Genomic DNA, 57,671 nt, shown 5'->3' with positions numbered 1-57,671 from the left:
CATGAAGCTCCAAAAGAAGAAGGTTCATTTTATAGTTTAGGTATTCATACGATGGACCGCATGATTTCACTATTCGGCCGTCCAGATACGGTGACATACGATATTCGTAATAATGAAATGGAAGGTGCGGTTGATAATTATTTCGATGTTGGTTTACATTACGGAAATCAGTTGAAGATTAAGCTGAAAACGAACCATGTCGTAGCAAAAGATTATCCACGCTTTATCGTCCATGGAACAAATGGATCATTTATTAAATATGGTGAAGATCAGCAGGAAAATGATTTGAAAGCGGGGATTATGCCTGAGAGTGCAGGGTTTGGTGAAGATTCACCGATGTACTATGGAGTTGCTAAATATCGTAATGCAAATGGTGACTGGATTGAAAAACAAATTAAAACGCCGCTTGGTGATTACGGTCGTTTCTATGATTCCGCGTATGAAACAATTATAAATGGTGCACCAAAACTTGTGAAAGACGAAGAAGCGGTAACGAATATTGAAATCTTAGAAAATGGATTTGCTGCCCCATCACCTTCAGTTTACAAACTTGAGGCTTTACATTTGAATGAATAGAAGAGAGTTTGCAGTATAAAGGAGGTATGAAAATGGCAAGCGGATCAACACAAGTAAAATACCTCGGCATTTATCAAAAGATTAAACAGCAAATTTTAGACGGTGAATATAAAATCAACGAAAAAATTCCGAGTAGCCCCGTCCTTGCTGAAGAATTTGGTGTTTCAGCCCTTACTATTAAGAAAGCGCTGGATCTATTAGTTAGAGATGGCTACATCATCCGCCGGCGCGGAAGCGGAACAGTGGTGCAAGATTGGCGTCAACAGGAAAAGGCACGAATGATTCAAACTTTAACGGGTACGAAAGCTGTATACGGCAGTGAGGTAGAAAGTAAAATTATCGAGTTTGCGATTGTTGGGGCTGATGAAGTAGTTGCTGAGAAATTGGGAGTTTCAATCGGTGATTTCGTCTATAAAATCATTCGCCTCCGCATCATTCACAGCATTCCGACGATTATGGAGCATACATGGATGCCAATTTCGGTTATCCCAGGTGTTGAGGCTTCTGTTTTAGAGGAGTCGATATACTCACATATTCAAAATAAACTTGGCCTTGAAGTAGGGACATCTGTTGTCAGGGTTAAAGGAATTCGCCCAGATGATAGGGAAAAGCAGTTTATGAACTTAACAAATCAGGATTTCCTAATGCGAGTTGAACAAGTAGCTTACTTAACGGATGGACGAACTTTTGAATATTCTTATGCAGATCATCTACCAGAAACCTTTGAGTTTGAAACAGTCATTACGGCAAAAAATTATAAAGAGACATAAAAAACGGTTGAGGCAAGTATTGTCTCAACCGTTTTTTTATCTTGGATAGAATTTACACATATAGTAGGAGCAGTTATTATTCATCGGCTGTAATCAGCATGGATGTGTTCCCGGTTTTTTCAAGATGAACTTCTCCCCAGGAACAGAGGGAATCGAGTATAGCTCCTAAAGACGAACCGTAATCGGTTAAAGAGTACTCTACTTTCGGTGGTACTTGGTCATATATTTTCCTTTGGATTACACCATCTTCTTCTAGTTCCCGTAATTGTTGCGTTAACATTTTTTGCGTAATACCAGGCATTAATCGTTTTAATTCACTCGTTCTTTTTGTCCCTTTTTTTAAATGACAAAGGATAACAACTTTCCACTTTCCGCCAATAACTTCTAAAGTCGCCTCTACAGGAATATTGTATGTTTTCATAAAAAAACTCCTTTGATGAATTTAGATTATAGTTTTGAGCCTAAATACGTTGTAATACTAAAATTATTTCTTTTTAGTGCCGATAACACTTTAAAGTACGTACTATTTATTGTGCGAAATGTCGTTCATAATAACTGATGTAAGAGAGAAGTAAGCAGAACTGCACTTTAAAGTGTATATATTACTTTTTAGTACCTATAACACTTTAAAGTACGTACTTTTTATTATGTTAAATATATTCCATAATAGCACTTGTAAGCAAGAAATGAATAAAATGTGCTTTGAAGTGCATTTGAGATTGGTTAGCTGTAATACTATGAGGACATTCATACAAAAGAAAACGATTTGTTGCGTTACAATAATTAATCCAAGACTTAACAGTTGATTAATCGAACTGTAAAGTTTAAAATTACAGTAAGATTTTTAGAAGTGAGTTGTCATCGTCTGTAAAATGTAGTTTCAACAATGTTATAGAAGAAGCATTTTGAAAAGAAATGAATAGTAGAGATAAACGAAACATTACGTGAATTTGATTCTAAACTGTAATTTTTTTTAATACATTTCAATAACCGATATGTAAAATGTACGTTTGATAAAAAACATTAAAGGAGTGAGTTAAATATGGTAATTCTATATACAACAGCAAGCTGTGCTTCATGCCGAAAAGCGAAAGCATGGCTTGAAGAGCATCAAATTGATTATATTGAAAAAAACATCGTATCAAATTCTATGACAGTTGATGAGCTTAAAGCAATTCTTCGTTTAACTGAAGAGGGGGCTACTGAAATTATTTCAACTAGATCGAAAACTTTTCAGGACTTAAATATAAATATTGAGGAGCTTTCGCTTAATGAATTTTATAAATTAATAATCGAGTATCCACTAATGTTGCGTCGCCCAATTATGCTGGATGAGAAAAGATTACAGATTGGTTTTAATGATGAAGAAATTCGCAAGTTTTTACCACGTAGCGTTCGAACATTTTTAAACATTGAACTGCAAAAATTGGCCAATTAATAAGTAATATTTTTTAGAAAAAGTTTTTTGAAAGGAGGAAGCAGAAGATGATTGAAGTATGTGTTACAGTTAATTATAATGATAGAAATTATCAAACAAATGTTATTGTGAGTAAAGATACGATTTGGACAAAAATTAAACAACTGGCAGAAGAACAAGTGAAGAAACAGTGGAGTGTTTAATTTTATTTTCAACTTAAAAAGCTAAATGAAGTTATCGTATATAGGCCAGACCGGATAGAATATAAAGGAATTAATTTTTTATGGTAAGAAGTATTCTATATGTTTTAACGTTCTAACCTATCTGTAATATTTATGGCTACAGTATGTTAATATATGAGAAACAATATTTTTAATCGTAGGAGGAAAACAATGAACAGCGACTTTACCTTGGCCATTCACAGTTTAACTTATTTAGCTTTACAGCCAGACCGGATGTCAACAAGTAATGCTATTTCAGAAAGTGCAGGTGTACATCCAGTACGTATTCGTAAAGTACTAAGTTTGTTAAAAAAACATAAGTTTATACAATCAAAAGAGGGAACTGGTGGAGGCTTTATTTTCGCTCGCGATTTAGGTGAAGTTAATCTTTGGCATATTTATCAGATAACCTCTGAAGGTGCTTTGCAGCCGAAGTGTCCGGAATCAAACGATCAGTGTGTTGTAGGTTCGAACATGCGAAAAGTTCTTTTTGCTATTTTCTTAGGTGCTGAAGAACATCTAGGTGAATACTTAAAGAATTATACAATGAAAGAAGTTGTTGACCTTATTAATCAAGAGCGTTAAGCGGCTTAATTATTATATAGCCGTGAGTTCTTAACACATAAATGTAATGAAAAATATTACAGTTAAATTTATTTTTTTATGTTGTTTATCGTCACTAAAAATAATTTGTAGGAAGGTGAAAGAGTATGATGTCAAAGCATAATCCTGTTTTAAAAGTAGGCGATTGGGTTCGAGGAATATCAGTAGAGGGTGAATTAATACTTGGTTATATTGAATCATTTGATAATGTAGGGGAAGTAGTTAAGGTTAATGTTGTGAAATGTGACAACAGAGATACAATAAATAAAACAATGTCCTTTTTAAGTAAACATGTAAAAAAACTCCCTGAATCAAAGGCAATAAATAAGGAACAAATTCTTTACCTTATAGACCTTGCATTATTAACAGGAGACGAAGAATGGTTTATCGGACTTTCTTCAAAATTAAACTCGATAAACGAGCTAGTTAATGGGGGAGTTTAATTTTTTAGCTTATACCCTAATCAATAATATCCTTTCTTTTGTTGCATCTTAATAAAAGAGGGGATGGATGTTATGAAAATAAGATTAACAATGGTTAGCATCATATGTCTGTTTATTTTTTTATTACCCTGCATTTCTGCTCAAGCAATTGTAAAAAAGGAAAATGATATAAACAGAAATTTTGGCATAGATTTAACTGGTTATAAACTTTATTCGTTTGGTGAATTTAACCAATTAGATTATAAGATAACACCACTTACTCAGTTGTTTTTAGGAATAGTGCAAACAGAAGGTGAGTGGATTAATGAACCACGATTATATATTAAGGGAAATAAAGGTTATTTTCATCTTTTGAAAGCGGACGTTACGAATGTTCTTTATACCGTTGAAAAGAGCGGGGATTTTTGGAGAATTATAGATGTAAAAAGAAAGAAAATCAGCAGAATAACTGTATCAAAACAGCTTTTAAAAGAAGTAGTAATTGAGCTCTTATTGGAGCCAATAAGTAAAGAGGTTGAAAACTATTATAAGGAACCAAAACTTTGGTATCGAGGTTCTGAAAAAATACTTGAAATAAAAAAAGATACAACAAACTATACTTTTTATGTAACTGTTCAAATTCAAACTTTTGAGGGTGCACACAACCCGCCTTATGGAGAGGACACAATTACTTTTCGCATAAAAGGAAATGATCTAAAAACGATTCATTATAAACATAGAGATATTCCTGAAGAAGAGTCGAACAAACTACAATTAAGATAACATTGAAGTGATTTGTTTGTGCATCCTTGATAATGATAATTATGTAAATGAGCTGTCCATATGGGGCAGCTTTTTTGTTTTTTTACTCAGTGTATCTTTTTAAAATGTATATGAATTCAATATTAATAATATATATCCTAAAATTTGGTTTTTTTATTTTGGAATTTTTTCTTTTTACCTACATTAATTATTTATTAGAATATCTTTTATGTTTAAAATGAAATTTTTTGATAAAGGGGATATAAGTATCTTTATAATGAGTAACCTAGAAAAACAATGTATTATTGTATTTTTTTACTAACTAATTCAGCTTTAAGCGATAAAAACAATGGCTACATGCTAACTGTAAAATATTATCCATATAAAATTATTCACCTTTAATATTTCTGAAAATATAAAAATATTAATTTTATAAATATACACGTTATAATGAGGGCGTCGAGAGAAATTTTATTATCTCTGGAGAAAATATAAAAAATGCGATTACTAGTAAGAAAGGTGTGTGATTAGAGGCGAAATGTATGTAAAGTGCTTCAGTGGCTTGTGTAAGCAATATCATCAGTGCTGCCGAAGTTATTAAAGTAATGTATAGAATTGAGAAAGAAATGCCTCGCAAATTAAGAGAGGCCGGTTTAGCTAAAATTACTGTTAAAAGTAAAAAAAGAGAAACCATTAAAGTAATACACTGTTATTAGAAATGTTGCAACGTATTTATGAAGTCTATTCTATATTGTTCTCTTAAGAGGTCTTTATATAAAGAGCGGATATTACGAGTAAACTTTTTTGTGAACGCTAACAATTATATTAGGACGCTAACTAGCGAATGTTTCAATTTGGATTCATTATGATGAAGGACATACAAAGTGGGGCAACTTGTAAGGAATTCATTTTCCGAAAAGGGAATATTTGTTAGGTGCAAAGAGAGATGTAGGAATAGATACAAGGGGGAGTTATTATATGAACGGGAATACTGCAAAGAAAATAGAAGTTCAAGCTGAAAATACCGCACGAAAAAATGAGCAATATGCAGATCCGAAAAAGTGGCATAAGCAGGATACTACATGGGCACTCAGTCTATTTGGAACTGCAATTGGAGCAGGGGTGCTCTTTTTACCGATTAATGCAGGTTCAGGTGGTTTATTATCTTTACTACTAATTACATTACTTGCATATCCAGTTATGTACTACTCACATAGGGCGCTTGCTAAAATGATATACGCTTCTAATTCTGCTGATGAGGGGATCACAGGTACAATTAGAGAGTATTTCGGAAATAAAGCGAGTATCATTTTTAACATCGTATATTTCAGTTCAATTTATACAATCGTACTAATGTATTCGGTTGCGCTTACAAATACTGCAAGTAGTTTTATCGTGCATCAATTGCACATGCCAGAACCTCCAAGGGCTATTTTATCACTTGTATTAGTTCTTGGTCTTATCGCTATACTAAATTTTGGTCAAGATATTACTGTAAAGGTAATGAGTATGTTAGTGTATCCTTTCATAGTTTCTCTACTTTTTATCGCAATATCTTTAATTCCACAGTGGAATACGTCAATGCTTAGTTTTTCAGCTGTTTCAACTGCTTCAACAGGAACAGGCTATTTTGGGACGATATTGATGATTCTACCAATCATCGTATTCTCATTTAATCATTCACCTATGATTTCATCATTTGTTGTGAAACAGAGAGCTACGTATGGAATCGAAGCCACTGATGCTAAATGTGCGCAAATACAAAAGGTTTGTTATATCATGACATTCGCTGTTGTTATGTTCTTCGTTTGGAGTAGCGCATTGAGCTTGACTCCAGATGATATAAAAATGGCAAAAGAACAAAACTTATCAATTCTTTCATATCTTGCTAATGAGCTTAATTCGCCTGTAATCACGATTGCAGCTCCAATTATTGCTTTTGTGGCTATTACAAAGTCTTTCCTTGGCCATTATATAGGAGCATTTGAAGTAATGCGTGACATGATTATTAAGTTCGGTAAATCACGTGGAAAAGATATTGAAGAAAAAACAATTAAGACAGTAATCCTTACTTTTGTTGTATTATCATGCTGGTTTGTTGCTTATACAAATCCAAGTATTCTTGGACTTATTGATTCTCTAAGCGGTCCATTAGTTGCTGCTATCTTATGTCTATTACCGATGTATGCGATTCAAAAAGTGCCAGTACTAGCTAAATACAAAGGGAAAATGAGCAACGTATTTGTTATTATTGTAGGTGTACTTACTGTCTTAGCAAGTATTAAGTCATTATTCTAATTCACTATTATTGGTATTAGTGTAAAAATAGTTAACATGAAAAACTTTTTGGACAAACTTCTCACATTGGAGAGTTTGTCCTTTTTTAGTCATTCTATCAACTTGCCGACAAACAAGCCACCTTCCAGGCAGAAAGTGGCTTGTTTCGGTATTAATTTATTTTAACTATTCATGTCTGAATGGCCCTTTTGGAGCAATTAGCTCTAAATTAGTACCATCTGGATCGGGGAAGTAGGCAACTCCTGTACCAAATCCAGATTTCTAGCCGTCTTCTTGAAAGATAATTGGTTCGTCATATGGTGCTATCCTATGCCCATCAAGCTAACAAAATGGATTGCCTCTGAAACAAAAAATGATTTTTATTACTATAAAAAACGTAAAGTATCTGTTTTTAGAAAAAAATAATTTTTATAAATTGATGGAGATATAACTCAATTCTTTTATATATTTAGTTAAATATGATTGTCAGAATGAACTTAAAGTAATTATGATTTCTAGAAATACGAACTGATGTTTTGAATTGGTTTAAAGTTGCTGGAACAAAATAAAACCAATTGAGCAAAAAAACTTGCAAAAATAAAAAGAGAGATGTATATTAATTGATGTATCAATAATTGATACGTCAATTAATATTTTGACAAGAAAGAAAAGGAACATTTTATGAAGGAAATGTTCGTAAATATCAGTGGAGAAGAACGCAAAATACTTATTCATGTTCTATTACAGATACAAAAAAATGTAGAGAATATTAAAGAATAGAGAGTGTAGGGGGCAGAATAGTGTGGAAATAATCGCAGCTATTTTAGTCGGGATCGTAGCATTAGAACATTTGTTTATCATGATCCTTGAAATGTTTTTTATTGATTCAAAAGTAGCGAAACGTGCTTTCAAATTACCGAAGCATTTAGAAGGAGATCGAAACGTAGCCATTATGTTTGCAAACCAAGGTTTATATAATGGATTTTTAGCGGCTGGTCTCATTTGGGGACTTGTACTTGGGCTCAATCCAATTGGTTATATGGTCCAATTATTTTTCGTGATTTGTGTGGTGATAGCAGCTATTTTCGGAGGTTTCACATCTAATAAATCAATTATTGTGAAACAAGGACTTCCAGCTGTTTTAGCACTAGTTGCTCTTTTATGTATGATATAGAATCAAAGTTTCTCAATAAAAGAACTCATTTTTGAAAAAATACGCTATTCTTTCTTTAGAATTATAGGAAAGGATAGCGTTTTTGTATGTCTATTTCTATATGTAGTGAATTACAACTATTCCTTCAAGGGATTCAACTGCTTTTCAGCTTTTGGATATATTTTCATCCATCTTTGTTTCCTCCTATTGTTGGATAGTGTAATAATTGATAAAAATTTTGATGAAATTGGATTATAATGATTGATCAAAAAAGCTAGTGATTAAAAATATTATTCTTTAGTACATACATTTTTAAGATGTTAAATATATTTCATAATAGTCTCTGTAAGATAAGGGTAACTAGAATAGTACTTTTTATAACTTTGAATATCATTCATAATAGCACCAGTAAGAAGAAAACAAGCTTTACGGTACTAGTCACCAAAGATGTTACAGTAGTTTATTTAGAATCAGATTGATTGAAAGGTTGTACTATATGGCCTAATAATTTCGAAAAAATGTCGGTGTGGCATAAAACAATTATGGAGGTTAAAGATATGAGTACTTCAAATTTGAATGAAATAAGTAAACGAATTTTAATAGAGGAGGAAACACTTCAATTTTCCTCTTTTACAAATGAAGATGCACTGCAACTAGGTTTATTTATCGTTGAAACAGCGAAGAAAGAGGGGAAATTGATTGCTGTTGATATAACGAAAAACGGTGTGCAATTGTTTCATTTCAAAATGACAGGGACAAATGAGGAAAATACGAAATGGATTGAGCGTAAAAAACGAGTCGTTTCTCTGCATGATCATAGCTCGTATTATATGCAGATACAAAGTGAAATAACTGGAATCTCATATAATGAAAAATATCTTTTAGATACTTCGGAATATGCTGCGTTTGGTGGCTGCTTTCCTATCAGAATAAAAGACGTAGGGGTTATTGGAATGATAACAGTTTCGGGATTACCACCAGAAGAAGATCACGAATTGGTTATAAGAGCAGTTAAGAATCATCTGAAGCAATAATAAAAAGGCCAAAACGAACAAGAATATGTTCATTTTGGCCTTTTTATTATTCATTTCATGTAATGAACATAGATCTAATCTTTTTCTAATAAATACATGAGTACTAAAAGATATTAGGGAATGAAGAATCTTTAATCCGAGACACTTTTCTTGACGATGATAATTTATGTAGTTAATATGATAGATATAAAATAACTTAATTACTTTTAATAATTAAATTATTTTATATAAGTTATAGTAATTAAGTAGTATGTGGTAAAAATGCTTTGAATTGCCACTATTAATATTGGGGACAATGAGAAAGCGACAAATATAAAAAATTTGAAGTTAAGAAGCAAGAGTGAATCAACAATGATAGTAGCTTCTGTACAATGCATTTTTACTATAGTGACAATGACTATACATCACGAGGGGGACTGAACTTGGAATCAATGACCTTTGTTTTATTTGGAGCGACAGGGGACTTAGCAAAACGCAAAATTTACCCCGCGCTATATAACTTATATAGAGATCAAAAGCTTCCAAAGCAAATATCTGTTATCGGGCTTGGAAGACGTGAAGTGTCTCATATAGATTTTCAAAAAAGAATAAAAGAATCAATAGAGACGTTTTCTCGTCAGAGGGAAGAAGGTACTCCGGAACTCGAAGGTTTTTTAGATAATTTTCGCTATTGTCCATTAGATGTGAGTAAACCGGAAGACTATGAGAGGTTATTACAAGTCGTTCGTGAAAGGGAAGAGGAACTACATATAAAAGGTAATAGAATGTTCTATCTTTCAGTTGCTCCTGAATTTTTCGAGACCATTGCTTTAAATATTAAGGAAAGCGGACTTGATAAAACAGATGGATGGAAACGCCTGATGATTGAGAAACCGTTTGGGCACGACCTTACATCTGCTCGTGAGCTTAATGATAAGCTTAGTCGCACGTTTGAAGAAGACGAGATATACCGTATTGATCACTATTTAGGTAAACCGATGATTCAAAACCTTGAAGCACTAGAATTTGCAAATCCTGTTCTCCAATCGATTTGGAACAAAGAACATATAGCAAATGTACAAATTACAGCTAGTGAAACAGTTGGGGTTGAAGAAAGAGCCGGATATTATGATCATGCAGGAGCCATTCGAGATATGGTTCAAAATCATATGTTACAAATATTAATGATGACTGCTATGAATCTGCCGGAAAAGGTTAATGCGTGTGAAATTCGAGAGGAAAAACGAAAAGTAATGGAGACGCTTCGTAAAGTGAAAAAAGAAGACGTTCAAAGCCATATCATTCGCGGTCAATACTCTTCAGGAGAGATAAAAGGCGGGCAAGTTGTAGCGTATAAAGAGGAGCCAGGAGTAAATCCTTCTTCTAACATAGACACATTTGTTGCTGCTCGTTTGTGGATCGATAATCCATTTTGGACTGGCGTTCCATTTTATATACGAACAGGAAAACGAATGAAAGAAAAGTCCACTCGTATTGTAATCGAGTTTAAAAATACGTTAAAACAGCAATATCAAGATAATAATCCAAATGCAGCACCTAACTTATTAATAATTGAAATTAGCCCAGGTGAGAATGTTTCATTACAGTTAAATAGTAAAAATCCATTGAAAAATGGAGAGATTGAACCGATGCGTATTAACTTTACTTGCGAGCAAGTGGATGTGGGAGTACCTGAAGCGTATGAAAGACTCATTCACGATGCAGTGAGTGGAGACGCTACATTCTTTGCACATTGGAGAGAAGTTGAATTGTCATGGGAATGGGTACAACCAATTCTTGAAGCGTTCGAGGAAAACTTATTACCGCTTCATGAATATGAGTCTGGTTCATATGGTCCAGAAGCGTCTAATGAACTGTTGCAAGAAAGTGGATTTAAATGGTGGTTAGATCAAGAGACGGAAAAATAAGTACTTTCTTTCATGAAAGCATTTAGGGGGACGATTACTATGGCACAAAACATAAATCAATTAGCAGTGAATACACTTCGTACGTTATCGATTGATGCTATTAATGCGGCAAACTCAGGTCATCCAGGTCTTCCGATGGGAGCAGCACCAATGGCTTATGCATTATGGGCGAATCATTTAAATTACAATCCTAATCACCCAGAATGGTTTAACCGTGATCGTTTCGTTTTATCGGCAGGACATGGATCTAGTCTGTTATATAGCCTACTTCATTTAGCTGGATATGACGTTTCAATTGATGACTTGAAAAACTTCAGAAAGTTAAATAGTAAAACACCAGGACATCCTGAGTTTGGGCATACTCCTGGAGTTGAAGCGACTACAGGCCCGTTAGGACAAGGGATTGCTAATGCTGTCGGAATGGCAATGGCAGAAGCTCATTTAGCAGCGAAGTTTAATAAGGATGGTCACTCTATTATAGATCACAATACGTATGCTTTAGTCGGAGATGGTGACTTAATGGAGGGTGTCGCTTATGAAGCGATGTCAATGGCAGGACATATGAAACTTGGCAAGTTAATTGTACTGTATGATTCAAATGAAATTTCACTTGATGGTGAATTAGGCATTGCTTTCTCTGAAGATATTCAGAAAAGGGCAGAATCTGTACATTGGCAATATGTAAGAGTTGAAGATGGAACCGATGTCGATGCTATTACAAAAGCCATTACATTAGCGAAAGAAAATACGGATCAACCTACTCTAATAGAAATTAGAACCATTATAGGTTATGGAAGTCCAAAAGTTGCTGGAACGAATAAAGCACATGGTAATCCGCTTGGAGTAGAAGAAGCGACAGCGACAAAACAAGTGTATGGTTGGCACTATGAGGAAGACTTCTTTGTGCCTGAAGAAGTAACAGCTCATTTTAATGAACTGAAACAAAAAGGTATTGAAAAAGAGAACGAATGGAATGAGCAATTTAACGTATACAGAGAGTCAAACCCTGCACTAGCAGATGAATTAGAAAAAGCGATTACAGGTGAGGTTTTAATTGAAGCGAAAGACATTCTATCTTTTGATACTGAAAAAACAATTTCCACTCGTGTTGCAAGTGGGGAAGCTATTAATCATTATGTGAAATCGATTCCTTCTATTTTCGGTGGAAGTGCGGATCTTTCTCATTCTACGATGACAGATATAAAAGGTGAAGCAGTATATGCAGTAGAATCATATGCTGGACGAAATATATACTTCGGTGTACGTGAACATGCAATGGGCGCGGCAGCGAATGGACTGGCTCTCCATGGAGGAGTAAAACCTTTCGTAAGTACATTCTTTGTATTTAATGATTACCTTCGTCCATCGATTCGACTGGCTGCACTGCAAAAGTTACCTGTTACTTACGTATTTACACATGATTCGATTGCTGTAGGAGAAGATGGTCCAACGCATGAACCAATTGAACAATTGGCAGCGCTTCGAGCAATTCCTGGTCTAACAGTTATCCGTCCGTCAGATGCAAATGAAACAGCAAGTGCTTGGGCGTATGCTTTACAGCAAACGGATGGTCCAGTCGTTTTAGTACTGAGCCGTCAAAATTTACCGGTGTTTAATGAAACGAAAGCGAACATAGAGAATCTCTCTAAAGGAGCTTACGTATTAATACAAACAAATGAAAATCCGGATGTAATTTTAATTGCGACAGGTTCTGAAGTATCCTTAGCTGCTAGTGCGAAAGCAAAATTAGAAGAAGAACAAGTTTCTGTTCGCATCGTTGCAATGCCGAGCTGGGAGTTATTCGATCGCCAATCGAACGAATATAAAGAATCCGTTCTTCCGTCTTCTGTAACGAAACGAGTATCTCTTGAGATGGGTGTATCTCTAGGTTGGGAACGTTATGTAGGACAAGAAGGAAAAGTACTATCAATTGAAACATTTGGAGCTTCAGGAACTGGAGTTGAAGTCATGAATCTATTTGGATTTACGACAGAAAATGTTGTTCAAATTACAAAAAATGTGTTGAATTCTTAAGCTATGACTGTGAATACCTTTCTGTACATACTAACATTTCAGTGCTGAAAGGTATTCCAGATTGTAGTGATATGGATTTTTAATAAAAGATGATTTGAGGAGGAATTATATTATGCAAGTAGGATTAATTGGGTTAGGTAAAATGGGATTAAATTTAGGGAAAAATTTAATGGATCATAAACATGAAGTAGTAGCATTTGATTTAAATACGAGCGCAGTAGAAGAAATGAAAGAGTACGGGGCAACGGGTACATCTAGTTTAAGTGAACTTGTTCAGTCATTACAATCACCAAGAATTCTTTGGGTAATGGTACCACACGCTGTTGTTGATTCTGTTATTGATGAGGTTACACCACTTTTATCAAAAGGAGATATTTTAATTGAAGCTGGTAATTCACATTATAAAGAGTCTATCCGCCGATATGAGCAATTAAAGAAAGATGGCATTCACTTTATGGATGCAGGAACTTCTGGCGGAATGGAAGGCGCTCGTAATGGTGCTTGTTACATGATCGGAGGAGATCAAGAAGCTTGGGACATCGTTGAACCTATCTTCCGCGATACTGCTGTAGAAAATGGATTCTTATATGCTGGAAAAGCTGGTAGTGGTCACTTCTTAAAAATGGTTCATAACGGAATTGAATACGGTATGATGGCTGCTATTGGTGAAGGATTTGAGATTCTAGAGAAAAGTGAATTTGACTACGATTATGAAAAAGTATCAAGAGTATGGAACAACGGTTCAGTCATTCGTTCTTGGTTAATGGAATTAACAGAAAATGCATTTTCTAAAGATGCAAAATTGGATGAGATTAAGGGTGTTATGCATTCTTCTGGTGAAGGAAAATGGACAGTAGAAACAGCATTAGACCTTCAAACAGCAACTCCTGTTATCGCAATGTCTCTATTAATGCGCTACCGCTCATTAGACAATGATACATTTACAGGAAAAGTTGTAGCAGCTCTGCGCAATGAATTTGGCGGACATGCAGTAGAAAAGAAATAAAGTGAAACTTTAATAAGTAGGGGCTTCATTCCACACCAATCGGGCTTTTACGGGATAAGCATATTAAACATGTAACTCATCAACGTTTAAAAACTGGAGGGAATTAATCATGAAATTTTTTATTGATACTGCAAATCTTGAGGACATAAAAAAAGCATATAAACTTGGAGTTTTAGCTGGTGTTACAACGAATCCTTCTTTAGTAGCAAAAGAGGGCATTAAATTTGAAGACCGTATTGCAGAAATTTGTCAGGCAGTTCCTAAAGTTGAATCTGTTTCGGCAGAAGTAACGCCAGATGCTGTTACAGCTGAAGAGATGATCGCCCAAGCAGAAGAACTGATTAAAATTAACGGTGGCGATGAAAAAGTTACAATTAAACTTCCGATGACGTTAGCTGGATTAGAAGCTTGTCGCTACCTTACTGAAAAAGGTGTGAAAACGAATGTTACACTTATTTTCACGGTGAACCAAGCACTTTTAGCTGCTCGAGCAGGTGCAACGTACGTTTCTCCATTTTTAGGACGCTTAGATGATATTTCTGAAGATGGCGTATTATTAGTTGCTAAAATTGCTGAATTATTCGATGTTCATCAACTAGATACACAAATTATTGCGGCTTCTGTTAGACATCCAGATCATGTAACTCGTGTAGCGATGGCAGGTGCTCACATTGCAACAATTCCTTATAAAGTAATTGAACAACTTGCTATGCACCCATTAACAGACCAAGGTATTGAGAAATTTGCTGCTGATTGGGCGAAAGCGCCTAAATTATAATGAAGTGAAATGTTCACTAATTGCTTTTTTACGAGAGGGTCAATCTCTATGTGACTTCATCCTATAAACTTAATCTTGATTTTGACATCTTATTACGTGAAAACAGCAATATCATATAGAAACGATTCATTTTCAAATTAGTACAATAGATATGAAAAGGCCCCCTTATGAGAGTAAAGTTAGTTAGCACGTAATTCTCATAAGGGAGAGTCTTTTTTCGTATAAACCATGGTGCTCCCAAGTATGTATGCATAATTAGTAAAGAATTGAGAGTGTTCTTTTTTAATGGGATATTCTGAAAGGGGTTACATAGTGAGATCGAAATATATGATCGGTGTAGATATTGGGACAACTAGTACAAAATCGGTTTTGTTTTCAATTGATGGATCTGTTATTGCAAGTCATGGAATTGAATATCCTTTATATTCTCCTACGCCTGAAATAGCAGAACAAGATCCAGAAGAAATCTTTCAAGCGGTGATACATACGATTAAAGAAGTTGTGCAATCAAGTAATATACAAGCGGTTGATATTCTCTGTGTTTCTTTCAGTTCGGCAATGCATAGCGTTATCGCTGTAGACGAAGATGGAAATCCGTTAACGAAATGTATCACGTGGGCAGATAATAGAAGTGCAAGCTGGGCGGAGAAAATAAAGAATGATATGAATGGTCATGAAATTTATTTACGTACTGGGACACCTATTCATCCGATGTCACCACTTTCGAAATTAGTTTGGTTACAGAATGAGCGGGTAGAATTGTTCGCAAGAAGTTATAAATTCATTTCTATTAAAGAATATGTTTTCTACAAGTTATATAAAGAATATGTAATTGATTATTCTATAGCATCAGCGACAGGGATGTTTAATTTGAAATCTTTAAAATGGGATGAAGAGGCTTTACATGTTGCGGGAATTACAGATGACAAGCTTTCTAAACTTGTTCCAACAACGCACAGTTTAACAGGATTAGATGAAGAGCTTGCCAAAGAGATGAATGTACTTGTTTCTACGCCTTTTGTAGTAGGAGCGAGTGATGGAGTACTATCTAATTTAGGTGTAAATGCGATAGACCCTGGCGTTGTGGCTGTTACAATTGGTACAAGCGGTGCGATACGTGCTGTAACAAATCGTCCTGTAACAGATCCAAAAGGTAGAATTTTTTGTTATGCGTTAACTGAAGACCATTGGGTAATCGGTGGTCCAGTTAATAACGGTGGTATGATTTTCAGATGGGCTCGTGACCAATTGGGCACTTCAGAGATTGAACTTGCGAAGCGTTTAGGAAAAGATCCATATGAAGTACTTACTGAAATAGCAGCAAATGTGAATCCTGGATCTGACGGTTTATTGTTTCATCCGTATTTAGCAGGGGAAAGAGCTCCTTTATGGAATGCAAATGCACGGGGATCTTTCTTTGGACTCGGATTGCATCATAAGAAAGAACATCTTATCCGTGCTGTTTTAGAAGGAGTAATTTATAATTTATATACCGTTCTTCTCGCTTTAAAAGAGCTAATTGGCGAACCAAAAAAAATTCAAGCGACAGGCGGTTTTGCAAGATCGGAACTTTGGAGACAGATGATGGCAGATATTTTCCATCAAGACGTATATGTTCCTGAAAGTTTCGAAAGCTCTTGCTTAGGTGCTGCAATCCTCGGTTTATATAGTTTAGGTGAAATAGATACATTATGCGTAGTTTCTGAAATGGTAGGGGCAGATTTTCATCATGGGCCAAACATGGAAAGTGTGGAAAAATATAAAGATTTAACACCAATCTATATTCGTCTGTCTCGTCAATTGGAAGAAGAATATGAAAGTATAGCAGCGTACCAAAAAAAGTGGGTTTAAAAGCTATTTATCAAGAAAATATGGTAACGTATAAAGAGGTACTCCGATTTTTTAGGATACTCTTTCAACATAAAATATTTTAAGAAGTATGATGAACGAAAAATATAGGGAGAGAGGGTTATAAAAATGAAGGATAACAAAGAGTTTATTGGATATGTTGGAACTTACACAAAAGAAAATAGTGAAGGAATATATAAGATTACTTTAGACACAGAAGCAAAAAAAATTAGTAATGTAACACTTGCCGCTAAGCTGGATAACCCTACATATGTAACGATTAACCGAAATAATGAGTATCTCTATTCCGTTGTTAAGGAAGGAGAATCTGGTGGTGTAGCTGCCTATTCAATTGATAGTAAAACTGGAGAGTTAAAGGCAGAAAACAGACAAGTAGTAGAAGGGGCTTCTCCTTGTCATGTGAGCGTTGATAGTGGGAATCATACGGTAGTTACAGCAAATTACCATAAAGGAACGATTGAGTCTTTTGAAATAAATGAAGAAAATGGAACTGTAAATCCTGCTTCATCTATTATGGCGCATGAAGGTTCAGGTCCAAATAAAGAAAGACAAGAAAAACCACATGCACATTACGCGGGATATACTCCTGATGAAAAATATGTGATAGGTGTTGATTTAGGAATTGATAAGTTAATTACGTATGAAATAAAAGATAGTACATTAACAGAAGTGAATAGTTTATCTGTAAATCCAGGGAGTGGTCCAAGACACATTACTTTTCATCCAAATGGAAAATACGCTTATGTAATGACGGAGCTTAGTTCAGAGGTTATTGCGCTAACATATAACTCGGAAGAAGGATCCTTTACAGAAGTACAGTATATTTCTACTCTTCCAGAACACTTTGATGAAAATAGTCAAGGAAGTGCTATCCATATTTCTTCTGACGGCCGTTTTGTATATGCAGGTAATCGTGGTCATAATAGTATCGCTATTTATAGCGTAGATCAAAATTCAGGTCAGCTTACATTTGTTGAACATACATCTACAGAAGGAAATTGGCCGAGGGACTTTGTATTAGATCCCACTGAAAAGTTTCTTGTTGCTACAAATGAAAAGTCACATAATCTTGTGCTATTTTCAAGAGATGAATCTACAGGAAAGTTAACACTTTTACAATCTGATGTTGCTGTGCCAGAGCCTGTTTGTGTGAAGTTTTTAAATGTTTAAGTTGTGTTCGATATAATTTCATATACTCAGAAAACAATAAAAAGCAAAGCGATATCGCTTTGCTTTTTATTGTTTCTTTTTCGGTCTACGTACTAATTCGCCGCCGCAGTTTGGACAAACGTTGTGTCTTTCTTCTGTACATGGTGCGCAAAATGTACATTCATATACACAAATGTATGCTTCAGAATCTTGTTCGAGCGATTGATCGCAAATTTGACAGTTTGTTTTCATTTGTAGTGCCATAATAAGTCTCCTTTTAGTTAGAAAATTTATAATTTAATTATAATTCATTAAATAAAAATAGTCCTTTTCAATTGAAAGGAAATCGAATGATAAAGTTATGAATTGAAACGAAAGATGCCGGTTTATTTTAAAATTGATTATTTATTACAGTTGGAATATTATGAAATAGTCAAAAGACAACAGGGGGTATAGATTTTGACTAATCATAATGATCATTTAAAAGCAAACTGCGAAAAATGCTTCGGTCTATGTTGCGTTGCATTACCGTTCGCAGCATCGGTAGATTTTGCAGTGAATAAAGATGGTGGTAAACCATGTTCCAACTTACAATCAGATTTTAAATGTAGTATACATAAAAATCTTAGAGGAAAAGGTTATAAAGGTTGTACAGTATTTGAATGTTTCGGCGCTGGGCAGAAGATTTCTCAAGTTACATTTAACGGGGTTGATTGGCGGAAAGATGCTAAGCATGCGAGAAAAATGTATGATGCTTTTCCAGTTATGCATCAACTTCATGAAATGCTTTGGTATTTGAATGAAGCGATTCTTTTAAAGGCAACACAGCCAATTCATAAAGAGCTGAAGACCGCAATTGAGGAGACAGAGCGACTTTCGAATTTAAATCCAGATGAGTTAATGAAAATAAATGTTCCAGTGCATAGGGCAGAGGTAAACATTCTTCTTTTAGAAACGAGCGAATTAGTATGGAAGGAAATGAATACTGCGCGTAAGAAACGAATCATACACCGTGGTGCAGACCTTATGGGAGCAAATCTGAAAAAGAAAGATTTACAAGGTGCAAATTTAAGAGGAGCATATTTAATTGCGGCAAACTTAAATGGAGCAGACTTACGAGGGGCAGATCTCATCGGAGCAGATTTACGAGATGCAGATATTCGCGGGACTGATTTTACAAATAGTATTTTCCTGACGCAAGTTCAAGTTAATGCGGCTAGAGGGGACAAACATACGAAATTACCGAAATTATTGTCTCGTCCATCGCATTGGAGTGCGTAAAGAGTGAGGAGTATTTAGTGTGGATATATTTCAGTATTTAGAAGAGGTGCAAGAGGATGCCTTTTCGTTAGCAGTAGAGCAAATAGAAGCGAATTATTATGATATTTGTTGCATGTTGGCGTCTACAGAATATGCAGAACGAATTAAAGCAATTGATTTAGAGTCATATAAGGAAAGTATTAGAGTAGGTTTGGATGCAGCTGTAGAAATGGCTACTAATGAAGAAGCAAAGGCGATTTATTTTGAGTATGATCTTGATAACGAGTGGAATAGTCAGTTTTATCCCGCATTAACGGGCAGTAAGACCCCCACCTCAAAATTCAGCGAAAGCAAAGAAGTTACGTGGGAAGTCAACTGCCCGTAAAAGCCCGATTGGTTCAACTAATAATCAGTGGGGATGAAGAACGCCCCCACTGATTAAAGTTTCACTTTATATTTGTGAGGAATATGTTTCAATGGAAGAAGAGGACGATAATTGGGCTTCAGAATGGACATATAATATTGAGGGGCCGGGGTCTGTAGAATTAGCGGATATGTATAATGAAAATGGCTTTGACACAAGTGAAAAAGCAATCGGTATAACTTTATATTTAATTGCTAAAACGCTGTGTAGTTTTATAAGTGTACGTAGTGAAGTGCAAAGTAATATACCGATTTGTATTGGTTTTCACGACCAAGATCCAATTATACGAACAGGCAGAGACTAAGAATCTTTGCCTGCTTTTTATTTCTTTTCAAAAGTAGTAATTAAAACGCTACATATAATGAGAATACCACCAATGAAAAAGTTACTATTTAATGTTTCATTTAAGAGCAACCAACCAAGTAACGATCCAACGATAGGTTGGAAGAAGAAAAATAAGGAACCGATGCTTGCATCCAGTAATTCTAATCCTTTATTCCAAAGGAAAAAGGCACCTGCTGTTGAGACGATTCCTAAGTATAATACGCCTAATATTACGTACGTATTTACTGTTCCGATAGAGGCCGCTTGTAGCTCCCATATCATAAAAGGTGTAATAAAAAAGAGTGAAAAGAAAATTGCGTACGTTGTAATAACTAAGGATGAAAATTGGATTGAAGCGATTTTTACATAAATAGATAGTAAAGCCCACGTAATAGCGGCTCCAACTAAAATGATTGTTCCGATAAAATAGGAGCCGATTTCAATATCCCATCCGATTACGATAATGACACCGATTGTCGCTATTATAGTAGATAAAAGTCTACGAGCAGTTAGTTTTTCTTTCAAAATGAGCGCTGCAAATATAACCATAAATGCAGGTGTAGCTGATGTAACTAACGAGCCTGTATGAGCGTCGGATAATTTTGTTCCGATAAATTGGCATGTGATTGAAATGAAATAGCCGATAAATCCAATCCAAGCGAATAATAGCCAATCTTTTTTGCGAATGGTTGCTTTTTTCTTTTGCTTTTTCTCAGCTATTTTCAAAATGAAATACAAAACAACAAAAGCGATAATAAAGCGTAACCAAACGAGTGTCAGTGGTGGGATAAAATCGAGTATGTATTTGCTAACAACATACATACCACCCCATATACTTGCTGTTAGTGATAAATATATAGCTCCTAAAATTGTTTGTTTCATGTAAAGTACCTCCGTCTATTTTTAGGGTAATATGAGTTCCCTAAGACGAGGCGTAGTGTATGTGCTAAATGAATGCCCGTCTTAGTTTATAGACGGCCTACAGGCTGATCGTTTTCGAATGAAGTGTTGTAGTACATGAGTGCATTCCTCCTTCATATTTTATAATGATATTATAACTTAATTTTCAGTTTATTGTACTGGGTTATTTTTTTAGAAATAGAACGGTATGTTCTAAAATAAGAAAATTTGAAAAGAACAGGTGATTTCATAAATATATTTGGCTAGCACGTAATTAATGAAATTTAATAATTTAATTATATAAGTAGAATCATATTCTATAAGTTTAAGAAAATATATGAAGTTGTGTATAAATTGTGAATAATAAACCGTCACGTTTGACTGTACAGTTTATGTGTTGTATGATGTAAGTAATATAAACAAGGGGGGAAGATCGTTGGGAAGGTGTATCGAATCGGACAGTTGGCTCTCATGGCTCACGTGTCGAAACGAACGATTGATTATTATACGAATCTAGGTATCTTAAAAGCGGAGCGATCTCAATCTAATTATCGCTATTACGACGAAACAGCATTTGAGACATTACAATTTATTGAGAAGTGCAAAGAAATGCATATGCCGCTTTGTGAGATTAAAGAGAAAATCGAGGAGAAGAAGAAGCTGCTCGGTATCAATGAACACGTTTCGAAACAAGTGAATGAAGTGACAGACCATATTCACCGATTAGAAGTGGAGCTTACTGAGTTAAAACCGCTTTTAGATGAATTGACTGATTCACAACGTGAAAAAATATCGAAATCTTTATCAGGTCAAACGACAGCTTTAATACAGACACTTGCTCTATTATTATAGAATAAGTGAAATCCGACCTCTTTAATTTTTGTATCGGGCTATGTTTTCTAACAAATAAATAAGAAAACATTATAGTATACAGGAGGTGGACACCTTAGTTTTTTAACTAAGGGGATTCATTGGAAATATTTAATTTAGTCATGGTTGCGATTTTAATCGCATTTACTGGATTTTTCGTAGCAGCAGAGTTTGCGATTGTAAAGATACGTTCAAGCCGTATCGATCAGCTTGTTGCGGAAGGAAAACGCGGTGCTTTAGCAGCGAAAAAGGTAACAACAAATTTAGATGAATATTTATCTGCTTGTCAATTAGGTATTACAGTTACAGCTATGGGATTAGGTTGGTTAGGTGAACCGACAATCGAAAAGTTATTACACCCGTTATTTGAGAAATGGAACTTAAATCCTTCTATTTCATCAGTATTAACATTTGGTCTTGCTTTTATGATTATGACGTATTTACACGTTGTAGTAGGGGAATTAGCTCCGAAAACGATGGCAATTCAAAAGGCTGAAAGGGTAACGTTATTATTGGCAGGTCCATTAATGATGTTCTATAAAGTAATGTATCCATTTATTTGGGTATTGAACGGTTCAGCTCGTGTGATAACTGGTTTATTCGGTTTAAAGCCAGCTTCAGAACATGAAGTAGCTCATACAGAAGAAGAATTACGTCTTATCCTTTCAGATAGCTATGAAAGCGGCGAAATTAATCAAGCTGAATACAAGTATGTAAATAACATTTTTGAATTTGATAATCGTATTGCGAAAGAGATTATGGTACCGCGAACAGAAATCATTGGTTTCTACCTGGAAGATTCAGTAGAAGAACACATGAAAGTAATCCAAAATGAGCGATACACACGTTATCCGATTTTTGGGGAAGATAAAGATGATATTATCGGTATGGTCAACGTAAAAGATTTCTTTATTCGATATATGACCGAGGATCAAAAAGATTTATCATTTATTCGCTCGTATATGCGTCCGATTATTGAAGTGATGGAAACGACTCCAATTCACGATTTATTACTTCAAATGCAGAAAAAGCGAATTCCGATGGCTGTTTTATATGATGAGTACGGAGGAACAGCCGGAATTGTAACGCTTGAAGATATCTTGGAGGAAATCGTCGGCGAAATTCGTGACGAATATGATGAAGATGAAGCACCACCAATTCAACATGTGAACGAGCAACATATCATTGTTGATGGAAAAGTGCTTATCTCAGAAGTGAAAGATTTATTTGGATTACACATCGAAGAAGATGATGTGGATACAATCGGTGGATGGATTATGATGCAAAATCATGAAATCGAAGAAGGACAACACGTTGAGGCGGAAGGTTATGAATTTAAAGTGTTAGAAAAAGACGCTTACCAAATTAAACGTGTTGAAATTCGTAAGATGGAACAAGAACAAGAAGAAGAGAAAGCAGCAACTGTGTAAGTTGCTGCTTTTCTTCTAAAGTACAAAAAATGAGAACTTAGGAGCGGATATTTTGATTCAAGAAGCCTTACGTGTATATCGATTACAATTGTATGTGATCTTTAGTGGTTTACTACTTATGTGGACGATTACTCCGTTTGGAAAACAAGTGACAGGGTTTGGTATTGGATTAGCAGTAAGCGCCTATTGTCTTTGGTTATTAGCTCGCAGGGTGGAGAAACTCGGAAAAAGTATCGTAATGAAGGAAAAGGCTCCTGGGTTAGGAGTTCTAAACCGATTTGCAGCTGCCATTTTAGGAGCAATCATCATGTATGAAATTGAGCATGAAATGGAAATGTGGGCATTTGGTACAGGCATTTTAGGTGGTCACTTTTTAATGATTGCAAATTTAGCTTATGCGAATATGCAGTTAGTGAAAGAGGAAGAGGAAGAGAAGCAAAGGGAACATGCTTCGAAAAACATAGAGCTATGATGAAAGGGGCCTAATGGGGTTCCTTTTTTGTGTTTAAGTGAGCTAATGAAAGGAATCAATTTTACGACAAATATAATACGCTTCTTTTTTTCGTTTTTCAATAGTATGAAAAATAATGTAAAAAAATTTAAAAACCCATCGATTTCTAAAGGTTATGTATGTTATTATGACAAAAGACTTTTTGAAAGAGGTGGATACCAATGTTACAAGCGTTACTTATTTTTGTGCTTCAAATTATTTATGTTCCAATTTTAACAATCCGTACGATTTTGCTTGTAAAGAATCAAACAAGATCCGCTGCTGGTGTTGGATTGTTAGAAGGAGCTATTTACATTGTCAGTTTAGGTATTGTGTTTCAAGATTTATCAAATTGGATGAACATCGTTGCCTATGTCATTGGCTTTAGTACAGGACTTTTATTAGGCGGTTATATAGAGAATAAATTAGCAATTGGTTATATTACGTATCAAGTTAGTTTACTAGACCGTTGTAATGAATTAGTAGATGAACTACGTCACTCTGGATTTGGTGTTACGGTATTTGAAGGCGAAGGAATTAATTCTATACGTTATCGCTTAGATATCGTTGCAAAGCGCTCTAGAGAGAAAGAACTGTTAGAAATCATTAATAAAATTGCACCGAAAGCGTTTATGTCTTCTTATGAAATCCGTTCATTTAAAGGCGGATATTTAACGAAGGCGATGAAGAAGAGAGCGTTAATGAAGAAGAAAGATGAACATGCATCGTAAAGAAAAGGGGGTAGTGCAGCTTTAAAAGCATGGCATAATCCCAAAATAAAAAGAGAGGAATCAAGTTTGAAAAAGATTCCTCTCTTTTTTATGTATTATTTTTTTCTACTCTTTCTTAAATTAACAAGTAACCATACAACTTGAATAATTATTGGTAATATAAATGCAATTAATAAAACGATAAAGGCTATTAATTTCAGCTCAGGTGTTTGAGTAACACCGGTCCCATCAACCTCTCTTAGCAAAATGATAGCTGTCAATATCCCGAAAGCTATAATCCAAAATATGTTACCAATCCACCAATAAATCCATCTTCTTTTCATGCTAGCACCCCTTATATTTACCCACTGTTAAAAGTAAATTTTCGTTCGTTACATTTATAATGAAATGCCTATAAAATTAATTTTTTTTAACTGTATACCTAACTTGTTTAAAGGTTACCATTTCTCCATCTTTATCATCATCTTTTGTTTGCAAAAGTTGAACTTTTGGCTTGTAGTCCGTCCTATGAGCGTGTTCGATATCTTTAATGTTAAGCTTGTAGGATTCACCATTATTAATTTTTTTGTTCCAATACTTTTTTATTAGCAACATAAATAAAGGTCACTTTATTTTCATCAATGCCCTCGGTCTTAATTTCTAATTCATTATCTTTTGTTGTAATGGTTGGTGTTAATAATTCCATACTGCCGTTTCCAGTTTCTAAAGAATTTCCTGCAATAGCTGAACATCCGGATAATATGATTCCGGTGAATAGAAGAACAGCTAATTTCTGTTTCATAACATCCCTCAATTCCATGTGAATTTTGATTTTGGTATTGCTAGATTACTAGTGTGGAGCGTAAATGTTTAGTTAGTACCCTTTTAATTGTACCATAATATGTAAATTAAAACAGGATGTATATCCAATTTAAGGGAGATTGAAAAATTTACTGATTGTTGTAAATTCGTGTGTTTTAGCTTCTATTTCAATCGAAATGTAGACGAGAGAAAGAAATTTTTTTATAGAAATTATAATTTTTACATTTTACAATAATGATAGGGAATAGATGAATTCATTTACTTCGGAGGTAGTGATTTGAACATTAATGAGAAGGCAATTGAAATGTTTGAACAAAATAAATATGAGGAAGCAATGGAACTGTTTCAACAAGCAGTACATGAATCTAGAGACGTACAATCTCTCAATAATCTGGCTTGGATGTACTTTTATGAGGAAGAGAATGATGATAAAGCTCTTGAATTAATAAGAGAAGTTGTTAAGTTGAATCCTTCTTCATACTTTCCTTATAACATCTTAGGGGAAATTTACACGAAACAAGAAAAATGGGAAGAAGCGAAAGAAGTATTGCAAAAATCTATTTCGATGCAACCATCGGATGAAGCATTTCACAATGTAGCTGTAGCGCATTATAACCTTGGAGAGTTAGAAAAAGCTTCGGAATTTTTTTTGCGAGTTGCAGGGGATTCGGACTATATAATGTATAGCTATGTAAAATGCTTAATTGATTTAGGGCGAACGACAGAAGCGAAAGAGAAGTTAGATGCTTTTAACAGGAAATCTGATAATTTTTTAGGAGAAATTCATGTAGCAGATTTATATGTTGAGTTGAATTGCTATAACGAAGCAATTGAATGGTTCGAAAAGGGATACAAAGAAGTTTGGAAAAGTCCTAACTGGATTGGTAGGTTTGTATATGCTCTATATAAAGCTAATAATTTCTCCCGTATAAATGAAGTTATACAGGAATCTATCGAAGCGAAAACATCAGAAATAGAAGATGTTCAGAATGAAGAAGTAGAAGAAAACTGGACAGAAAAAGATAAGAAAGAGTTAATTGAGGAATATACAGAAGAGAATAATTGTTATAAAACAATGATAGAACGTATCAAATCTGGATATGTTCCAGGGTTAGAATTTGAAACTTATCATTTAGGGGGGTGCTATTTATTTGGTTGTAAAAGACATAATCATCTTGAATATGAAAAATAAAAAGATTCGACTGTCAAGTATGATGGTCGAATTTTTTTATTATAGGTTGCTTGTCTAAAGGTACCATTTCAATTGTAATGTGTTAAAGAGGTTTCGTCTCATTACATAGGTATATATCCTCTTTAGAGCTCCCTTTTTTAATATTTAAAATATGGAGTGAAATAAAACCAATAACTCCTATTCCGCCGAAAATAAGCCATGGTGTATACATTCCGTTTAAATTGGATGTAAACGATGTCCCGGTATAGTTACCGATGATAAAACCAAATGCGAGTGATAGTTGATAAAATCCGAAGAAAGTGGCTGTATATGATTCATTACTGTAATTTGCAATAGCGATATCAGCGTTAGGTAATACGAGTGTTTCACCGATTGTAAATAAAATTACACAAATAAAGAGCCAATATGGGTGTTGAAATAAAGGAATGAGTAAAAAGGAAATACTCATTAATAAAACACCGTATTTAATAATCGAAAGTGTGTTGTATTTGTGGAATAATTTTCGGAATAATACCATAAATATGACGCCTGTTATCGCATTTATCGTAATAACGAGTGTAGCAAGTTGATTGCTATTACTAATGTTTTTCATATGAAGTGGAAGTGCGACAGTAAGCTGAGTAAACATAATATAGAAGAAAATCATGATAAAGGAAAACAGAAGGAAAGACTTGTTTTGTAAGATGGCCTGTATTCCTAATGTAATAGACGTGTTTTCAGTAGTGACATGGAAGTGATTTTTAAGTAAGTAAAAGATAAAAGCAAATAACAGCATAAGAGATCCTGTTAGAGAGAAAGCGTAGAGTGGATCGAGTAAGAGTAAGAACCCTCCTGCAATTGGTCCGATTATTGCACCGCAATTAAAGCTAAGGTTTAAATATGTAAATAAATTTTTTCTCAAATGAGCTGGCTGTGAGCCAAATATAGCGCGAGCGGCAGGTTCGTAAAATGCAGTTCCGAAGCCAATAAGTGCAGAAGAAATAGAAATTGTATAGAAATCAGAGCATATTCCTAAAGCGATAAATCCGATTCCTCTCAAAAATAAACCAGCTATCATCATAATGATATAGCCTATTTTGTCAGCAATTAACCCTGAGAATAATGGGATAACTCGTGATGTAATTGTCATAACCGTCAACACTGTTCCTACTTGGACAGCAGAAAAATGAAGAAAGGTTAATAGATAAATAGCTAAAAATGCGTATACTGCAAAATACCCAAAAGACATAAAAAATGAAGAAATAAGCATGAAACGTATCGGTGTTGAGAAACTTTTCATAGAAATCCCCCTAATTATGTAACCAGTAAAATTATTTGATGGTTAACTATTTTATACTATAATTATACATAAAGTCAGAAAAAAGTAAATTTTAAGAAGAAGGTGGATCGAATTGAATCAAAACGCTCCAAATGAACTAGAATATATTCGGGAATTTTTAAATACATGGAGAATACCAAACGATACGAGAGAGCCAATTGATTTGCTGCAAACAAAAGAAGATATAAAGCTCTTTATGAAAGAATATTTTGATGAAGAGTTTCCATTTCATACGATAGAGGAATTAAGAGGTTTTCGAGAAGATATTCGGATGACAATTGAAGGCGAAGAATCATTGCAAAAATGGTTAGAGAAATACCCATTTCATGTACATATAAAGGAAGATATGAAAGGTATTACATATGAACCAGTATATGAAGAGAATGTGTATACAAAAGTGCTAAGCATTGTGTTAATGTCAATTCAAGAAAATGTGTGGGGAAGGTTAAAAGCATGTCCAGATTGTCGCTGGGTATTTTATGATCATTCGCGAAATGGAAGTAAAAGATGGTGCGGTATGTATGCTGGAGAAGAAGGAGGAAGAGCATGCGGGACGATTGCAAAAGTGAAAAACTACCGGGCGAAGAGAAAAGGGCGATCTGGTTATGATATGTAAGTAATATTAGAGAAAGAAAAATGGATGGGGGGAATGCTATGGAAGGCACACAAATGTTAGCTTTAAACAAAAAGTGTTGGGATACAGTTGCACCATATTTCTTTCAAGTGGATTGTTTACCGAAATATGGTCCGTATACGGCGTCTGAAGATGAGATTCATTTGTTCGAGTCAATTAGAAATAAAAAAGTTCTTGATATTGGGTGTGGAAGTGGAAGTGGACATTCGTTGCAATATATGGCAGAGCATAGGGCAGAGGAAGTATGGGGTCTTGATCTTTCAAGTGAACAAATTAAAACAGCGAATAAAACGTAAAAGCGTTGGAATCCAAAGTTAATATGCGGAGCAATGGAAGAAGAAGGAGATATTCAGAAAGGGTATTTTGATATTATATATTCCATTTATGCATTAGGTTGGACTTCAAATTTAGGAAAAACAGTAGAGTTTATATATTCCTATTTAAAGCCAGGAGAAAGTTTTATTTTTAGTTGGGAGCACCCAGTATATTCAAACTTACAGTATGGTACAGAAGAAGTTGCTATAAAGTCTTCTTATCATGAGGAAACGTCCATTACGTTTGAAACATTTAAAGGAGAAAATGTACAAGCGATATTATATAAGAGAAAAATAAGTACATATATAAATGAGTTAAATAGAGCAGGCTTTATAATTGAGAGAATAGAAGAGCCTGAACCATCGAGCTCGTTTGATGGAGAACTAGCTGAGCCGTCTACGAAATATTATTCTTTATATAAAGCTAGGATGGTACCAACTACTTTTATTATTAAGGCGAGGAAATAAATTGTTTTATAAAAAGAAGCCTATCGTTTCAAATAGTTGAAATGATAGGCTTCTTTATTTTTAAAAAAATAAGGTCAGAGGTGTACTTTTAAAAAAAAAATGCATTTCATATAAAAGGTGTAATGATTTTAGGGAAGGGGGATTGTTGTGCGTCATCATAAAAATTGCAAAAAATTCGGAGTGGCACTGCCTCTTCCGCTTATAGGTGCAACTGGTCCAACAGGTAATAGTGGCCCTGTAGGTCCAACTGGAGGGCATGAAGGTCCTGTTGGTCCAACAGGGATGACTGGACCGACGGGAGCAACTGGTCCCCAAGGTCCTCAAGGTATCAGGGGAATACAAGGTTCGCGAGGGACAACAGGAGCGCAGGGAATACAAGGAGCTGTTGGTGATACCGGAGAGCAAGGTATAACTGGTCCAACTGGCCTCCAAGGTGCTCAAGGATTAATCGGAAACCAAGGTCCAATTGGTGATATTGGAGTACAAGGATTAGAAGGAACACAGGGAGCTACGGGTCCTGCTGGTAGTCAAGGAATACAGGGCATACAAGGAATACAAGGGGAAGTAGGTGAGCGAGGACAAACGGGGGCACAAGGAATACAAGGAGAGAGAGGAGGAACTGGAGTTCCAGGGGTAACTGGTTCCCAAGGTCCTCAAGGTGTTCAAGGGATACAAGGAGAGCAAGGGGCTACTGGTATACAAGGAGAAGACGGCGCTCAAGGAATACAAGGAATTACTGGAGAACAAGGACACCAAGGTGATCAAGGGGCACAAGGTGTAGTAGGACCAACTGGTTCTACTGGAATACAAGGTCCTCAAGGTATAAGCGGAATAAAGGGAATAACCGGTGTAACAGGCCCTCAAGGTCCACAAGGAGTTCAAGGAATACAAGGAGTAAGTGGATCCACAGGTTTTCAAGGAGCAAAAGGAGTACGAGGGATAACAGGAGCAACTGGTCCTACTGGTACACAAGGCTCAGAAGGACCACCGGGTGGTCCGACGGGAACAACCGGTCCAATTGGTCCATCTAGTGGAGTGACTGGTCCATCAGGTCCACCCGGCCCGCCAGGAGGTCCAACAGGTCCAACGGGTGCGACTGGTTCAACAGGTGTAAGCGGAGGGATAGGACCAATTGGAGCGCAAGGAGTGCAAGGTATAACAGGTCCAACAGGTCCTCAAGGTGTAAGGGGAGCCCAAGGTTCCCAAGGTGTAGTTGGAGCAGTTGGAGTCCAAGGGGCACAAGGTCCTCAAGGTAACCCAGGTATAACGGGTCCAACGGGTGCAGAAGGTTCTCAAGGAATACAAGGTACGCGTGGAGTAACTGGTCCGACAGGTGCAGAAGGCCCTAAAGGTATTCAAGGTATTCAAGGTGTAATAGGCCCAACAGGTGCACAAGGAATGGTGGGAATACAAGGGATAGCCGGTCCAGCTGGTGTTACAGGAGCGGAAGGAGTTCAAGGTGAACAAGGAATCCGAGGAGCAACTGGTCCAGCTGGAGCGCAAGGTATACAAGGAGTACAAGGAATTCAAGGGGAAACAGGAGCAGCTGGAGCACAAGGTCCTCAAGGAGTTCAAGGGATACAAGGGACTACGGGATTGACAGGTGCACAAGGTGCACAAGGTCTTCAAGGAGTGCAAGGAATAATCGGTCCGACTGGAGCTATTGGTTTGCAAGGTCCTCAAGGATTACAAGGAATAACGGGTCCAACAGGAGTTCAAGGAGTGCAAGGAATACAAGGAGTGCAAGGAATAATCGGTCCAACAGGAGCACAGGGAATTAGAGGTCCCCAAGGAAATACAGGGGAGGTCGGTATAACTGGCCCTCAAGGAGTCCAAGGGGCACAAGGTAGTCAAGGACCCCAAGGCCCACAAGGGAATATTGGAATTACTGGTGCAACGGGTGAAACTGGAGCTACTGGAGCAACCGGGTCAACTGGACCACAAGGTGTGCAAGGTGTTCAAGGGATTACGGGAATACAAGGAATAACAGGAATGACAGGCGATATAGGTGCAACGGGTCCGCAAGGAATACAAGGTATACAAGGAATTCAAGGTTTGCAAGGCCCAATTGGAGCAAGTGGGGTGACAGGTGCTAGTGGTAGTATAGGCCCAGTTGGAGCGCAAGGTAGTCAGGGGCAAAACGGAGCGGTTGGACCAACAGGCGCAACTGGTAATGTAGGATCAATAGGTTTCTCGGGGATAGCAGGAGCGACTGGAGCGACTGGTTTACCTAGTGGGGGCGGTTATTTCTTTTCCACTGCAACGAGTACAATTACAGCGAATGCGCTAATACCAATTAATTCTGGTTCTACAATTTTTGGAGCAGGAGTTAGTTTAACAAATGCGACAACTATAACGTTAAGTACGCCAGGGATATATTTAATAAGTTATTATTTTCAAGGGGATGCAATTTTGGGGAATGAAACGATTTCGGTAAGGCTTGTTTTAAACGGAACGCAAGTCGCAGGGAGTTTTATTCTTTATGTTACAAAAGGTAATTTTATATTAGAACCAGCGATTTCAAATACGATGGTAATTGAAGTTACTTCTCCAAATTCCACTTTGTCATTACAAAATGGTCCATTAGCTATTGGGCATGTAACGACATTAGCGGGAGTAATAACAGCTAGCTTAAACATATTACAAATAGTTTGATGCGTTACAAACGGGAGGAGATGCTTGTGAAGAATCAAGATAAGTGTAGTAAGTTTCAAGCACCTATTCCTTTTCCGCCGCCAGGTATTACGGGGCCCACTGGACCAACCGGTCCAACAGGTGCTTTAGGTGGACCAACTGGACCGCAGGGAATACAAGGCGTACAAGGTCCAATCGGTCCAACAGGTCCGACAGGAATACAAGGGGTGCAAGGGGTACAGGGAGAAAATGGTCCAACAGGTCCAACAGGTTTAACTGGACCACAAGGCTCTCAAGGTAGTCAAGGACCTATGGGAGAACAAGGCCCACAGGGAATACAAGGTGTTCAAGGAATTCAAGGCGAAAGAGGTCCGACAGGTCCAACTGGTATTCAGGGAATACAAGGAATTCCTGGTCCAATCGGTCCAACAGGTTCAACAGGAATACAAGGCATACAAGGAATGCAAGGGGAAGTCGGTCCGACAGGTCCAACAGGAATACAAGGAATACAAGGAGTGCAAGGGGACAATGGTCCAACAGGTCCGACTGGAAATACTGGTATACAAGGTGTTCAAGGTAATTTAGGAAGTAGTGGTTTACAAGGTATAACAGGAATACAAGGAATACAGGGTCTAATTGGTCCAACAGGCCCAACAGGTTCTCAAGGAATCCAAGGGGAACAGGGGCCAATGGGGCCACAAGGGGAAACTGGTGTTCAAGGTTTACAAGGTCCCCAGGGAGAAATGGGGCAGGTAGGTCCAACCGGTTCTCAAGGAATCCAAGGAGTGCAAGGTGTAATCGGTCCGACTGGGGCAACTGGTTTACAAGGGGATACAGGTCCAACTGGATCAACCGGATCAACTGGGATAACCGGTCCGACTGGTTCTGCAACGGGTCCAACAGGAGCAACAGGTCCAACCGGTCCTCCGGGAGGCCCAACCGGTCCAACCGGTCCAGCAGGATCACCAGGGGGTCCAACAGGTCCGACTGGAGCAACAGGGGCAACAGGGGCGACAGGAGCAACAGGAGCAACAGGAATCCAAGGAGTGCAAGGAATACAGGGTCCAACAGGAGCAACCGGTTTAACAGGTTTGCAAGGGGTACAGGGGCCGATGGGGGCAACAGGTCCAACGGGTGACCAAGGCATTCAAGGTCCACAAGGGATACAAGGAGTAACCGGCCCGACAGGTCCGCAAGGTCTACAAGGATTACAAGGCTCAATCGGCCCAACCGGTCCGACAGGTCCCCAAGGAGTGCAAGGGGCACAGGGTCCAATCGGTCCAACCGGCCCACAAGGGGTTCAAGGTATACAAGGTGAGCAAGGAGTAAGGGGAGCGACAGGTCCAACTGGTTTACAAGGTCTACAAGGCGTACAAGGTCCGAGTGGCCCAACTGGCTCACAAGGAGTGCAAGGCGTACAAGGTCCGAGTGGCATAACAGGCCCAACCGGTCCTCAAGGAATACAAGGTATCCAGGGACCGCAAGGAAGTATAGGCCCAACCGGTCCTCAAGGAATACAAGGAGTGCAAGGTCCCCAAGGTCCAACAGGTCCGACAGGGGCAACGGGTCCTCAAGGAATTCAGGGAATCCAAGGTCCGATTGGTCCAACTGGTCCCCAAGGAATTCAGGGGATACAAGGAGTGCAAGGTCCAATCGGCCCAACTGGTCCAACCGGCCCTCAAGGTCTACAAGGAATAACCGGCCAGGCGGGCCCAACCGGTCCAACAGGAGCAACCGGTCCGACTGGAGAAACGGGTCCCCAAGGTCCTCAAGGAATTCAAGGATCACAAGGAGAAATGGGTCCAACGGGAGCAACCGGCCCGACTGGAGAAACGGGTCCCCAAGGTCTTCAAGGAATCCAAGGTCTCCAAGGGATAACAGGTTCGACGGGAGCAACCGGCCAGACGGGAGTGACTGGTGCCACTGGCCCGACTGGAATACAAGGCATACAAGGAATAACTGGAGCAACAGGGGGAACGGGAGTAACAGGCCCAACCGGCGCCACTGGTCCAACCGGCTTAACTGGAGCAACAGGATCATCTGCTATATCGACAGGTGGTGGCTATTTCTTTTCTACATCAACAAGCACAATTGCAGCAAGTGCCAATATTCCAATTAACTCGGGATCCACTGTATATGGAACTGGTGTATCTTTAACTAGTGCTACAACTGTCACAGTATCGACGCCAGGAATATATTTAGTAAGCTACTATTTCCAAGGGGACGCGACTGGTGGGAATGAAGTAGTATCTGTAAGATTACTATTAAATGGAACACAAGTAACAGGGAGTTTTATACAAAATGTAACGACATCAACTGTAGTATTGGAACCATCTATTTCAAATACGCTTCTTGTAAATGTAGCTAGTGCAAATTCAACGTTTATATTACAAAATGGCCCGCTCGGTGTTGGGCATGTGACTACAATAGCAGGTACGATTACGGCAAGTTTAAATGTAGTGAGAATATTATAAGAAATATAAAAACACAAGGAATGTCTTTTTAGACACACCTTGTGTTTTTGATGTTAAATGAACAATTTTTTATCCTGCATTAACGGGCAGTAAGACACCCGCTCCAAAATTCAGCTAGAGTAAAGAAGTTAGGTGATAGATCAACGGACCGTAAAAGCCCGATTGGTTTAACTAATAATCAGTGGGGATGCCCCCACTGATTAAAGTTTTGCTTTATCTTTTTGGCTGAAAAATATGTTGAAAGAAGTATTTGTGATGTAAGTTATCTACAATTTTATTTGCTTGATATGTGCGATGTTGTTCGAGTCGAAGTCTTTGCTCCATCATTTTTATTGCGTGATCAGATAAACGTAACATAATACATATCTCCTTTTCTATAAATATAGGTGACTATTTGATATCGATCCCATATTTATAATTAAGGAGGCAAAATGTGTAACATAGGCAAAAAGCACCTTCCTCTCCCATTACGCTTACGAGGTTAGCTGTCGGACTCGGGAAGTGAGAGTTTCCCTACTTAAAAAAAGATTCGCCCCAAGTAGCATAGCTACAAAATTGGTTCCCCCGCTCCAAAATTTGGACTCAGCAAAAGGTATTATAAGGTAAAAGGTAACATAAATAAAACGATTAGTCAAATTATTTTATTTTTTCTGTTTTTTCAGTTGTGTAAGTACTATTCCATCAGGTAGTTCGGTGTATGTTACTTCAAGGAAGCCGTGTTTTTTATATAATGCGATAGCAGGGGTATTTGCTTTACCTGTTTGTACAATGTATGTCATAGAAGAAGGGAACATGTTAAATATATAAATTAGGAGTTTCGTCGCAATTCCTTTTTGAAAAAAATCAGGCGATACAACTAACCTGTGGATATCAATTAGTTTTTCTTCTTGTACAAAAGAAATAAAGCCGACAAGTTTATTTTCAGAAAAATATCCATAGAATGTTTCAACGCAACTTTGAATATCGTTTACAGTATCATATAAACGGGGTATGGCAGTACTATTTAAGTAGTCCCCTTCAACTTTATAGGCTGGAATTTGAACTTGTAAAATGGATGTTGCTACTTCAAAAGAAGTGGAATTTAACTTAAGAATCATAGATAATGAAGCCTCCTTTGAATATGGTATATTAATATAATTGCTTTATGGGTGAGTTTGACAATATTTTTCTTTTTTGCATATAATATATGTATCTCCATATGTAAAATAGCAGTAAATATATTTCTATAGTGAAATATGATTAGCAATGATAAATACATATGTTTGTATTGAATCATACAAACTATAATAGAAATGGAGGACTAAAAATGGGATGGATTATCACATTAATAGTTGGTGCTATTATAGGTGCAATTGCTAGTTCTATAACGGGTAAAAATTTCCCAGGTGGTATGTTCGGAAATATTATCGCAGGTTTATTAGGTGCTTCGTTAGGTGGTAGATTATTTGGATCCTTTGGGCCATCATTTGGTGGGATTCATGTCGTGCCGGCATTATTAGGTGCAATCGTGTTAATTCTTATTGTATCATTTGTAGTGAAAGCTGCAAGGAAATAGAGATATAGATTATGATGAAGAGCCCTGAATAAGGGCTTTTCATCATTCGAAGAGGTGGTTTCATTGGAGAAAATAAATATAAGAAAAAGAGATAAGTTAAGAAAGTTTTTTAGAGAACAAAATTATTTGGCGGTATTGCTTGGATTTGCGTTATTGTTTATTAATATTTTATTACTAACAAAAATATCATTTGTTTTTACACCGTTTATCGTATTTTTAAAAACAATTTTCTTCCCAGTACTATTGGCAGGCGTGCTATTCTATATTTTGCATCCATTCGTTTCACTTTTAGAAAAGAAAGGTGTTTCAAGAATCGTATCGATAGCCTCAATATACTTAATAGTAATCGGATTATTTGTGTTTTTAGTTGTAACTGTTATCCCTATTATTAAAGATCAAATTGATGCATTAATTGATAACTTACCGTACTTTGGTCATGAGATTGAACAAGCAGCGCGTAGATTCGGGGAAAGTAATTTACTTGGTAAAATTCAGGAGAATTTAAATATTAATGTTGCGAATATGGTAAAAGACTATACAGTTGATTTTACAAAGTCATTATCATCAGTAACTGGGAATGTAACTGGATTCTTGAGTACTGTTACAGAGGTTGTTTTAACATTTGTAATGGTTCCATTTATATTGTTCTATCTTTTAAAAGATGGCGAACAATTGCCGAATCACTTCTTAAAATTCATTTCAGAACAAAGACAACCAGCAGCAATGAGAATACTAGATGATATGCACTATGCGATTAGCTCGTATATTAGAGGGCAAATTATCGTGAGCTTGTTTATCGGTATTATGCTATTAATCGGTTACCTTATTATCGGTATTAAATATGCGGTACTACTTGCGATTTTAGCGATGATTGTAAATATCGTTCCGTACGTAGGACCAATTATTGCTATTACACCAGCGTTAATTATCGCATTTATTGACTCGCCAGCAATGGTGTTAAAAGTAATCATTGTTATGATGGTTGTACAATTAGCAGAAGGTAAATTTATTTCTCCTCAAGTAATGGGGAAAAAGCTAGATATTCACCCAATTACAATCATATTTATCATTTTAACTGCCGGAAACTTATTCGGGATTATGGGCATTATTTTAGCCATTCCAGGATACGCGATATTAAAAGTGTTAGTTACGCACGGTTATAGATTTGTTAAGTTGAATACGTGAAAAAAGAGCTAAAACAGTGGGAACTGTTTTAGCTCTTTTTTATTAACAATTCATTTGCATATTGGCGCGCCCATTGATCCGCTTCCAATATAGCATCTAGTGAAAGGTCTTTTACGTTATGATGAGCTTCAACTGTTTTGTAAATTGTTTTTTCAATATCGAAAAAGACAATTTCATTTTTTAAGAATCGTGCATTCGCAATTTCATTTGCTGCATTTAATACAGCGGGAGTAGTACCACCGATTTTGCCACATTCATATGCGTATTGTAGACAAGGGAACTTCTCTAAATCTGGTTTTTCAAAATGTAAACTACTGATTTCTAATAAATTTAATTTTTTATAGGAAGAAGGTAGCCGAGTAGGATAGTGAAACGCATATTGAATAGGCATTCTCATATCAGGAGCACCGAGCTGTGCCATAACTGATCCATCAATAAATTCTACTAAAGAATGAATGATGCTTTCTTTATGAATCATTACATCAATTTTTTCATACGGAATATCAAATAGCCATCTCGCTTCCATTACTTCGAATCCTTTATTCATTAATGTGGCAGAATCAATCGTTAGTTTTGCGCCCATTAACCAGTTTGGATGTTTTAAAGCGTCCTTAGCTTGTAACGTTTGCATTTCTTCACGTGTTTTATCACGAAAAGCACCACCGGAAGCTGTTACAATTAACTTCTCAATCTCTTTATTATTTTCTCCGTTTAAACATTGGAAAATAGCTGAATGCTCACTATCTACTGGAATTAAGCGACATCCGTTTTGTTTCGCTAGTTCAGTTACGATATGTCCAGCTGCAACTAAAGTTTCTTTATTAGCAATAGCGATATCTTTCTTCGCTTTTAATGCTTCAATTGTTGGGAGTAATCCTGAAACACCGACAACAGAACTTAATACAAGATTTGAATCAGGGTGAGTAGCTACTGCAATTAAGCCATCAGTCCCGTGTGTGATTTTTGTATTTGCTGAAATACGCGTACGAAGCGTGTCTGCTAAGTCTTTTGTCGCAACGCTTACAATACGAGGTTGAAACGTTTTGATTTGTTGCTCAAGAAGATCAATGTTATAATTTGCGGTTAAACCGACGATTTTGAAATGTTCAGGATGAGCTGAAATAACATCTAATGCAGATGTGCCGATGGATCCTGTGGAACCTAAAATGGATATATATTTTACCATGAAAAAACCTCCAAAGTTGTTTTGAATATTTCTGCAAACCTATATAAGATTAGACAATTGAAGTGGAAATTCCTGCTATATAAAATAGAAAATTCGGGTTTGTTTGGAAGTGGAATGTGATAAACTGTAAAAAAATAACGAAAAAGCAATGAAAGAGAAGAGTACATATTCGAAACTTTTCAGAGAGCTGATATGTGGTGAGAATCAGTAAGGGATGAATATGGAATGGGCTCTGGAGCTTCTAACTGAAATGAGTAGGTAAAGACGGTTACTTCACGTTAAGAAGTTGAAGTGAGCTATAATGATAGCTAATTAAGGTGGTACCGCGGGAGTTTCTCGTCCTTTTTAAGGATGAGAGGCTCTTTTTATTTTGAGAAAGGAGGAGTTAGTGTGAGTGAAAAAATAATGTTAACAGGAATTAAGCCGACAGGTTATCCGCATTTAGGAAATTATATTGGCGCGATTAAACCTGCATTACAAATGTTAAAGAATAATGAAGGAAAAGCATTGTACTTTATAGCTGATTATCATGCATTAAATGCTGTGCATGATTCAGAAAAGTTCAGCAGTTATACGGAAGAGGTAGCAGCTACTTGGTTATCGCTTGGACTTGGGGAAGATGTTATTTTTTATAGACAAACAGAAGTGCCGGAGATTCTAGAATTAGCTTGGATATTAGCTTGCTTAACTCCGAAAGGACTTATGAACCGTGCTCATGCGTATAAAGCGAAGGTGGAGCAAAATAAAGAAGCGGGTTTAGAGATAGATGCAGGAGTGAATATGGGATTATATACGTATCCGATCTTAATGGCGGCGGATATATTACTATTTCAAGCTACTCATGTACCAGTTGGGAAAGATCAAATTCAGCATATTGAAATTGCACGTGATATTGCGACGTATTTTAAGCATACATTCGGCACGACATTTACACTTCCGGAGTATGTCATACAAGAAGAAGGAGCAATATTACTAGGACTTGATGGAAGAAAGATGAGTAAAAGTTACGGGAATGTAATCCCATTATTTGCAGAGAAAGAAAAACTACGAAAGTTAATATTTAAAATCAAAACAGATTCTTCACTTCCGAATGAACCGAAAGAACTAGAAACGTTATTTATAATTTATAAAGAATTTGCGACAGAGGCTGAAATACAGTCGATCCGTGAAAAATATGAGACTGGAATCGGATGGGGTGATGTGAAAAAAGAGTTGTTTCGCGTTGTAGATCGTGAGTTAGCTGGACCTCGTGAGAAATACGCTAGGTATATGAATGAGCCAAATTTATTATACGAAGCGTTAGAAAAAGGTGCTGAGCGGGCAAGAGAAATCGCGAAGGTAAATTTAGCTGAAATTAAAAAACGGATTGGATTTGAGAGGGGGCGCTGAGCGTTCCCTTGTTTATCTATATAATATTCTTCATATTGATATGTAGAGCAAGGAATTCGCACTTCTTTTCAAAACTTATTAGTTGCATATGTTAAAAAGTATGCTAATATAGGGTTACTTATTAAATGTGTTTAATAAGTATAATTTAAGTCACTTATTAAAGAAGTTTAATAAGTGGATCTCATTCAATAAAAAAGGAGATGAATGTATGAAAACGGAGAAAGAAAAGATGGTGGCAGGAGAAATGTATATGCCAGATGATGAAGAGTTAGTAGCTGATAGAACTGAAGCAAAACGTTTAACACGCCTTTATAATGAGGCGATGGAGATAGGAGATGAAAAACGTTTTACGTTATTAAATCAGCTTTTAGGTTCTTCAGCTGATGGGAAAGCCCAAATTAATCCTGATTTTCGTTGTGATTATGGCTACAATATCCATGTTGGAAAGAGCTTTTTCGCAAATTTTAATTGTGTGATTTTGGACGTTTGTGAAGTGCGAATCGGTGATAATTGTATGTTTGCACCAGGTGTTCACATTTATACTGCTACGCATCCGTTGCATCCGGTAGAGCGGAACTCTGGTAAAGAATATGGAAAGCCAGTAAAGGTAGGTAACAATGTTTGGGTTGGCGGGGGAGCTATTATTAACCCTGGTATTTCAATTGGAGACAACGCTGTAATTGCTTCAGGGGCAGTTGTGACAAAAGATGTACCTCATAATGTAGTAGTTGGTGGTAATCCAGCTAAAGTTATTAAAACGATAGAAGAATAAAGGGCGTTTTCAACAGTTCGTAAATTATCGTATAGACAATGTGAAAGGTGTTTCATATGGAGAAATATAGTGCGGACAATCATAAAAAGAGATTACTTGCCTCTCGAAATGCTCTTTTTCTCTTATTTGCTTTGCCAGGTGTGGCATTTGCTACATGGATTTCAAGAACAGCAACTACTCGAGATATGTTAGCAGTGTCAAATGCAGAAATGGGCTGGATTTTGTTCGGACTATCTGTTGGTTCAATAATTGGTTTACTGAGTGCAAGCCGCTTCATTGACTGTAAGGGAGCTAGAGACGTTATTATAGGCAGTATGTTTTTTATGATTGTTGGATTGATTTGTTTAGGTATAAATATTTATTTTGTTTCTAGTATGGGGGCTTTTAGTAGCTTACTAGTATTTGGAGTAGGCTACGGATTGGCGGAAGTCGCATTGAATGTAGAAGGTTCTTCCATTGAGCAGAAATTAGGAACAACTCTTCTTCCGAAATTCCATGGCTTTTTTAGTGTAGGAACTTTAGTAGGCGCGCTCAGTGGTTCTGTCGCAGCGTCGCTTCACATCCCGATTCTGTATCAGTTTCTTGTGATTTCGGTCATATTTCTATTACTTGTATGTATGGTGTATCGTTTTCTTCCGCATGGAACAGGAAAGAAGGAGAAATCGCGGAACAAAAGGAGAGAGAAGCGTACTTCCTTACGTATGGAAAAAAAGGTGCTTTTAATTGGTCTTTTTGTGCTTGGAATGGCATTTGCAGAAGGTAGTGCAAATGATTGGCTACCTATCGTGATGGTAGATGGACATGAGCAAAGTATAGTGGCAGGTTCTATTATGTACGCAATTTTTGTATTAGCAATGACGTTAACTCGTATGTGTAGCAGCTATTTCCTTGATCGATTCGGTCGTGTCGCTGTCGTACGTGCCACTATTATGATGGCGATTCTAGGAATTTCAATCGTAATATTTGGGAGTAATTCGTATTTTCTAGCATTTGGTGTAGTACTGTGGGGGATTGGTGCAGCGCTAGGTTTCCCAATTGGTCTGTCAGCTGCTGGAGATGACCGTGAAAATGCGACTTCTAATGTTGCTGCAGTTTCTATCATTGGTTATACAGCCTTTTTAGTCGGACCACCATTTTTAGGGATACTTGGGGAAGCATTCGGAATACGTAATGCCTTGCTAGCGGTTTTATTATTTGTTCTTTTGTCTGGAATTGTATCGTCTATTACAAGAGAGAATACACCGAGCTAAATAAGGATTGCATGCAGCGGAAATATATCATCTCTATTGCTTTAGAAAATGATGTATGATATATTGTCAACGCAACTTATTAAAAGTGTTTAATAAGTATGTTGATTAAGGTGGTGAGCGATTTGAGTGAACAATTTGTTACTCAAAAATCAATTAAAGAGACGATCCTTCGCGGCATTCGTACGGCTCTTCTAGAGCAAGGAAGTGCGACGAAAGTTGAACTTAGTAATACATTAGAAATTAGTTTTCCAACGATAAGTAAATTTATAGAAAATATGAAACAAGATGGTGAAGTCACTTTAGTCGGTTTAGATGATTCAAGTGGCGGAAGAAGAGCGAAACGATATGCGTATAATCCAGAATATATGTTAGGATTAGCGATATTTTTAGAAAAAAATGAGACGAATTATACAATTTTTAACTGTTTAGGGGAAGTAAAAGAACAAGGGAGTACTTCAAGTGCATTAATTGATGCGGGACTAAGCGTATTAACAGAACATATAGAAAGTCTTATAGCTATGTTTCCAAAAATAAGTTCTATATCAATTGGTGTCCCTGGTGCGGTCGATAATGGGCGTATTTTCTATATTCCTGGATATGAAAAGTTTCAAAATTTTAATTTGAAAAGTCACTTTGAGGAACTGTTTTCTATACCAGTAGTAATAGAAAACGATATGAATGCTGCAGTGCTCGGGTATCATAAAAACACGAGGAATAATGACAATTCCTCTCTTGTATATTTGTATTCAGGTCAAAATGGCCCAGGTGCGGGGATTATGGTAAATGGAGATGTCGTACGCGGAAGTACATTTTTCTCAGGAGAGATATCTTTCGTTCCGCAGTATGATAATAAAAATTTCTTACAAGCTTTGAGAAGTGGGGATTCGCATAATTCAGAGGAATATAATATAGATGCTATTACTCGTTTAATAGCTACATGTATAGCTATTATTAACCCTCATACGTTTATCTTCTGTGATGATGAAGTGAATCAATTTGTAATAGATCAAATTGTAAAAAGTTGTCCGCAGTACATTCCGGCAGAACATATTCCGAAAATAACAGTGAGCAACTGGAAAGAAGATTATTTATATGGGTTAAAAAGCCTTGGACTTGATCTTATGATTACGAGAACAAATAAAGAAAATTAAATGTACTGGCAATGAAGCATCCAATTGCCAGTTGAATAACATAAAAGAAAAGGTGTCGATTATGAAAATTGAACATGTAGCAATTTGGGTGAATGATTTAGAAGGAATGTGTGATTTCTATAAACAGTACTTCGGTGGTGAAGAAAATAGCTTATATCACAATCCGAAAAAGCAGTTTGAATCTTATTTCATAACTTTTGAAGGTGGTGCGCGTCTAGAACTTATGAGACAAGTAGGGATAGACGATAAAATAAAAATACAAACAGTAGGATATGCGCATATTGCTTTTTCTGTAGGTAATAAAGAAAAGGTGAACGAATTAACTCATACATTAAGAGAAGCAGGGTACCCTGTGTTAAACGGCCCACGAACTACAGGGGATGGTTACTATGAAAGTGTAGTAAGTGATCCTGAAGGGAATCAGATTGAGATAACAATCTAACATTATATTTACTAATAAAAAATAAAATTTTGTTGTTCCCCCAAATGTTTACGAGAAACCTATTATTTCTGCAGAAAGGGGGACATAACATTGAGTGAAATCATTTTTATTTTCTGTATATATCCATTGCTTATTTGTATTTTTTCAATAGCTGTGACATATAAAGTAGGTACATTTTACGCGATGCCAATTGTAACATTTCTTATTTTTCTTATGTTAAGTGTTACAGTGCACGATCCAGCATTTTTCTTTTGGGTTGGCATGTATACTATTCTTTCATTTATTGTTTCTTATATAACTATCCTTTTTATAAAGGGATATAAAGTTGTAGAAAGAGAGCGTTAATATCATTTTGGGGAAATAGGGATTTACGGTGAACGATAACAACCTCATTTCACGTTGTAATGACGGGAAATGAGGTTGTTTTATTTATATTTTTAATTAGAGTGATGAAAATCGCGAAGAATCCCCTCAATGACTGGATGAAGAGTACTAGGTAACTCATCAAACGGAAAGAAACGTAATTCTTTTGACTCAGTTTTATCACATATAAGCTCCCCGTGAAATTCGCGGCAAATATAAACAACGAGTACACCATGTACTTGATCGCCGTTTGGATAGATTTGAAAGAAATCTGGCCCTGAGTATGTACGGAATAGTTCTGGATTTTTAATAATAAGTCCAGTTTCTTCAAATACTTCTCGTTTTAAAGCACCTTCTAACGTTTCGTTATATTCTAAGGCACCCCCAATAATGCCCCATCGGTTAAAATCTGTCCGAAGCTGCAGTAATACTTCATCTTTTTCATTTAATATAATGGCATGTGATCCTATTAAAATAAGTGGATGATTTCCTACTAGATTTCTCATGTCTTCAATGTAGCCCATATTTTTGCTCCTTGTATTTAATAATAGTTAGGGAGTTCTTTTAACATTCTTTCTGTTTTACGCGCTGTAAAAGCTAAGTTATGGTCATCTTTCGTTCTGAAAAATAATGTGCGTAAAAAGGTTTTAATGTTGGCGCATAAAATACAATACTCATTAAGTGAAAGGCGTTTTCTAATTTGAGGAAGCCTTTTTATTTTTTTATGAATAATAGAAATTAACTCGTTTTGAGGAAAATCATGATACAGCATTGCTAGTAATGGAGTAACAATGCGTTCATCTTCATTATTATGAAAAAGGTCAGATGGAATAAAAATTTTATTTAATAAACAATGAATTAATTCTTCGTACCATTCAAAGGTCGTATACGTATTATGAACAATTTCGGTGAAAGCATCAGATACGTGAGCAAGACAATGAGCCCATCCTTTGTTTTCAATATAGCCTCGAAAATCCGTTTCTAAGTTTGTATATGTAATGAGTTTATTTTTTATTTCTTCGATATCCTCCTCTGTACAAAAGTAGTGCGAATTAGCGAATTGGAGTATTAACGCAATTAACGAAACAGTGTAAGAACGTGTGAAAACCCCATCTGTATGTGGGGAGTAAATGTCACAATATAAATACTCATCACTTAAACAAGTTTGCAGAAGTAATTTCAGCTGATCGTCCATAAGGAATTCATGATGAATGAAATGCGCAAAACATTTATATATAAGTTGGTAACGAACGTAGCTATCAGTCGTTCCGATATACTGAAGCATGTTCAAAGTTAACTCATTTACGTCTATATGCTGTAGTTGCGTATAGTCATTTTGTTGTATAAGCTCTAACTGTTGTTGCAATGCTGTAATATCCACTGGAGAACCTCCTCCGCACTTTAAAGATGCGATCTTTTCTAGTATTCTATATATTCAAGGACAATCCTGCTCATGCAAGGAGAACGATTAGAAATTCGAGTATGATATAGATGAGGGAAGAATATGACGACGATAGAACAGTTAGAAAAACATTTTAAAATAAGAAGAAGTGCTTCTTCTATTATGATAAAAGAAAATAATGCAGAGATTTTTACAGAAGAGCAATTAGAGGAAATGATGCAATATTGCGTTGCTGAAGCTAAAAAAGGTGAATTAGAAAAACTACATTTTGAAATTTCTTCAAAAAGCCCAAATTATGATGTGTATAAAAAATGTTTTGAAACGTATTCATTTGAATATGTTACGGAAAGCATGATTGTATTTAAAGATATATACGAAGTAGAAGATATAGAAAGTGAAGTTGATTTTAAGTTAATTGAAGAAGTAGGGGAAGAGGCTTTTTATTCACTGTGGAATGAAGCGACGGGAGAACCAGTCGTTCATGATCAATTTGTGCATATGATGCTACAAGAAATTGGTGAGCAATGGAAAGAACATTGCTTAACAGCGAATGTCGATGAAAAGCCGATAGGAATTGTAATCCCGCATATTGAAAGAGGTACGTTAGAAGAAGGGAAACTTATGTACTTCGCAGTTACTCCAAATATGCGTAATAAGGGATATGAAGCTGCATTATTTGCAGGTGCGTTGTTTGTCTTAAAGGAAATAGGTGCATCTTATTATATTGGTGAGACAAATATACAAAATGAATGGATGAAGGATGTTTTTGAAAAGAATGGATGTCAGCTGCTAAGTTGTACTGAGCGGTATGTGAGGGTGTTTTAGGAGGATGAATGGTCTATATTCTCGAACTCGTATAGCGGGAGGGGACTATTTATTCGCACCCTGATCGCGGGACAGTTGTATATAAAGATTTAGGTGATGAACAAATTGCATATGTCTTTCGAGGGAATCCGTGTACAACTTATGAACAAGTAAAAGAACTTTTTGCCTCTTTGTAAGATAAAAAGAAAAATGAGAACGACAAAATAGATATTCCTATAATACAATAAAAAAAGATTCGATTATATGAGAAAGCGTTGGTGAAAGAATGGAGCAGCAAAGAAATTGGCTACAAGCAACTGTAGAAAGAATTGAAGATAATACGTTACAAATAAAGTGGGAAAATAATATAGAAGAAGTTCGTATTTATTGGAGTACTTCACCAGATCATATTGAAGAAAATGGAGAACTACTTGCAACGGTAAATGGAGAATTATCATATACAATTGAAAACCCGAGTGAAAATGAACGTCCATATTTTAGATTAGTAGGAAGTAATGGACAAGCAGTAACAGTAGCCGAGCGTAGATTGCCATTACAAGGTGCGTTTAACTTCCGTGATATGGGAGGATATGAAACGACTGAAGGCCGTAAAGTAAAATGGGGCAAATTATATCGTTCTGAAGAATTAGCAGGGCTAACTGAATGGGATATTGCCTATTTGCAAAAGTCTGGCTTAAAGTTAATTTGCGATTATCGTACAGACTTTGAAGTGAAGCATAAGCCGAATCCAGAAATTACGGGTGCTCGTCAAGTGTGCTTACCAGTTATGCAAGACTTAGCGAAAGACTTAAATATAAATGAGTTTTTCCAAGTTGGTGACCTTTCTATGTTAGGAAAACCAGGTGAATATCTTGTGAAAATGAACCAAGGTTTCGTAAGTGGTAACGAGGCATTCGTGAGCTTCTTAAACTTAGCGCAAAACCCGGAAAACTTACCGTTAGTAAACCACTGTACAGCTGGAAAAGATCGTACTGGATTTGGTTCAGCATTATTACTACTTTTACTAGGTGTACCAGAAAAAACAGTAATGGAAGACTACTTACTAAGTAACGGATTTCGTGAAAAGCTAAATGAAAAAATGATGGCCTTTTTAGGTGCGAAATTACAAAACGATGAGAGCAGAGCGATATTAGGTGCAATGTTTGAAGCACGTGCTGAATACTTGCAAGCTGCGATTGGTGAAATTCAAAAGCAATACGGATCAGTTGAAGCATACGCTGAAAGGGCTCTTGGCTTTACGAAAGAGTCGTTAGAGGAAATGAAAGAGTTATTGCTGGAAGATAAGTAAGAAGAAGGGAGGCTGGTTTTAATTAGCCTCCTTTTCTTATTGTTGTTATAATTAAGCTATGAGAATATAGGAGTTGAGGAAAACATCATGAAATACAAAGTTATATTATTCGACGTAGATGATACATTATTAGATTTCCCTGAAACGGAAAGACACGCATTACATAATGCGTTTGTACAGTTTGGTATGCCTACAGGGTATAATGATTATCTTGCAAGTTATAAAGAGATTAGTAATGGATTATGGAGAGATTTAGAAAATAAAATGATTACGCTAAGTGAATTAGCAGTAGATCGATTTAGACAATTATTTGCACTTCATAATATAAACGTAGATGCGCAGCAATTTAGTGATGTATATCTTGAAAACTTAGGGAAAGAAGTACACCTTATAGAAGGCGCAGTACAATTATGTGAAAATCTACAAGATTGCAAGTTAGGTATTATTACGAATGGATATACGAAGGTGCAACAATCAAGAATCGGAAATTCACCTTTATGTAATTTCTTTGATCACATTATTATTTCTGAAGAAGTTGGTCATCAAAAACCAGCGCGTGAGATTTTTGATTATGCATTTGAGAAATTTGGAATTACGGATAAATCAAGTGTACTAATGGTCGGAGATTCGCTAACTTCTGATATGAAAGGCGGAGAAGACTTCGGCATTGATACGTGTTGGTATAATCCGAGTTTGAAAGAGAATAAGACGAGTGTTAATCCGACTTATGAAGTGGAGAGTCTGCTACAAATTTTAGAAATTGTAGAAGTGGCTGAAGAAAAGGTAGCTTCATTTTAATTGTGCTGATATTTGTCGAAAAATCGATATATTTGAAAAATCGTTGATATATTGTAAGTTGTGATAGATATATTGAAAAAATCGTTGATATATTGTAAGTTGCGATAGATATATTTGAAAAATCGCTCATATAAGTTCATATACTAAGATATAGAACAAAAAATAACGCTACTATACAAGGTCATTCACGTGTTATAATGCGTGAATTAAATATACGTATATAAATAGTTTCTCAGAGTGATGCGATGTCATGTATGATTAGTGTAACAACTAGAGGTGAATGAAGGATGTTAACGTTTTTATTTGAGTTAGACAAGGTTATTCCGCAGACGAATGAGCCACGGTATGTTGCTTATACAAATGGTTTTATCGAAGGGGATTTAACAATCTGTATGGATGACAGAGTATTTTTTCAAAAATCATGTATGAAGGTTGCAGAGCTGGGCATTTATTTAGGTCAGTGGATGGAACAAGTTCAACACGGGCAAAACGTGCCTATGAAATATGAAACGGCTGACCGTGAAGAGGTAATTCTTGGCTTCTTCTATAAAGAGGATCATAATCAATGGAATGTTTCTTCCAGCTGGCAAGAATTTGAACTTCAAGAGCGTATCTCTACTGAAACATTAGTAGAGAGCGTTCAATGCTATTTATATGAGCTAAATAAGGAACTGCGTGCGATAGAATATCCTGTGACGTTTGATCAGTACTTAAGAGGAGAGCGAATGATGCAGCTTTCTTACAAACGACCGTGTGATAGCAAAGCAGATACGACGCCGATAGAGGTTTATAATGGAAGCGAGCAAGTAGGCGTAGTAAGGGGCTATTATAAAAATACGCTGATGAGAGTGCTGGATTTTATTCCGAAAATTGGTAGTAATATCATTTATGAAATAAAGGATATTAAGAACAATATTCGCGTCATTGCAAAGGATGTAAGTAGGCAGCGCCAAAGAAAGATTTTAGTAACGTACATCGATAATAATGATGCAGAGCATGAAATACTTGTATGTGACGGAAAGTTATTGGATGCAAATTTTATATTTACCTTTACATATAAGGCAGAAGAATATGTTGTTCATAAAACTTCATTTGGAATGGGAAAATTATTACGAAAAGGCTATTTAATCGCAGATTGGAATATTCGTCTTGAGGAAGATATGTATTACATCGAGATGAATGCATATGATGGAGATTACATGGAGGATCAATACTTACTATTAGGCGTATTTCATGCGGTTTTATATGGATAATCGATGAGAAATACCGTCATTCTTCTTGGAAAGAATGACGGTATTTTTTATTTATCCTCAAAAATAAAAATCTCATCAATTGTACTATGTAGTGCCTTCGCTATATCGTGAGCAAGTTGTAAGGAAGGATTGTATTTACCTTTTTCGAGATGACTAATTGTTTCACGGCGTACACCAACTTGCTTCGCTAAATCTTCTTGTGTCATGTTCAATTTTGCGCGGTATTCTTTTATCTTCGTTACGAACGCCATGGTGCATCTTCCATTTCATCAACAGGTTTATCATAAAAGAACATAGAAAAACCGAACGTAATAATGAGTGTGCCGAAAATAAGAGCGATATCAATTTCTTGTAGCGCCGGGTTTGGAAATAACATTTCAATAAATATAATGATAGCGGTAGTTAGTAATGTAACGATAAATGCATTGCGACACGATTTATTGACAATTTGTTCAAACAGTTCATCGTGTTGAACTGTTCTATACGATGTGAAAAAGGAGAAGAAACAGAACATAGTAAACAATCCTTTTTCATAAAAAAATCCGAGGAAACCGAAGAAACCGAGAAATCCTAAATATTTTATCCAAGTTGTTTTCATGATAGGTCCTCCTTACGTTGTTAGAAATAAGTCACGTTATGTTACAAATATATCACAATTGGATAGGAATGGTAATAATAGTTTTCCAGTTTGCTTCATAATAATAGTAAAAAGAGGAAATATGCTGCGAAATAAAGAGGATAATATTGTAAAATGGTTGTAAGGAGGGGGAGGAAGAAATGCTAACTTGGATCATGATCGTTGTATTACTTGTAGTGATTACTGTCATTGCGACGGTGTTAATTGGGCGGAATGGTGATGCAAATTATAGCAAAGCGACAAAGGGGAATATTAAACGATTAACAATGATTTATATTATACTAGCTGTCGTTTTAGTTGTTGGATTAGGGGTGTATATTTATTTTAAAGGTTAAATAAACTGAAAAATGTAAAAATCTTAAAATAGAAGTATGCTATAATATCAATATAGTTATTTGGTAATTAAGGAAAGGATTGGATGGAATGATTGAAATTACGAATGTGTCAAAAAGTTATAATGGGTCTACCTATGCAGTAAAAGATTTAAGTTTATCTGTACCTAGCGGCGAAATCTTTGGATTTTTAGGACCGAATGGTGCGGGTAAATCCACGACAATTAAGATGATTACTGGCATTCACGGGGTGGACAAAGGGACGATTACGATTAACGGAAAAAATATTATGGAAGAGCCGATGGAAGCGAAGAAGACGTTTGGTTATGTGCCGGATAGCCCAGATATGTTTTTACGTTTAAAAGGAATTGAATATTTAAACTTTATGGCTGATATGTATGAAGTGCCGAAAGAAGTAAGACAAGAACGAATAGAGTCTTTAGCGAAGAAGTTTGATCTTTATAATGCATTATCTGATCAAATTCAAAGTTATTCGCACGGTATGAGACAAAAAATCGTTATTATTGGTGTGCTCGTGCATGAACCAGATGTATGGATTTTAGATGAACCGTTAACAGGGCTTGATCCGAAATCTGCATATATTTTAAAAGAAATGATGAGAGAACATGCGGATAAAGGAAAGATTGTATTTTTCTCTACACACGTATTAGAAGTAGCGGAAAAAATATGTGACCGGATTGCTATTATTAATAAGGGGAATTTGCAGTTTAAAGGAAATTTAGATGAAATGAGAGATCATTTTAAATCCAATGAATCACTTGAAAAAATGTTCTTGGAGATGACGGGCAATGAGTAAAATTTGGACGTTAACGAAGGTACTATTAAAGTTAAATTACGCAGATTTTATAGCAGATAAGAAGAAGCGATGGGCGTATTTATTTTCATTTGCAGCTATTTTATTTGTTGGATTTTTAATATTTGGTTCGATGACGCACGGAATGTATGAAGGTCTGAAACAATTAGGGCAAGGGCCGGGAATGATTATTGCAATGGGACTTGCGATTGCGAGTATATGGGTATTTTTAATGAGTATAACGAACATTTTAACTGTATTTTACTACAGCAATGATATTGAAATGTTACTGCCGTTACCATTAAAACCAGCGCAAATTATTTCGGCAAAATTTTTAACGGTATTAATTACACAATACGTAATGAGTTCATTCATTTTATTACCAATCTTCATTACGTACGGTTTAAAAAGTGGCGCATTTATTACATATTACATATATATGATTTTTATTTACTTACTCTTCCCAATCGTGCCGTTAGTATTAGCTTCGTTACTGATGACAATTATTATGAGGTATACAAATATAGCGAAAAATAAAGATCGAGGAAATATATTTATTGGAATCGTAAGTATATTATTTATTGTAGGAATTAACGTATTTATGCAGTGGAGAAATAAAAGTGCGTTTTCTGGAGATGGGGCTGCGGAATACCTTGTAAATAATCAATCTTCTCTTTTAGTACAAATGACAAATTATTTTCCAACTACATATTTTGGAGCAGTGGCATTAGTAGAAAATGCAAATTGGAAGGGACCTTTATATGTAATAATCTTTGCAGTTATTTCATTTGTCTTCTTTGTGTTGTTTTATTACATAGCAGAGCGTACATATTTAAAAGGGGTTATTGGACTTTCAACGAGTACAGCAAAGAAACAAGTTATTTCGGCGGAAGGTTTACAGAAATCAACAGTACAAAGTTCGCATTTAAAAGCGTATGTGAAAAAAGAATTTAAAACGTTATTCCGTACACCACAATTTTTCTTAAATTGCATTGTACAAACTTTCGTTATGCCAATTATGTTGTTCTTTATTTTATTTGTGCAAGATGGAAATTTAAAGTTTATTACAGAGTATATTAACAATCCAAAGACAACAGGATTTGCAATTGGTGTTGGTCTTTGTGCATCGTTATTTTTAATGGGTAGTAACGTCATTGCAACAACGTCATTTTCGCGAGATGGAAGCTCTTGGTTTGTGAATCGTTATTTACCAGTAAAGGCTTCGGATATCTTTTTTGCGAAAGCAATCACTGCTTGGTTAATTAATGTGATCATTTTAGCAGTATTCGGTATTACGATGGCAGTTGTAGCTGGGATTTCTCCAGTCTTTATGATACTGTGGTTTTTACTAAGTGCGAACGGGTTGTTATTAATTAATTTAATCGGAACACGCTGGGACGCGCAAACTGCAGATATTCATTGGGATACAGAGCAGAAATTATTTAAGAGCCGATATACCACTTTGTGGAATTTTTTAGCTAATATTTTAATAGCTTTAATTATTGTGGGGGGAGTAAGTGTATTATACTTCTTCCTTCATGTCGGACTGTGGGTTATGTTTATCGTTTTATTTGTAATGTTTACGATTGTAAATTATATCTTTATTAAAATGTTAAAATTAGGTGCTGAACGTATACTGTCAAATATTCAATAAGAAGATAGATCCTCTGTATTCATGCAGGGGATCTGTGTATAGATGGAGGAGAAAAAGGTGAAGAAAATAGCAATTGTAACAGGGGCAACTCGTCTGAATGGAATTGGTGCAGCTGTATGCAAGGTGCTTGCTCAAAAGGGGATAGACATTTTTTTCACGTACTGGCCAAAGTATGATAAAGCGATGCCATGGGGAATGAGTGATCAAGAACCCTTTTTGCTGAAAAAGGAAATTGAAAGTTACGATGTTCGATGTGAAATGGCAGAAATCAATTTATCGCAGTCTTATTCGCCAAATCGTTTGTTTTATATGGTATCAGAACGGTTAGGTGATCCATCTATTCTAGTTAATAATGCAGTATATTCTACTCATACGAGAATTGAGGAATTAGATGTAGAGCAGTTGGATAAACATTATACAGTTAATATTCGGGCTACTATGCTATTAAGTTCATTGTTTATAAAACATTATTCACTTAAAACGGGCGGGAGTATTATTAATCTTACTTCAGGACAGTCAGTAGGTCCAATGCCAGATGAACTAGCATATGCAGCAACGAAAGGGGCAATTGAAGCATTTACAAAGTCAGTAGCACCAGTAGCGATGGAGAAGGGGATTACTGTTAATGCCGTTGATCCAGGACCAACAAATACAGGGTGGATTACAGAGGAATTAAAACATTATTTAGTATGGAAATTCCCGCAAGGTAGAGTTGGAGAAACAATGGATGCTGCGCGCTTAATTTCTTTTTTAGTAAGTGAAGAAGCGAAATGGGTTACTGGGCAAGTTATTCACTCGAATGGTGGTTATTCATAAAAATATTATGTTAACAAATGTTGAGAAACAAAAAACGAAAGGAAATTTTATTTTTTTGTATAAATAAAATGTCAAGAAAGATAAAAATTTGATAGAAGAGTATATCGTCATATAAAGATAGTAATTCTTAATGTGACAATATACTCTTTTTCTTTTACTTACGAGCAGAAAAATGAAGTAGAAGAAACTCGAATATTAAAATGAGTTTATCAGTTTTTGTCCGTATTATTATGAAGATTACTGTCGGAAAGATGGTAATTCGTATGAAAAGGGATTTTTTAAGGGGAAATCGAATCGTAAAGGGGAGGATAAATAAAGTAAACATAGGGGGATTTATATGAAAATGAAAAAGGTCGCTATCGCATCGATAACAATTGGTACAATGCTTACTATGGCAGCTTGTAGTCCATCAGCAGATAAAGAGGCAGAAAAGAAAGAGCAAGTAACAGCGCAAAATGAAGGAGAAGCAAAAACGACAAGTGCAGATGAAGCGTCCAAAACAACGAAAGATACTGAAAAAGAAACAAATACTTCTTCAAATGAAAAAACAGATAAAGATGCAAAAAATACGAAAGAATCATCAGGAACAGAAAGTAACGGCAAAACGTCAACTCAAAATGAGAATGTGAAAACAAAAGAAAAAGAAACGACAGGAAAAACGAATGACCAAACGACTAGCGGGAAAACAGCAGATCAAAGCACAAGTACAAGCTCAAACACAAACAATAACGAAAAGACAACGAAAGATCCGAAGAAAAGTGTTGCTGTGAAAACGAACGTTAAAGAAGTTGTGGCATTAATTGATAGCTTGGACAAGCAGTTAGCTGCTAATCCAAAATTGGAAACAGTGAATAAGCTTGGCAAACAAATTAATGAAAAGTGGGACGTGATTGAAAAAGAGCTAGAAGCATCACATCCGACGGATTCTAAAACAATCGGTCAAAGTATGTATCCGTTAATTGTAGGAGCGGAGAAAGAAAAAATCGATATTAATAAAATGAAATCATTAACGACGAAAACGAAAAAAGATTTAAATCAGTTATTGACGAAACTTTCATAGTTTCAAAAGCCTACTCGTGTGAGTAGGCCTTTTTTAGGTTGTTGTAATGTGCACAGTATAACTTATTTATTATCATTTTCAATTACGATGCGAAAGGAACTGAATGCTTGTTGACTGATATAATCTTCTTCGCTAACTTTAAAAGGAAATGGAAAAGCAACGAGTTGAAAATTACTTTCCTGATCCACTGAAGGCAATGTGAAATTAAAGATTTGTCTTGTTTCAGGTGCAACCTTAGTATAAACGACTTTTCTATTGTTAAATATTTCAACTTGTTTCCAATCTTTAAAAGCTACGATTGCGTAAGTCATTTCATCATTCGTTTCATTACCGTTTGATAGGGTTAATTGCTTGCCTTCCTTTTCAAAGAAGACAGTTTGTAAGTTCTCTTCACGGTTCGTAACAAATAATGGTTCGTAAAGACCATCTTTTAAAATAGCATCTGGATCTATAAGGGAGAGTTTTATTTTTTCGTTTTCTTTCTGAAAAGGATGCATTGAATATCGCATACTTAGAATATCTTCTAAAATTGCTGCTTTATTTAAGTTATTATCTTTTAATTTGTATTCAGGTTTTTTAATTATTAAAAAGGTTAATTCATTTCCATTAGGAGAGGTGTGTAAAGAGATTTTCGTAGTAATTGAACTGTTTGGTTTCATATCAAAAAAATAGTGTGATATTTCATTAGTAGTATCTTCTATTCTAAAAGGTTTTTGTTCGTAATCTTCTAGAACAATTAATCCATATTTTCGGTTTTCATTAATAGTATGTACGAATGATAATGTTACATTAATTTTATTATCCTCACTAGTAATTGTACTGCCATTGTTGATATGTTGGCCTTGATTATCCTTCAATCCGTAAGAAATAGTATTGGTTTGTTGCTCTCGTTTATTTTCTATGGAAAGAGGATGAGGTTGTATGATTGAAGTATTGAACAAAATATAAATTGTAAGTAATGAAATAAGTAAAACACCGCTAATAATATATATTTGTTTCATAAATAGCACCTCAATATATGTAAAGTATTAGAGAAAAAAGATATGCAAGATGCATATCTTTTTTCTCTTTCTTACCAGAAGGCTTTTGTTTCGTGATTTACATCATTATAACCACTTAATTTATAGGTATGATTACCGATAGCGTAATCATCTCCATAATAAACGCTTGTGTTGGTCGCTGTAGCATTTACAAAGGATGATTTTTTTGCACTATTACTTTTCGTATTTACTAATGAGCCATCGCCATTGAAAGTTCTTGCTTTTGCATAAACATAGTCTTCGGTCGTAGTTGATTTCGATTTCGCAACTGCATATGGGTTACCAAAAAAGGGAGTATATACGCTAATGTTAGAGTCATTCTTAGGTGCAGCTGCAACAGTCAAACTAGGAACACTAGATGTTTTTGTTGATTGAATTGTATCAAAGTCAACTAAAACGGGCTGCTTGTCTACAGTATCGACCTCTGAAGCACTTGCGTTATTAGTAAAACCAAAACCTAAAACCGCTAACCCTAAAGTTGTCACCGATAAAGATTTTTTCATATTCACTAATTTTCCCACCTTTTTAAATTTTTGAGTTCGAACTCAATTCAAACAATATATGAAAATTTCGAAACTCTCAATGGTTTATCCCATACTTAACTTTTCTTTTACTTTCGATTCAACATGTCTTCATTTGCAAAAAAGCGAATATATCTTCTAATGCTTAGCCAGCAAGGGATACAGGTTTAATTTTATGAAATTCGTGTAAATTTAAATCTATTCATGTCATTATGTCTGTTATTTTTAAATTCATATGGGAAACTTATTTAAAAAAGGATGGTGACAAAAATGACAATCGATCGAATTTGTACAATTGGACCCGCAAGTAATAATAAAGAAACGTTAGCACAGTTAATAAAGAATGGTATGAAAATTGTTCGACTGAATTTATCGCATGGCACGCATGAAAGTCATAAAGACATCATTCGTTTAGTGAAATCATTAGATGACTCTATTAAATTTTTGGGTGATGTACAAGGTCCTAAAATAAGATTAGGTGAAGTGAAGGGAGAGCAAATTACACTTCAGGCAGGAGATTCTTTTATTTTACATACAAAACCAGTTACAGGGAGTAATACAGAAGCAAGTGTTGATTATGAAGGAATTGCGAATGATGTGAAAGTAGACAGTAGAATTTTGATTAATGATGGAGAAGTTGAATTAATTGTTGAAAAGATAAGTACGGACAAAATAGAAACAAAGGTTAAAACAGGTGGCAATATCTCATCTCATAAAGGAGTTAATTTACCAGGTGCGACTGTTCGTTTACCAGCTATTACAGAGAAAGATAAAAAAGATATTCAGTTTCTTTTAGAAGAGGATGTTGATTTTATTGCGTGTTCTTTCGTACGAAAACCTAGTCATATAAAAGAAATACGAGATTTTATACAACAGTATAAAGAAACTTCTCCAAGTTTAATCGCTAAAATAGAAACGATGGAAGCAATCGAGAATTTTCAAGATATATGTAAAGAAGTAGATGGAATTATGATTGCAAGGGGCGATTTAGGAGTAGAGTTACCATATCAATGTATTCCCCTTTTACAGAAAATGATGATTCGTGAATGTAATCGAACGAATACATATGTTATTACAGCAACACAAATGCTTCAATCTATGGTAGATCATTCTATTCCAACAAGGGCTGAGGTGACTGATGTGTTTCAAGCTGTACTGGACGGGACGAATGCAGTTATGCTTTCAGCTGAAAGTGCATCAGGAGAACATCCAATCGAAAGTGTGAGAACATTACGTCTCGTTTCAGAATTTGCGGAGCATGTTAAAAAAGATGGACCTTTTGCGATGAAAGATGTACTGCAATTACTGCGTGAGTCTCTGGATGAGTAATAAATAAAAAGAGGGCGGATATGCATCCGCCCTCATGTTTTTCATTCATACTATTCTTGCTCTTGCTCATCCAAAATCTTTTCAAACGCAGCAGATACTTTATCAAACTCTTCATCATTTTCAATGTATGAAAACTCATTATCTTCTTCTACTTTTAAAAAGAAAATATCAATGTCTTCCTCAGTTTCTGTTTGGATATCTTCAACAAAGGCAACTGCAATATATTCTGCGCCTTCGACATCCATCGCTCCAAGTACTTCTACTTCTTGCTCTTCGTTATTCTCATCACTAAGAGTAAACACTTCGCCAACTTCAATATCAGACATATTCATTCTCCTCCTGTTCGACTCTAAAAAATAGAGCGCTC

Annotated in this window: 58 protein-coding genes, 4 pseudogenes, 1 riboswitch and 1 other annotated feature (1 of these 64 only partly in view); of the genes and pseudogenes, 45 read left to right on the top strand and 17 right to left on the bottom strand. The window is 35.9% G+C overall.

Annotated features, from left to right (window positions below; genetic code table 11):
* Both DOS87_RS19140 and DOS87_RS19135 read left to right on the top strand, forming a co-directional pair.
* Positions 1–576 carry the 3' portion of an oxidoreductase gene (locus DOS87_RS19140; protein WP_086390685.1) on the top strand. The gene continues 486 nt to the left of window position 1, outside the view, so 576 of the gene's 1,062 nt are visible here — the last part of the coding sequence; its start codon lies off the left edge, out of view; it ends in the stop codon at positions 574–576.
* 32 nt (positions 577–608) lie between these two features.
* The gene (locus tag DOS87_RS19135) at positions 609–1,346 is read left to right on the top strand and encodes a GntR family transcriptional regulator (RefSeq protein ID WP_000146279.1); all 738 of its coding nucleotides are present in this window, start codon (positions 609–611) and stop codon (positions 1,344–1,346) included.
* Positions 1,347–1,422: 76 nt separating this feature from the next.
* Here DOS87_RS19135 and DOS87_RS19130 read toward each other — a convergent pair whose 3' ends face one another.
* A complete protein-coding gene (locus DOS87_RS19130; RefSeq protein ID WP_000860826.1) occupies positions 1,423–1,767 on the bottom strand; it encodes a winged helix-turn-helix transcriptional regulator in 345 nt (114 codons plus the stop codon).
* A gap of 621 nt (positions 1,768–2,388) precedes the next feature.
* Here DOS87_RS19130 and spxA point away from each other — a divergent pair.
* From spxA to DOS87_RS19100, 6 genes are all read left to right on the top strand, one after another.
* On the top strand, positions 2,389–2,784 hold the full coding sequence (gene spxA, locus DOS87_RS19125; RefSeq protein ID WP_098831151.1) for a transcriptional regulator SpxA: 396 nt from the start codon (positions 2,389–2,391) through the stop codon (positions 2,782–2,784).
* A 47-nt stretch (positions 2,785–2,831) separates the two neighbouring features.
* Positions 2,832–2,966, top strand: coding sequence for a BA3454 family stress response protein (locus DOS87_RS19120; protein WP_000573532.1), 135 nt, complete (start codon positions 2,832–2,834; stop codon positions 2,964–2,966).
* A 189-nt stretch (positions 2,967–3,155) separates the two neighbouring features.
* Complete coding sequence (saiR, locus tag DOS87_RS19115) at positions 3,156–3,569, top strand: Rrf2-family transcriptional regulator SaiR (RefSeq protein ID WP_001083469.1); 414 nt, start codon at positions 3,156–3,158, stop codon at positions 3,567–3,569.
* A gap of 128 nt (positions 3,570–3,697) precedes the next feature.
* Positions 3,698–4,030, top strand: a complete 333-nt coding sequence (locus DOS87_RS19110) for an IDEAL domain-containing protein (protein ID WP_033669682.1) — start codon at positions 3,698–3,700, stop codon at positions 4,028–4,030.
* Between the two features lie 72 nt (positions 4,031–4,102).
* Complete coding sequence (locus tag DOS87_RS19105) at positions 4,103–4,792, top strand: DUF3888 domain-containing protein (protein WP_208730109.1); 690 nt, start codon at positions 4,103–4,105, stop codon at positions 4,790–4,792.
* Positions 4,793–5,749: 957 nt separating this feature from the next.
* Positions 5,750–7,069, top strand: coding sequence for an aromatic amino acid transport family protein (locus DOS87_RS19100; RefSeq protein WP_001014191.1), 1,320 nt, complete (start codon positions 5,750–5,752; stop codon positions 7,067–7,069).
* A gap of 165 nt (positions 7,070–7,234) precedes the next feature.
* Here the strand turns inward: DOS87_RS19100 and DOS87_RS19095 are convergent.
* Positions 7,235–7,363 (bottom strand): annotated as a pseudogene (locus DOS87_RS19095) (VOC family protein); the annotation flags it as partial.
* Positions 7,364–7,850: 487 nt separating this feature from the next.
* Between DOS87_RS19095 and DOS87_RS19090 the strand changes: the two are divergent.
* The 8 genes from DOS87_RS19090 to DOS87_RS19055 all read left to right on the top strand — a co-directional run bounded on the left by DOS87_RS19090 (position 7,851) and on the right by DOS87_RS19055 (position 17,999).
* Complete coding sequence (locus DOS87_RS19090; RefSeq protein WP_000402472.1) at positions 7,851–8,222, top strand: DUF1304 domain-containing protein; 372 nt, start codon at positions 7,851–7,853, stop codon at positions 8,220–8,222.
* A gap of 497 nt (positions 8,223–8,719) precedes the next feature.
* On the top strand, positions 8,720–9,235 hold the full coding sequence (locus DOS87_RS19085) for a heme-degrading domain-containing protein (protein WP_074789785.1): 516 nt from the start codon (positions 8,720–8,722) through the stop codon (positions 9,233–9,235).
* Between the two features lie 422 nt (positions 9,236–9,657).
* Positions 9,658–11,142 carry a glucose-6-phosphate dehydrogenase gene (gene zwf, locus DOS87_RS19080; RefSeq protein WP_000445329.1) on the top strand — a complete coding sequence of 495 codons (1,485 nt, stop codon included), beginning with the start codon at positions 9,658–9,660 and terminating at the stop codon, positions 11,140–11,142.
* Between the two features lie 39 nt (positions 11,143–11,181).
* Positions 11,182–13,176 (top strand): transketolase, encoded by a 1,995-nt coding sequence (tkt, locus tag DOS87_RS19075; protein ID WP_098578386.1) that lies wholly within the window; start codon positions 11,182–11,184, stop codon positions 13,174–13,176.
* A 112-nt stretch (positions 13,177–13,288) separates the two neighbouring features.
* A complete protein-coding gene (gene gnd / locus DOS87_RS19070; RefSeq protein WP_001195925.1) occupies positions 13,289–14,182 on the top strand; it encodes a phosphogluconate dehydrogenase (NAD(+)-dependent, decarboxylating) in 894 nt (297 codons plus the stop codon).
* Between the two features lie 109 nt (positions 14,183–14,291).
* Complete coding sequence (fsa, locus tag DOS87_RS19065) at positions 14,292–14,960, top strand: fructose-6-phosphate aldolase (RefSeq protein ID WP_000667676.1); 669 nt, start codon at positions 14,292–14,294, stop codon at positions 14,958–14,960.
* A 327-nt stretch (positions 14,961–15,287) separates the two neighbouring features.
* Positions 15,288–16,811, top strand: a complete 1,524-nt coding sequence (gntK, locus tag DOS87_RS19060; RefSeq protein ID WP_003309728.1) for a gluconokinase — start codon at positions 15,288–15,290, stop codon at positions 16,809–16,811.
* A gap of 126 nt (positions 16,812–16,937) precedes the next feature.
* Positions 16,938–17,999 carry a lactonase family protein gene (locus DOS87_RS19055; RefSeq protein WP_000654322.1) on the top strand — a complete coding sequence of 354 codons (1,062 nt, stop codon included), beginning with the start codon at positions 16,938–16,940 and terminating at the stop codon, positions 17,997–17,999.
* Positions 18,000–18,065: 66 nt separating this feature from the next.
* Here DOS87_RS19055 and DOS87_RS19050 read toward each other — a convergent pair whose 3' ends face one another.
* The gene (locus tag DOS87_RS19050; protein WP_001207874.1) at positions 18,066–18,242 is read right to left on the bottom strand and encodes a DUF1272 domain-containing protein; all 177 of its coding nucleotides are present in this window, start codon (positions 18,240–18,242) and stop codon (positions 18,066–18,068) included.
* A 195-nt stretch (positions 18,243–18,437) separates the two neighbouring features.
* Here DOS87_RS19050 and DOS87_RS19045 point away from each other — a divergent pair, with 195 nt between their 5' ends.
* Positions 18,438–19,259: a pentapeptide repeat-containing protein gene (locus DOS87_RS19045; protein ID WP_000181441.1), complete on the top strand. Its 822-nt coding sequence runs from the start codon at positions 18,438–18,440 to the stop codon at positions 19,257–19,259.
* A gap of 19 nt (positions 19,260–19,278) precedes the next feature.
* A pseudogene (locus DOS87_RS30650) lies at positions 19,279–19,966 on the top strand (hypothetical protein).
* 17 nt (positions 19,967–19,983) lie between these two features.
* On the opposite strand, the gene DOS87_RS19030 reads toward DOS87_RS30650, so the two are convergent.
* Positions 19,984–20,868 (bottom strand): DMT family transporter, encoded by an 885-nt coding sequence (locus DOS87_RS19030; RefSeq protein WP_000814767.1) that lies wholly within the window; start codon positions 20,866–20,868, stop codon positions 19,984–19,986.
* A gap of 462 nt (positions 20,869–21,330) precedes the next feature.
* On the opposite strand from DOS87_RS19030, the gene DOS87_RS19025 reads away from it, so the two are divergent.
* The 4 genes from DOS87_RS19025 to DOS87_RS19010 all read left to right on the top strand — a co-directional run bounded on the left by DOS87_RS19025 (position 21,331) and on the right by DOS87_RS19010 (position 24,407).
* Positions 21,331–21,738, top strand: a complete 408-nt coding sequence (locus tag DOS87_RS19025) for a MerR family transcriptional regulator (RefSeq protein WP_000285639.1) — start codon at positions 21,331–21,333, stop codon at positions 21,736–21,738.
* Between the two features lie 119 nt (positions 21,739–21,857).
* A complete protein-coding gene (locus DOS87_RS19020) occupies positions 21,858–23,186 on the top strand; it encodes a hemolysin family protein (RefSeq protein ID WP_000402254.1) in 1,329 nt (442 codons plus the stop codon).
* Positions 23,187–23,238: 52 nt separating this feature from the next.
* Entirely contained in the window at positions 23,239–23,658 is a 420-nt protein-coding gene (locus DOS87_RS19015; protein WP_000613871.1) for an ATP synthase subunit I, read from the top strand.
* Between the two features lie 200 nt (positions 23,659–23,858).
* Complete coding sequence (locus tag DOS87_RS19010) at positions 23,859–24,407, top strand: DUF2179 domain-containing protein (protein ID WP_000938443.1); 549 nt, start codon at positions 23,859–23,861, stop codon at positions 24,405–24,407.
* A gap of 95 nt (positions 24,408–24,502) precedes the next feature.
* Here DOS87_RS19010 and DOS87_RS19005 read toward each other — a convergent pair whose 3' ends face one another.
* Both DOS87_RS19005 and DOS87_RS19000 read right to left on the bottom strand, forming a co-directional pair.
* Complete coding sequence (locus DOS87_RS19005; protein ID WP_000830329.1) at positions 24,503–24,730, bottom strand: DUF3923 family protein; 228 nt, start codon at positions 24,728–24,730, stop codon at positions 24,503–24,505.
* A 76-nt stretch (positions 24,731–24,806) separates the two neighbouring features.
* A pseudogene (locus DOS87_RS19000) lies at positions 24,807–25,188 on the bottom strand (hypothetical protein).
* 297 nt (positions 25,189–25,485) lie between these two features.
* Between DOS87_RS19000 and DOS87_RS18995 the strand changes: the two are divergent.
* Positions 25,486–26,400 (top strand): tetratricopeptide repeat protein, encoded by a 915-nt coding sequence (locus tag DOS87_RS18995; protein WP_001024467.1) that lies wholly within the window; start codon positions 25,486–25,488, stop codon positions 26,398–26,400.
* A gap of 82 nt (positions 26,401–26,482) precedes the next feature.
* On the opposite strand, the gene DOS87_RS18990 is transcribed toward DOS87_RS18995, so the two are convergent.
* Entirely contained in the window at positions 26,483–27,679 is a 1,197-nt protein-coding gene (locus tag DOS87_RS18990; RefSeq protein WP_000834868.1) for an MDR family MFS transporter, read from the bottom strand.
* Between the two features lie 112 nt (positions 27,680–27,791).
* Here DOS87_RS18990 and DOS87_RS18985 point away from each other — a divergent pair, with 112 nt between their 5' ends.
* The 4 genes and pseudogenes from DOS87_RS18985 (at position 27,792) to DOS87_RS18970 (ending at position 34,242) form a co-directional block, all read left to right on the top strand.
* Positions 27,792–28,334, top strand: coding sequence for a CGNR zinc finger domain-containing protein (locus DOS87_RS18985; RefSeq protein WP_001072943.1), 543 nt, complete (start codon positions 27,792–27,794; stop codon positions 28,332–28,334).
* A gap of 38 nt (positions 28,335–28,372) precedes the next feature.
* Positions 28,373–29,134 (top strand): annotated as a pseudogene (locus DOS87_RS18980) (class I SAM-dependent methyltransferase).
* Positions 29,135–29,281: 147 nt separating this feature from the next.
* A complete protein-coding gene (locus DOS87_RS18975) occupies positions 29,282–31,789 on the top strand; it encodes a collagen-like protein (protein WP_142338062.1) in 2,508 nt (835 codons plus the stop codon).
* A gap of 20 nt (positions 31,790–31,809) precedes the next feature.
* Positions 31,810–34,242: a BC_3345 family exosporium-associated protein gene (locus DOS87_RS18970; RefSeq protein WP_208730108.1), complete on the top strand. Its 2,433-nt coding sequence runs from the start codon at positions 31,810–31,812 to the stop codon at positions 34,240–34,242.
* Between the two features lie 213 nt (positions 34,243–34,455).
* Here DOS87_RS18970 and DOS87_RS18965 read toward each other — a convergent pair whose 3' ends face one another.
* Together DOS87_RS18965 and DOS87_RS18960 are read right to left on the bottom strand one after the other, a co-directional pair.
* Complete coding sequence (locus DOS87_RS18965; RefSeq protein WP_000945244.1) at positions 34,456–34,599, bottom strand: hypothetical protein; 144 nt, start codon at positions 34,597–34,599, stop codon at positions 34,456–34,458.
* Between the two features lie 97 nt (positions 34,600–34,696).
* Positions 34,697–34,840: riboswitch (cyclic di-AMP (ydaO/yuaA leader) on the bottom strand.
* A 43-nt stretch (positions 34,841–34,883) separates the two neighbouring features.
* Positions 34,884–35,339, bottom strand: a complete 456-nt coding sequence (locus DOS87_RS18960; protein ID WP_000601235.1) for a GNAT family N-acetyltransferase — start codon at positions 35,337–35,339, stop codon at positions 34,884–34,886.
* A 209-nt stretch (positions 35,340–35,548) separates the two neighbouring features.
* Here DOS87_RS18960 and DOS87_RS18955 point away from each other — a divergent pair, with 209 nt between their 5' ends.
* Together DOS87_RS18955 and DOS87_RS18950 are read left to right on the top strand one after the other, a co-directional pair.
* Positions 35,549–35,797: a GlsB/YeaQ/YmgE family stress response membrane protein gene (locus DOS87_RS18955; RefSeq protein WP_000539733.1), complete on the top strand. Its 249-nt coding sequence runs from the start codon at positions 35,549–35,551 to the stop codon at positions 35,795–35,797.
* Positions 35,798–35,860: 63 nt separating this feature from the next.
* The gene (locus tag DOS87_RS18950; RefSeq protein WP_000411479.1) at positions 35,861–36,982 is read left to right on the top strand and encodes an AI-2E family transporter; all 1,122 of its coding nucleotides are present in this window, start codon (positions 35,861–35,863) and stop codon (positions 36,980–36,982) included.
* Positions 36,983–37,010: 28 nt separating this feature from the next.
* Here the strand turns inward: DOS87_RS18950 and DOS87_RS18945 are convergent, their stop codons facing one another.
* Positions 37,011–38,168 (bottom strand): 1-deoxy-D-xylulose-5-phosphate reductoisomerase, encoded by a 1,158-nt coding sequence (locus DOS87_RS18945; protein ID WP_000241772.1) that lies wholly within the window; start codon positions 38,166–38,168, stop codon positions 37,011–37,013.
* A 139-nt stretch (positions 38,169–38,307) separates the two neighbouring features.
* Positions 38,308–38,515, top strand: a binding site (T-box leader).
* A gap of 43 nt (positions 38,516–38,558) precedes the next feature.
* On the opposite strand from DOS87_RS18945, the gene DOS87_RS18940 reads away from it, so the two are divergent.
* The 6 genes from DOS87_RS18940 to DOS87_RS18915 all read left to right on the top strand — a co-directional run bounded on the left by DOS87_RS18940 (position 38,559) and on the right by DOS87_RS18915 (position 43,517).
* The gene (locus tag DOS87_RS18940; RefSeq protein ID WP_098577966.1) at positions 38,559–39,557 is read left to right on the top strand and encodes a tryptophan--tRNA ligase; all 999 of its coding nucleotides are present in this window, start codon (positions 38,559–38,561) and stop codon (positions 39,555–39,557) included.
* Between the two features lie 208 nt (positions 39,558–39,765).
* Positions 39,766–40,329 (top strand): maltose acetyltransferase domain-containing protein, encoded by a 564-nt coding sequence (locus DOS87_RS18935; RefSeq protein ID WP_000845634.1) that lies wholly within the window; start codon positions 39,766–39,768, stop codon positions 40,327–40,329.
* 56 nt (positions 40,330–40,385) lie between these two features.
* The gene (locus DOS87_RS18930; protein WP_000417593.1) at positions 40,386–41,579 is read left to right on the top strand and encodes an MFS transporter; all 1,194 of its coding nucleotides are present in this window, start codon (positions 40,386–40,388) and stop codon (positions 41,577–41,579) included.
* A gap of 122 nt (positions 41,580–41,701) precedes the next feature.
* A complete protein-coding gene (locus tag DOS87_RS18925; RefSeq protein ID WP_000003031.1) occupies positions 41,702–42,730 on the top strand; it encodes an ROK family transcriptional regulator in 1,029 nt (342 codons plus the stop codon).
* A 61-nt stretch (positions 42,731–42,791) separates the two neighbouring features.
* Positions 42,792–43,172 carry a VOC family protein gene (locus tag DOS87_RS18920; protein WP_098577967.1) on the top strand — a complete coding sequence of 127 codons (381 nt, stop codon included), beginning with the start codon at positions 42,792–42,794 and terminating at the stop codon, positions 43,170–43,172.
* A 90-nt stretch (positions 43,173–43,262) separates the two neighbouring features.
* Positions 43,263–43,517, top strand: coding sequence for a YbeF family protein (locus DOS87_RS18915; protein ID WP_001289513.1), 255 nt, complete (start codon positions 43,263–43,265; stop codon positions 43,515–43,517).
* A gap of 92 nt (positions 43,518–43,609) precedes the next feature.
* On the opposite strand, the gene DOS87_RS18910 is transcribed toward DOS87_RS18915, so the two are convergent.
* Both DOS87_RS18910 and DOS87_RS18905 read right to left on the bottom strand, forming a co-directional pair.
* Entirely contained in the window at positions 43,610–44,059 is a 450-nt protein-coding gene (locus DOS87_RS18910; protein ID WP_000540466.1) for an NUDIX hydrolase, read from the bottom strand.
* A gap of 17 nt (positions 44,060–44,076) precedes the next feature.
* Positions 44,077–44,916: a DUF2785 domain-containing protein gene (locus DOS87_RS18905; protein WP_000355454.1), complete on the bottom strand. Its 840-nt coding sequence runs from the start codon at positions 44,914–44,916 to the stop codon at positions 44,077–44,079.
* 123 nt (positions 44,917–45,039) lie between these two features.
* Here DOS87_RS18905 and DOS87_RS18900 point away from each other — a divergent pair, with 123 nt between their 5' ends.
* From DOS87_RS18900 to DOS87_RS18885, 4 genes are all read left to right on the top strand, one after another.
* Entirely contained in the window at positions 45,040–45,762 is a 723-nt protein-coding gene (locus DOS87_RS18900) for a GNAT family N-acetyltransferase (RefSeq protein WP_017763420.1), read from the top strand.
* 265 nt (positions 45,763–46,027) lie between these two features.
* A complete protein-coding gene (locus DOS87_RS18895) occupies positions 46,028–47,050 on the top strand; it encodes a tyrosine-protein phosphatase (RefSeq protein WP_017763419.1) in 1,023 nt (340 codons plus the stop codon).
* Positions 47,051–47,137: 87 nt separating this feature from the next.
* Complete coding sequence (locus DOS87_RS18890) at positions 47,138–47,848, top strand: YjjG family noncanonical pyrimidine nucleotidase (protein ID WP_000875913.1); 711 nt, start codon at positions 47,138–47,140, stop codon at positions 47,846–47,848.
* Between the two features lie 287 nt (positions 47,849–48,135).
* Positions 48,136–49,101: a tubby C-terminal domain-like protein gene (locus tag DOS87_RS18885; protein WP_000955132.1), complete on the top strand. Its 966-nt coding sequence runs from the start codon at positions 48,136–48,138 to the stop codon at positions 49,099–49,101.
* A 47-nt stretch (positions 49,102–49,148) separates the two neighbouring features.
* Here DOS87_RS18885 and DOS87_RS18880 read toward each other — a convergent pair whose 3' ends face one another.
* Positions 49,149–49,352 carry a helix-turn-helix transcriptional regulator gene (locus DOS87_RS18880; protein ID WP_000896294.1) on the bottom strand — a complete coding sequence of 68 codons (204 nt, stop codon included), beginning with the start codon at positions 49,350–49,352 and terminating at the stop codon, positions 49,149–49,151.
* Positions 49,340–49,699 carry a DUF3796 domain-containing protein gene (locus tag DOS87_RS18875; protein WP_000859207.1) on the bottom strand — a complete coding sequence of 120 codons (360 nt, stop codon included), beginning with the start codon at positions 49,697–49,699 and terminating at the stop codon, positions 49,340–49,342. Before DOS87_RS18875 ends, DOS87_RS18880 begins: the two co-directional genes overlap by 13 nt.
* Positions 49,700–49,878: 179 nt before the next feature.
* Between DOS87_RS18875 and DOS87_RS18870 the strand changes: the two genes are divergently transcribed.
* The 5 genes from DOS87_RS18870 (at position 49,879) to DOS87_RS18850 (ending at position 54,414) form a co-directional block, all read left to right on the top strand.
* A complete protein-coding gene (locus tag DOS87_RS18870) occupies positions 49,879–50,073 on the top strand; it encodes a hypothetical protein (RefSeq protein ID WP_000958863.1) in 195 nt (64 codons plus the stop codon).
* Positions 50,074–50,161: 88 nt separating this feature from the next.
* Positions 50,162–50,887 (top strand): ABC transporter ATP-binding protein, encoded by a 726-nt coding sequence (locus DOS87_RS18865; protein ID WP_208730107.1) that lies wholly within the window; start codon positions 50,162–50,164, stop codon positions 50,885–50,887.
* The gene (locus tag DOS87_RS18860) at positions 50,880–52,538 is read left to right on the top strand and encodes a putative ABC transporter permease subunit (protein WP_000036853.1); all 1,659 of its coding nucleotides are present in this window, start codon (positions 50,880–50,882) and stop codon (positions 52,536–52,538) included. The genes DOS87_RS18865 and DOS87_RS18860 overlap by 8 nt, the downstream gene beginning before the upstream one ends.
* 57 nt (positions 52,539–52,595) lie before the next feature.
* Positions 52,596–53,354, top strand: a complete 759-nt coding sequence (locus DOS87_RS18855; protein WP_002082465.1) for an SDR family oxidoreductase — start codon at positions 52,596–52,598, stop codon at positions 53,352–53,354.
* A gap of 337 nt (positions 53,355–53,691) precedes the next feature.
* Positions 53,692–54,414 (top strand): hypothetical protein, encoded by a 723-nt coding sequence (locus tag DOS87_RS18850; RefSeq protein WP_000782525.1) that lies wholly within the window; start codon positions 53,692–53,694, stop codon positions 54,412–54,414.
* A 62-nt stretch (positions 54,415–54,476) separates the two neighbouring features.
* Here DOS87_RS18850 and DOS87_RS18845 read toward each other — a convergent pair whose 3' ends face one another.
* Together DOS87_RS18845 and DOS87_RS18840 are read right to left on the bottom strand one after the other, a co-directional pair.
* Positions 54,477–55,415 (bottom strand): hypothetical protein, encoded by a 939-nt coding sequence (locus DOS87_RS18845; protein WP_000810164.1) that lies wholly within the window; start codon positions 55,413–55,415, stop codon positions 54,477–54,479.
* A 71-nt stretch (positions 55,416–55,486) separates the two neighbouring features.
* Positions 55,487–55,963 (bottom strand): hypothetical protein, encoded by a 477-nt coding sequence (locus tag DOS87_RS18840; RefSeq protein ID WP_001056355.1) that lies wholly within the window; start codon positions 55,961–55,963, stop codon positions 55,487–55,489.
* A 282-nt stretch (positions 55,964–56,245) separates the two neighbouring features.
* Here DOS87_RS18840 and DOS87_RS18835 point away from each other — a divergent pair, with 282 nt between their 5' ends.
* Positions 56,246–57,304, top strand: a complete 1,059-nt coding sequence (locus DOS87_RS18835) for a pyruvate kinase (RefSeq protein WP_000151076.1) — start codon at positions 56,246–56,248, stop codon at positions 57,302–57,304.
* 50 nt (positions 57,305–57,354) lie between these two features.
* Here the strand turns inward: DOS87_RS18835 and DOS87_RS18830 are convergent, their stop codons facing one another.
* Positions 57,355–57,636, bottom strand: a complete 282-nt coding sequence (locus tag DOS87_RS18830; protein WP_002005464.1) for a DUF1292 domain-containing protein — start codon at positions 57,634–57,636, stop codon at positions 57,355–57,357.
* Between the last annotated feature and the right edge of the window lie 35 nt (positions 57,637–57,671).

The organism is Bacillus sp. CR71 (assembly GCF_003429245.1).
GTDB classification, from domain to species: Bacteria; Bacillota; Bacilli; order Bacillales; family Bacillaceae_G; genus Bacillus_A; species Bacillus_A thuringiensis_S.
This window is presented reverse-complemented; position numbering and strand designations above follow the sequence as displayed.

Coding starts and splice junctions, on each gene's coding strand:
- DOS87_RS18865 (WP_208730107.1), top strand. CDS start 50,162: ATGATTGAAATTACGAATGTGTCAAAAAGTTATAATGGGTCTACCTAT.
- DOS87_RS19130 (WP_000860826.1), bottom strand. CDS start 1,767: ATGAAAACATACAATATTCCTGTAGAGGCGACTTTAGAAGTTATTGGC.
- saiR (WP_001083469.1), top strand. CDS start 3,156: ATGAACAGCGACTTTACCTTGGCCATTCACAGTTTAACTTATTTAGCT.
- DOS87_RS18845 (WP_000810164.1), bottom strand. CDS start 55,415: ATGAAACAAATATATATTATTAGCGGTGTTTTACTTATTTCATTACTT.
- DOS87_RS18965 (WP_000945244.1), bottom strand. CDS start 34,599: ATGTTACGTTTATCTGATCACGCAATAAAAATGATGGAGCAAAGACTT.
- DOS87_RS18910 (WP_000540466.1), bottom strand. CDS start 44,059: ATGGGCTACATTGAAGACATGAGAAATCTAGTAGGAAATCATCCACTT.
- DOS87_RS19120 (WP_000573532.1), top strand. CDS start 2,832: ATGATTGAAGTATGTGTTACAGTTAATTATAATGATAGAAATTATCAA.
- DOS87_RS18885 (WP_000955132.1), top strand. CDS start 48,136: ATGTTAACGTTTTTATTTGAGTTAGACAAGGTTATTCCGCAGACGAAT.
- DOS87_RS18860 (WP_000036853.1), top strand. CDS start 50,880: ATGAGTAAAATTTGGACGTTAACGAAGGTACTATTAAAGTTAAATTAC.
- DOS87_RS18850 (WP_000782525.1), top strand. CDS start 53,692: ATGAAAATGAAAAAGGTCGCTATCGCATCGATAACAATTGGTACAATG.
- DOS87_RS18920 (WP_098577967.1), top strand. CDS start 42,792: ATGAAAATTGAACATGTAGCAATTTGGGTGAATGATTTAGAAGGAATG.
- DOS87_RS19110 (WP_033669682.1), top strand. CDS start 3,698: ATGTCAAAGCATAATCCTGTTTTAAAAGTAGGCGATTGGGTTCGAGGA.
- DOS87_RS18895 (WP_017763419.1), top strand. CDS start 46,028: ATGGAGCAGCAAAGAAATTGGCTACAAGCAACTGTAGAAAGAATTGAA.
- DOS87_RS18870 (WP_000958863.1), top strand. CDS start 49,879: ATGCTAACTTGGATCATGATCGTTGTATTACTTGTAGTGATTACTGTC.
- DOS87_RS18955 (WP_000539733.1), top strand. CDS start 35,549: ATGGGATGGATTATCACATTAATAGTTGGTGCTATTATAGGTGCAATT.
- DOS87_RS19100 (WP_001014191.1), top strand. CDS start 5,750: ATGAACGGGAATACTGCAAAGAAAATAGAAGTTCAAGCTGAAAATACC.
- gntK (WP_003309728.1), top strand. CDS start 15,288: ATGATCGGTGTAGATATTGGGACAACTAGTACAAAATCGGTTTTGTTT.
- DOS87_RS19030 (WP_000814767.1), bottom strand. CDS start 20,868: ATGAAACAAACAATTTTAGGAGCTATATATTTATCACTAACAGCAAGT.
- DOS87_RS18935 (WP_000845634.1), top strand. CDS start 39,766: ATGAAAACGGAGAAAGAAAAGATGGTGGCAGGAGAAATGTATATGCCA.
- DOS87_RS18970 (WP_208730108.1), top strand. CDS start 31,810: ATGCTTGTGAAGAATCAAGATAAGTGTAGTAAGTTTCAAGCACCTATT.
- DOS87_RS19135 (WP_000146279.1), top strand. CDS start 609: ATGGCAAGCGGATCAACACAAGTAAAATACCTCGGCATTTATCAAAAG.
- DOS87_RS19010 (WP_000938443.1), top strand. CDS start 23,859: ATGTTACAAGCGTTACTTATTTTTGTGCTTCAAATTATTTATGTTCCA.
- DOS87_RS18960 (WP_000601235.1), bottom strand. CDS start 35,339: ATGATTCTTAAGTTAAATTCCACTTCTTTTGAAGTAGCAACATCCATT.
- DOS87_RS18835 (WP_000151076.1), top strand. CDS start 56,246: ATGACAATCGATCGAATTTGTACAATTGGACCCGCAAGTAATAATAAA.
- DOS87_RS18990 (WP_000834868.1), bottom strand. CDS start 27,679: ATGAAAAGTTTCTCAACACCGATACGTTTCATGCTTATTTCTTCATTT.
- DOS87_RS18880 (WP_000896294.1), bottom strand. CDS start 49,352: ATGGCGTTCGTAACGAAGATAAAAGAATACCGCGCAAAATTGAACATG.
- spxA (WP_098831151.1), top strand. CDS start 2,389: ATGGTAATTCTATATACAACAGCAAGCTGTGCTTCATGCCGAAAAGCG.
- gnd (WP_001195925.1), top strand. CDS start 13,289: ATGCAAGTAGGATTAATTGGGTTAGGTAAAATGGGATTAAATTTAGGG.
- DOS87_RS19055 (WP_000654322.1), top strand. CDS start 16,938: ATGAAGGATAACAAAGAGTTTATTGGATATGTTGGAACTTACACAAAA.
- DOS87_RS18930 (WP_000417593.1), top strand. CDS start 40,386: ATGGAGAAATATAGTGCGGACAATCATAAAAAGAGATTACTTGCCTCT.
- DOS87_RS18875 (WP_000859207.1), bottom strand. CDS start 49,699: ATGAAAACAACTTGGATAAAATATTTAGGATTTCTCGGTTTCTTCGGT.
- fsa (WP_000667676.1), top strand. CDS start 14,292: ATGAAATTTTTTATTGATACTGCAAATCTTGAGGACATAAAAAAAGCA.
- DOS87_RS19050 (WP_001207874.1), bottom strand. CDS start 18,242: ATGGCACTACAAATGAAAACAAACTGTCAAATTTGCGATCAATCGCTC.
- DOS87_RS18890 (WP_000875913.1), top strand. CDS start 47,138: ATGAAATACAAAGTTATATTATTCGACGTAGATGATACATTATTAGAT.
- tkt (WP_098578386.1), top strand. CDS start 11,182: ATGGCACAAAACATAAATCAATTAGCAGTGAATACACTTCGTACGTTA.
- DOS87_RS19105 (WP_208730109.1), top strand. CDS start 4,103: ATGAAAATAAGATTAACAATGGTTAGCATCATATGTCTGTTTATTTTT.
- DOS87_RS18945 (WP_000241772.1), bottom strand. CDS start 38,168: ATGGTAAAATATATATCCATTTTAGGTTCCACAGGATCCATCGGCACA.
- DOS87_RS18900 (WP_017763420.1), top strand. CDS start 45,040: ATGACGACGATAGAACAGTTAGAAAAACATTTTAAAATAAGAAGAAGT.
- DOS87_RS18830 (WP_002005464.1), bottom strand. CDS start 57,636: ATGAATATGTCTGATATTGAAGTTGGCGAAGTGTTTACTCTTAGTGAT.
- DOS87_RS19005 (WP_000830329.1), bottom strand. CDS start 24,730: ATGAAAAGAAGATGGATTTATTGGTGGATTGGTAACATATTTTGGATT.
- DOS87_RS19085 (WP_074789785.1), top strand. CDS start 8,720: ATGTCGGTGTGGCATAAAACAATTATGGAGGTTAAAGATATGAGTACT.